General features: G+C 69.2%; 27 protein-coding genes (1 of these 27 running past the window's edge). 13 read left to right on the forward strand and 14 right to left on the reverse strand.

What is annotated here, in order from left to right; all coding sequences use genetic code 11:
- Positions 1 to 22: 22 nt before the first annotated feature.
- From NBRGI_RS25055 to NBRGI_RS25080, 6 genes are read left to right on the forward strand one after another with little or no spacing between them, the layout of a single operon-like run.
- Positions 23 to 1,048 (forward strand): MlaD family protein, encoded by a 1,026-nt coding sequence (locus tag NBRGI_RS25055; protein WP_029899660.1) that lies wholly within the window; start codon positions 23 to 25, stop codon positions 1,046 to 1,048.
- A complete protein-coding gene (locus tag NBRGI_RS25060) occupies positions 1,045 to 2,070 on the forward strand; it encodes an MCE family protein (protein ID WP_029899661.1) in 1,026 nt (341 codons plus the stop codon). The genes NBRGI_RS25055 and NBRGI_RS25060 overlap by 4 nt, the downstream gene beginning before the upstream one ends.
- Entirely contained in the window at positions 2,070 to 3,170 is a 1,101-nt protein-coding gene (locus NBRGI_RS25065) for an MCE family protein (protein ID WP_029899662.1), read from the forward strand. Before NBRGI_RS25060 ends, NBRGI_RS25065 begins: the two co-directional genes overlap by 1 nt.
- Positions 3,167 to 4,249: an MCE family protein gene (locus tag NBRGI_RS25070; protein ID WP_029899663.1), complete on the forward strand. Its 1,083-nt coding sequence runs from the start codon at positions 3,167 to 3,169 to the stop codon at positions 4,247 to 4,249. Before NBRGI_RS25065 ends, NBRGI_RS25070 begins: the two co-directional genes overlap by 4 nt.
- On the forward strand, positions 4,246 to 5,424 hold the full coding sequence (locus tag NBRGI_RS25075) for an MCE family protein (RefSeq protein WP_029899664.1): 1,179 nt from the start codon (positions 4,246 to 4,248) through the stop codon (positions 5,422 to 5,424). The genes NBRGI_RS25070 and NBRGI_RS25075 overlap by 4 nt, the downstream gene beginning before the upstream one ends.
- Positions 5,425 to 5,435: 11 nt before the next feature.
- On the forward strand, positions 5,436 to 6,041 hold the full coding sequence (locus NBRGI_RS25080) for a hypothetical protein (protein ID WP_029899665.1): 606 nt from the start codon (positions 5,436 to 5,438) through the stop codon (positions 6,039 to 6,041).
- Here NBRGI_RS25080 and NBRGI_RS25085 read toward each other — a convergent pair whose 3' ends face one another.
- The 9 genes from NBRGI_RS25085 to NBRGI_RS25125 form a co-directional block, all read right to left on the reverse strand.
- Positions 6,042 to 7,286, reverse strand: coding sequence for a TetR/AcrR family transcriptional regulator (locus tag NBRGI_RS25085; RefSeq protein ID WP_029899666.1), 1,245 nt, complete (start codon positions 7,284 to 7,286; stop codon positions 6,042 to 6,044).
- 147 nt (positions 7,287 to 7,433) lie between these two features.
- Positions 7,434 to 8,678, reverse strand: coding sequence for a TetR/AcrR family transcriptional regulator (locus NBRGI_RS25090; protein ID WP_029899667.1), 1,245 nt, complete (start codon positions 8,676 to 8,678; stop codon positions 7,434 to 7,436).
- Between the two features lie 50 nt (positions 8,679 to 8,728).
- Positions 8,729 to 10,069 (reverse strand): cytochrome P450, encoded by a 1,341-nt coding sequence (locus NBRGI_RS25095; protein ID WP_029899668.1) that lies wholly within the window; start codon positions 10,067 to 10,069, stop codon positions 8,729 to 8,731.
- 134 nt (positions 10,070 to 10,203) lie between these two features.
- On the reverse strand, positions 10,204 to 12,150 hold the full coding sequence (locus NBRGI_RS25100; protein WP_029899669.1) for an acetoacetate--CoA ligase: 1,947 nt from the start codon (positions 12,148 to 12,150) through the stop codon (positions 10,204 to 10,206).
- Positions 12,151 to 12,181: 31 nt separating this feature from the next.
- On the reverse strand, positions 12,182 to 12,994 hold the full coding sequence (locus NBRGI_RS25105) for an HpcH/HpaI aldolase/citrate lyase family protein (protein WP_029899670.1): 813 nt from the start codon (positions 12,992 to 12,994) through the stop codon (positions 12,182 to 12,184).
- Positions 12,991 to 13,491, reverse strand: coding sequence for a MaoC family dehydratase (locus tag NBRGI_RS25110; protein WP_029899671.1), 501 nt, complete (start codon positions 13,489 to 13,491; stop codon positions 12,991 to 12,993). The genes NBRGI_RS25105 and NBRGI_RS25110 overlap by 4 nt, the downstream gene beginning before the upstream one ends.
- Entirely contained in the window at positions 13,488 to 14,648 is a 1,161-nt protein-coding gene (locus tag NBRGI_RS25115; RefSeq protein ID WP_029899672.1) for an acyl-CoA dehydrogenase family protein, read from the reverse strand. Before NBRGI_RS25115 ends, NBRGI_RS25110 begins: the two co-directional genes overlap by 4 nt.
- A complete protein-coding gene (locus NBRGI_RS25120; RefSeq protein ID WP_029899673.1) occupies positions 14,645 to 16,675 on the reverse strand; it encodes an acetyl-CoA carboxylase biotin carboxylase subunit in 2,031 nt (676 codons plus the stop codon). The genes NBRGI_RS25115 and NBRGI_RS25120 overlap by 4 nt, the downstream gene beginning before the upstream one ends.
- A 5-nt stretch (positions 16,676 to 16,680) precedes the next feature.
- Positions 16,681 to 18,279: a carboxyl transferase domain-containing protein gene (locus NBRGI_RS25125; RefSeq protein WP_029899674.1), complete on the reverse strand. Its 1,599-nt coding sequence runs from the start codon at positions 18,277 to 18,279 to the stop codon at positions 16,681 to 16,683.
- Positions 18,280 to 18,461: 182 nt separating this feature from the next.
- Here NBRGI_RS25125 and NBRGI_RS25130 point away from each other — a divergent pair, with 182 nt between their 5' ends.
- A complete protein-coding gene (locus NBRGI_RS25130) occupies positions 18,462 to 19,070 on the forward strand; it encodes an SACE_7040 family transcriptional regulator (RefSeq protein WP_029899675.1) in 609 nt (202 codons plus the stop codon).
- A gap of 14 nt (positions 19,071 to 19,084) precedes the next feature.
- Here NBRGI_RS25130 and NBRGI_RS25135 read toward each other — a convergent pair whose 3' ends face one another.
- A complete protein-coding gene (locus NBRGI_RS25135; protein ID WP_029899676.1) occupies positions 19,085 to 19,831 on the reverse strand; it encodes a 3-hydroxybutyrate dehydrogenase in 747 nt (248 codons plus the stop codon).
- Positions 19,828 to 21,219 (reverse strand): MFS transporter, encoded by a 1,392-nt coding sequence (locus tag NBRGI_RS25140; protein ID WP_029899677.1) that lies wholly within the window; start codon positions 21,217 to 21,219, stop codon positions 19,828 to 19,830. The genes NBRGI_RS25135 and NBRGI_RS25140 overlap by 4 nt, the downstream gene beginning before the upstream one ends.
- Positions 21,220 to 21,433: 214 nt before the next feature.
- On the opposite strand from NBRGI_RS25140, the gene NBRGI_RS25145 reads away from it, so the two are divergent.
- Entirely contained in the window at positions 21,434 to 22,348 is a 915-nt protein-coding gene (locus NBRGI_RS25145) for a LysR family transcriptional regulator (RefSeq protein ID WP_036560724.1), read from the forward strand.
- 24 nt (positions 22,349 to 22,372) lie between these two features.
- On the opposite strand, the gene NBRGI_RS45435 is transcribed toward NBRGI_RS25145, so the two are convergent.
- Genes NBRGI_RS45435 through NBRGI_RS25160 form a run of 3 tightly spaced genes read right to left on the reverse strand, consistent with a single transcriptional unit; the run spans position 22,373 to position 24,692 of the window.
- Positions 22,373 to 22,807, reverse strand: a complete 435-nt coding sequence (locus NBRGI_RS45435) for a hypothetical protein (RefSeq protein ID WP_051728021.1) — start codon at positions 22,805 to 22,807, stop codon at positions 22,373 to 22,375.
- Between the two features lie 44 nt (positions 22,808 to 22,851).
- Positions 22,852 to 23,613 carry an ABC transporter ATP-binding protein gene (locus tag NBRGI_RS25155; RefSeq protein ID WP_029899680.1) on the reverse strand — a complete coding sequence of 254 codons (762 nt, stop codon included), beginning with the start codon at positions 23,611 to 23,613 and terminating at the stop codon, positions 22,852 to 22,854.
- A 20-nt stretch (positions 23,614 to 23,633) separates the two neighbouring features.
- On the reverse strand, positions 23,634 to 24,692 hold the full coding sequence (locus NBRGI_RS25160; RefSeq protein WP_029899681.1) for an ABC transporter permease: 1,059 nt from the start codon (positions 24,690 to 24,692) through the stop codon (positions 23,634 to 23,636).
- Between the two features lie 130 nt (positions 24,693 to 24,822).
- On the opposite strand from NBRGI_RS25160, the gene NBRGI_RS25170 reads away from it, so the two are divergent.
- The 5 genes from NBRGI_RS25170 to NBRGI_RS44210 form a co-directional block, all read left to right on the forward strand.
- Entirely contained in the window at positions 24,823 to 25,986 is a 1,164-nt protein-coding gene (locus tag NBRGI_RS25170; RefSeq protein ID WP_029899682.1) for a sensor histidine kinase, read from the forward strand.
- Positions 25,983 to 26,600, forward strand: a complete 618-nt coding sequence (locus NBRGI_RS25175; RefSeq protein WP_029899683.1) for a response regulator transcription factor — start codon at positions 25,983 to 25,985, stop codon at positions 26,598 to 26,600. Before NBRGI_RS25170 ends, NBRGI_RS25175 begins: the two co-directional genes overlap by 4 nt.
- Positions 26,601 to 26,671: 71 nt before the next feature.
- Positions 26,672 to 27,097, forward strand: coding sequence for a PPOX class F420-dependent oxidoreductase (locus tag NBRGI_RS25180; protein WP_014988380.1), 426 nt, complete (start codon positions 26,672 to 26,674; stop codon positions 27,095 to 27,097).
- Positions 27,098 to 27,146: 49 nt separating this feature from the next.
- Positions 27,147 to 27,896, forward strand: coding sequence for a precorrin-4 C(11)-methyltransferase (gene cobM / locus NBRGI_RS25185; RefSeq protein WP_029899684.1), 750 nt, complete (start codon positions 27,147 to 27,149; stop codon positions 27,894 to 27,896).
- A gap of 376 nt (positions 27,897 to 28,272) precedes the next feature.
- On the forward strand, positions 28,273 to 57,671 hold part of the coding region annotated (locus NBRGI_RS44210; RefSeq protein ID WP_036560730.1) for a non-ribosomal peptide synthase/polyketide synthase (this coding region is incomplete at its 3' end). 5,903 nt of the annotated region lie beyond the right edge of the window; 29,399 of 35,302 annotated nt are visible.

The following is a 57,671-nucleotide window of genomic DNA, read 5'->3' on the forward strand; positions in this document are numbered from 1 at the left end:
CGGTGAACGGGGGCGCCAGATGATGAGACGCTCTGGCAAGGCACTGATCGGCTTCAGCCTCTTCGCTGTTCTCGCCGTTGTGCTCACCTACACCATCTGGTCCACCCTGCAGCGATCGGTGTCCGGTGACACCGACTCCTATTCGGCGACCTTCTCCGATGTGCTCGGCCTGCGGGTCGGCGACGACATTCGGATGGCGGGCGTGCGGGTCGGCCGGGTGGACGCGATCGACTTCGACGGTGACTACCGCGCGCGCGTCGAGTTCCGCATCCAGCGGCGGCAGCGACTGACCACCACGACGAAAGCCCTTGTGCGTTACCAGAATTTGATCGGACAGCGCTACGTCGCGCTCGTGCCCGGCGCCGAGGCCGGGCAGGCGGTGCCGAGCGGGTCGGCCATCCCGCTGGAGCGCACCGAACCGTCGTTCGACGTGTCCGGGCTGCTGTCCGGGTTCGAGCCGTTGTTCAGCGTGCTGCAACCGGATCAGATCAACGCGTTGTCGGAGACCATGATTCAAGCGCTGCAGGGCAACAATGTGTCGCTGAGCGCGCTGATCACCCAGGCCGCCGAGCTGGCGGGCACCTTCGGGCAGCGGGATCAGATCCTCGGTGACGTGATCAGCAATCTGAGCAGTGTCATCGCCGGCCTCGCGCACCGCAGCGGTGAACTGGAAACCCTGATCACGCAGGCACGTTCGCTGGTCGAGTCGCTCTACGCGCAAGGCGAATCGCTGAAGAGTTCGGTGCAGCAGGTGGCCACCTCGACCGACTCGCTGGTCCAGCTGATCGGTCAGGTGAAGCCCGATATGGCGCGGGCACAGCGTGATGCGACCAGCGGTGTGGCACTGCTGCTGCTCAACGGGGCCTCGTTGGACCAGGCTGCTGTCGAACTGCCGGGCCTGCTCAACGGCGTGGCCAGATTCACCAGCTATGGCGCCTACGGCAATGCCTACATCTGCCGATTGGACGTGTCGCTCTGGGGCGTGCTGCTGCCGCCGGGGCTGTTCTCCCAGGTCGGCGGCAATTCGCAATCGGAGGTGTGCCGATGAGGAATCGTGTCAGCGGACTGGCCGGACGCCTCCGGCTACCCCGCAATCGGCTGCTGTGGCTGGGCTTGCTCGCGGCCGGATCGGTGCTCCTGCTGCTCGTCGGCTCCAGCGCGTTGTCGCAGGCCAGGCTGGGGGACCGGACGATTCAGGCGGAGTTCGCACAGGCGGCCGGGTTGCGTGCGGGCGCGTCGGTGGACGTCTCCGGCATCGAGGTCGGTTCGGTGCGCGCGGTAAGGCTGGACGGCGCGAAGGTCGTGGTGGATCTGCGGGTGCGTCGCGATATCCGGCTCGGTCCCGATGCGCGCGCGGCGATCAAGATGACGACCATCCTCGGCAAGTTGCATGTCGAGCTGGTGCCGGGTAACGGAAAAGGGCTGCCGGGCAACCGGATCCCGATCGCCAACACCACGGTGCCGTACAACCTGGGCAAGGTCATCCGTGATCCGGTGTACAAATCGTCGTTCGAGCGCATCGAGCGGATCGATCCGGCCAAGCTGCGCCAGTCGCTCGATCTGCTGACCCGGCAGATGGGCGATTCGCCGCAGCTCACCGTCGAGGCGCTGAACAGCATCGGCGCGCTCGCCAAGGTGATCAACGATCGCCGCGACGAGGTCGATGTGCTGTTGAAGAGCATGGACCAGGTGGCACAGCTGGTTTCGGACAACCGCAACAGCGTGCTGCTGTTGCTCACCCGGGGCGAGGCGATCGGCAATGCGGTGGCGCAGCGCCAGCAACTGCTGAAGTCCTTGCTGGACAATGTCGCCGAGCTCTCGCGGCTGCTGCAGGAGATGGGGCTGGAGAACAACGATCAACTCGGCCCGCTGATCCAGAGCCTGAACACGATGTCCGAGGGCTTGGAAAAGAACCGGGACAACCTCGACTCGCTCTACGAGATCATGCCGGTCGCTTTGCGGCAGTTCAACAATGCGCTCGGCAACGGCCCCTATGGCGACGTGTGGGCGCCGTGGGTCTTCCCGGACAACTGGCTGTGCTTCGCCGGTGCGGTACAGGGGTGTAACTGATGAAGATAGGTACTTTATGCAAAACGGCGGTGCTGTGCTGGATCGCCGCGATCGCGTCCGGTTGCTCGCTGCTGCCGGACAGCCTGTCCGGGCTGCCGGACCAGTATCTCGGGGAACATCTGCGGATCAGCGCCGATTTCGAGAACGTGGCGGGCCTCTACGCGGGTAACGATGTCGCGATTCTCGGCGTTCCGGTCGGCCGGGTGGACACGGTGACCGCGCGGGGCAGCTATGTCGAGGTCACCATGTCCATCGACAAGAACGTCAAGGTGCCCGCGGATGCCATCGCGGCGCTGGTCTCCCCGCAGCTGATAACCAACCGGCACGTCGAGCTGGCGCCCGCGTATGAAGGCAGCGGACCGGTGCTGGCCGACGGGGCGCACATCCCGCTCGAGCACACCAGGACCCCGGTCGAACTCGACCGCATCCTGGACAATTTCGACCAGCTCGGCAAGGCGTTGAAGGGGGACAACGAAACCGGGCCGATGGCGAGCCGGGTGCTGTTCCCGCTGCTGGACGGCAACGGCGACAAGCTGCGGCAGACGCTGGACGCGATGTCGGCCGCCTTCGAGGTCAGCCTGGCCAACGGCGACCAGATCTCCAACACCATCGTGAAACTCAACGAGATCACCCAGATCATCGCCGAGAACGACCAGACGGTAAGGGATTTCAGCGGGCGGCTGACCGAGCTGGTCGAATTGATGGGCGCGCAGGCTCCGGGTCTGCAGGCGGTGCTGACCCAACTGAACGATTTCGTCACCAACACCTCCACCGTGGTCGGCGCGAACCGGGACCAGTTGCTCGGCGCGCTGACCCGGTTCACCGCGCTCACCGGGCAGATGCGCGCCAACGCCCGCTCGGTCACCGAGATCGCCGACGTCACACCACTGTTCTTCCAGAATCTGGACAACGCGACCAGCAAGGAACATCAGGCACTGCGGTTGCACGGCCTGCTGGACAAAGCGGTGCTGGACGGTGAGGCGCTGTCGGTGTTCTGCGAGCGGGTGCAGATGCGCCTGGATGGCTGCCGCACCGGCAAGATCCAGGACTTCGGCCCGGACTTCGGGCTCACCGCCGCGCTGCTGGGACTCACCAAATGAGCAGGCGTGCGCTGGCGGCGCTGGCGGCGGCAGGAGTGCTCGCGGGCAGCGCGGGCTGTGCGGTGACGGTGGACAACGTGCCGTTGCCCAAGCCCGGCATCGGTGGTCCCGGCTACACCCTGCACGCGATATTCCGGGACGCGCTGAATCTGCCCGCGAATGCGCACGTCAAGATCGGCGGCACCGATATCGGCATGGTCTCCGCGATCAGCACCACCAACTTCCTGGCCGACGTGGAAATGCAGATCCGCCGCGATATTCAGCTGCCTCGCGGTACCACCGCCGAGCTGCGGCAGGCCACCCCGCTCGGCGACATGTTCGTCGCGATGACTCTACCGTCGAAGCGCGACAGCGCCGAGCTGCTGCGCCCGGGCGACACCATCGCGCCCGAGCACACCGCGACCGGCGCCTCGGTCGAACAGCTGATGATGTCGATCTCGTTGCTGCTCAACGGCGGTGGGCTCAACCAAGCCGCCCGGATCACGAGCGAGATGAATTCCATGTTCGGCGGCCGCGCCCCGGAACTGTCGCATCTGATCACCGAGCTGACCGACGTGCTGAGCGCGCTGAACCGGCGCACCGCCGACGTCGACAGCGTGCTCACCGGCATGTCCACGCTGACCGGCGAATTGGCCAGGCGCAAGCAGGAATTGGGCGCCGCCGCGGATACGTTCCCGCCGCTGATCGGGCTGGTGGCCGAGAACAACAAGGCCATCGCCGATCTCACCGCGAAGATCTCGGTGACCATGGCCGCGCTCGGCGACTTCACCGACACCACCGGCCCGGAATTCCTCACGCTGTTCGACAGCATCCAGCGACTGATGTCCGGATTCGCGCAGATGGGCGACGATCTCGCGGGCACGCTGGACGGACTGCACGCGGTCTATCCCTCGGTCATGGCCAGCCTGGACGGTCCGACGCTGGCCGTCGCGGCCACCGTCTCGTACCTGAGCGTCGGCGCGCTGACCGATCCGAAGGGCAGCCGGGCGCCCGAACTCGGTGACGTACCCGCGTTCATCGGCAGTCTGGCTCAGGTGCTGGAGAAGGTGCTCGGCCGGCTGCAAGGCGGTACGCGATGACCATTCCGTTGTGGCAGTGGCTGGTTCGCCATCGCATCGCGGTGGCGAATATCGGCCTGATCCTGGTGCTGCTGGTCGGCGTCTCCTACCTCGGGGCGGCGGTGCTGCGTATCAACCTGCTGCCGAACACCTATACGGTGCGGGTGGAGTTGCAGAACTCCGGCGGGCTCGCGGCGAACAACGATGTGAGCTTCCGCGGTGTCCGGGTCGGCCGGGTGACCGAGGTGCGCATCTCCGGTGACGGGGTCGCCGCGATCGCCGAAATCGACAAGGGCGCACGGATTCCGGTCGGCGGCACGGTGGCGGTGGGCCGGTTGTCGGCGGCCGGGGAGCAGTATCTCGACTTCCGGCCCGATACCGACAGCGGACCTTATCTCGGCGATGGCGCGGTGGTCGACCGTGCGCGGACCACTGCCCCGGTGACCGTGCAGTCGGTGCTGTCGAGCATGAGCGGACTGATCGGCGGGCTGAACCCGGGGCGCTTGAACGTGATCGTCGATGAACTGGACAAGGCGCTGGCCGGTGGACCGGATCGGTTGCGCAACATGATCTCCGGGATCAGCCGGGCGATGGCCGGGCTCACGGAGCTACTGCCGCAGACCAGACAGCTCATCGAGAACCTGCAGGTGATCGCGGAGACGACCGCGCACGCGCAACCCGATCTGAGCACGCTCACCACCGGGTCCAGCGCGCTGTTCCAGCAGCTCAGCGCCGCCGACGCCGAGGTGCGCAAGTTCCTCGAACTCGGGCCGGGCCAGCTCGCCACGCTCGGCGGTATCGTGCGCGATACCGAGGATCCGGTGACCAACCTGGTCACCAATTTCGTCGCGATCACCAGGGCCGCCAAACTGCGCGCGCCCGCCATCGCCGCGCTGTTCCCCGCGCTGCGTGCGGGATCCGCGGCGATCGGTGTACCCGCCCACGACAACGCCTATCACACCCTGATCGACCCGTGGCCCCGGCCCAGCTGTGACTACGGCACCGTGCCGGTGGTCCCGACGACGAAGACCGTGGATACCCGGGTGCGGCTCTACAACTACTGCACCACCGACAACCCGGCGCTGCAGGTTCGCGGCTCCGCGAACGCACCACGACCGAATGTGCCGGACAACGGCTCGGGTCCGCCTCCCGGCGCGACCGGTGACGAACTGTCCCGTCCGGTACCTGGGAGATAGGAGCTCAACCGATGTCCGAGAGCGATGCGGCTGAAGAGTCGAGTGCTGTTACGCCCGGGGAGGTTTCGACCGAGACGACGACGTCCGAGCCGAAGCGATGGCGGCTCGGCCGGTCCGGACGGCTTGTCCTCGAGGTGACGGCGGCGGTATTGCTCTGTGCCGCAGTGGCTTCGAGTGTCGTCTTCTTCGTCCAGAACCGGGGCAACAAGGCCGTGCTCGAGGCCAACGCCGACGCGCGGGCCGCCGCGTGTGCCTACGCGCCGGTCCTGGCGGACTACGACGCCAAACAGCTCGACCCGTACTTCGCCGCGGTGCTGGCCGGGGCGACCGGCGACTGGAAGAAGCAATTCGACAGCACCAGTAAGGAATTGCGCGAGGTGCTGACGCAGGGCGAGGTCGTGTCCAAGGTGAACGACGTGCAGTGCGCGATCAAGACCGGCGACCAGAACTCCGCCGAGGCGATCGTGGTGATCGGGCAGACCATCACCAGCATGGGCACGCAGGGCAAGCCCGCGCCGGGCCAGCTGTCCATGGTCATGCGCCTGGAGAAGGTCGACGGGCACTGGCTGGTGAACAAGGTGAACTCGCCGTTGGCCCCGCCGCAGGCACAGCCGTAGTCAGCCGGATTCGTTGCCGAACAAGACGACTCGCATCAATTGCCCGACCCGCTGCTGCGAGCAGCAGGGGTCGTCGGAACCGAAGCGCTGACCCAGATCGACCACCAGCGCCAGCGCCGTGTGCACGAGCAGCCGTGCTTCGGCGGCGGACAACCGAGGGCGCATGCCGACGAGCAGCTTCGCCCACTCCTCGACGTTGAGTCGCTGGATGTTGCGCAGCACCGTCCGCTCGTCCGCGGGCACATTGCTGATCTCGGCGTAGTACACGAAGGTCAGCTCGCGTTCGGCGAACGACCCCGCTACGTACAGCTCGATCAGCGTCGTGAGCGCCTGGCGCGGACTGTCCGCCGCGGCGACGGCGGGGCCGATCGCGGCCGAAACCCGTTCCGCGGCACGGCGGAACGCGGCCGCGAGGATATCGCCCTTGCCGCGGTAGAAGCGGTATACCGCCGACGACGCGGGCAACCCGGCGGCGCTGGCGATGTCCTCCACGCTGACGTTCGGATACCCGCGCTCGTGGAACAGCTCGACGGCGCGCACGAGCAGCAACTCGTGTTTGAAGGTGAGCGGAATCTCTACTGCCGCAACAGGTTGTTGCTGATCCGTGATCTCGGGCAGGGTGCATGCCGCGATCGCCCGACAGGCGGTGCCGAGCAGCGCGTGTAACGCGCGCGCCGGCAGCGACACGTGGTGATCGCCGATGCTGCTGAGCGCGCTCAGGACGGCGGCGGACAGCACCGCGCTGTCGGACTTGCCGAGTTCTGGCCTGGTCGCCGCGATCAAGGCCTTCAGCCGCGAATTCACCATGGCCAGTTGGTCATCGAGGATCGCGGCGTCGGAGTCCTCGAGGTAGCGGCGCTGCCAGCGCAGCAGCGCGGCGCTGCGCCGGTTCGTGATCGACGAGGCGATCAGCGCGTCGATGACCTGCTCGAGCCGGGCGGTGGCGGACAGTTGCCGTGCGGTGTCCGGCAGTTGCACCGCGGTCGCGCTGAGTGTGCCGAGTCGCAGCGCCTCCTCGCGGAACAGCGCGTATTTGCTGGGGTAGTGGCGATACAGCGCGGCGGAGCTGATGTCGAGCCGGGAGGCGATGTCCTCCATGCTCACGCCGTGATAGCCGAGCGATCCGAACGCCTCGGCGGAGACCGCCGCGATCTGTGCACGGCGATCGCGGGGTCTGCGCCGGATCGCTCGCGTCGGCGTCCCGTCGGCCGCCTTGTCCGCAGCGCGGCGTTCTTGGGCACCCATGCCGCGATGGTAGCCGAACCCGATGGCGAATCTGAACAGAAGATCACAAAGAGCGCGGAGTTTGGGGACTTCACCTAGGGATACGTATCGCAGAACGTCCAGAATTTCCGTTAACTTATGCGACCGGTTGGTCCGGTGGGCGGCGGTTCATTCGATCGCAGGCCGCCCGAACAAGACCACCTGCATCAGCAGCCGCACCCGCTCCTGGGCCGCCATGGGCTCGTTGTCGAAAGCCCGCCCGAGATCGACGACCAGGGCGAACGCGGCGTGGATCAGGAAACGCGCCTCGGCGGGCGACAATTCCGGGCGCACCTCGCGCAGCAGCCGCGCCCACTCTTCGACGCTGAGCCGCTGGATGTTGCGCAGCACCGTGCGCTCCTCCGCAGGCACATGCTGGAACTCGGTGAAGTACACGAAGGTCAGGGCGCGCTCGGCAAAGGACCCGGCCACGTATTGATCGATCAGAGCGGTCAGGGCGCCCTCCGGGCTGGCCGCGGTCGCGACCGCCGGACCGACCGCACCTGAAACCCGTTCCGCGGCACGGCGAAACGCCGCGGCGAGCAGATCGCTCTTGCCGCGGTAGAACCGATACACCGCCGAGGCCGCGGACAATCCCGCCGCCGTGGCGATGTCCTCCACGCTGACATTCGGGTAGCCGCGCTCGTGGAACAACTCCACCGCTTTGCGCAGCAGCAGTTCGTGTTTGAACGAATCCGGGATCTCCACCACCGGCTGCGGCTCGGCCGGCCGCACGGCGGGCAGAGTCAGTCCGACGATCGGGTGGCAGGCCGAACTCAACAGCCGGGCAAGTGATTTCATCGGCAGCGTGGCGTGGTGATCGGCGATGCTGGTGATCGTGCTGAGCAGCGCCATGCGCAGCACCCGGATGTCGTCCTCGGTCAGCTCCGGACGCAGTTCGGCGAGCTGGTCGCCGAGCGCGCCGAGCACCGTGAGCTGCTGATCGCTCAGCGTGGTCAGATCCTCCGGCTCGAGATAACGCCCTTCCCAGCGCACCAGGGTGATGGCGGTGCGGTTCTCGATCGTGACGGCGATGAGCGAGTCGAGCACCTGGCGCAGGCGCTGCTCGGGCGACCAGGTCGCGGCCTCCTCGGGCAGCTGAACCGACTCGGTCATTACCCGGCCCACCCGCAGCAGTTCCTCGCGGAACAGCGCGTACTTGCTGGGATAGTGGCGGTACAGCGCGGCCGAGCTGATGCCGAGACCGGAGGCGATGTCCTCCATGCTCACGCCGTGGTAGCCCAGCGAGCCGAACGCGGCGGCCGAGGCCGCGGCGATCTGCGCCCGGCGATTCTTCGGCCTGCGCCGGATCTCCCGGGGTGCCGAGTCGCCGGTGCTCGCCTTACGCGCCGTACGGCGATTGTCGACACTCATGTCGGACATCGTACTGATCTGCGCTGGTGGGAAAGGCCATGCCTCGGTGCTCACCCGCGCGGTACGAGAACCAGCCGAGCCTTGCCCCGCGGGACCGTGGTGATGTTGCGGGTCTTGGCGCGCTCGGGCGCGGCGCCGGCGGGCCGGGTCAGCACATACCGCAGGAGCGTTTCGCGCAGCACCGTGCTGCCCTCCATCAGCGAAAACCCGGCACCGATGCAGCGGCGCGCGCCGCCGCCGAAGGGGAACCAGGTGTTCGGCGCGACCTCGCCGCCGAGAAAGCGATCCGGGCGGAAGGTCTCGACATCCGGATAGTTGCCGGTGTTGCGATGCGCGAGCAGGATCGACGTGCAGACCACGGTGCCCGCGGGCAGCGCCTGACCGCCGATTGTCATGTCCCTGGTCAGTTTTCGGTTGGTGCCGTTGATGATCACGCGTCGGCGCATCGCCTCTTTCAGCACGGCTTCGAGGAATTTGTCGTCACCGGTCCGCGCGGCCTCGGCGGCCTCGTCCTGGATGGCGGGCTGGGCCGCGAGTTCGTACATCGCCCAGGCCAGGGCGGAGGCCGTCGTCTCGTGCCCGGCGAGCAGCAGCGTGATCAGCTGGTCGCGCAGCTCGGCGTCGGTGAGCGGGGGATCCTGGTCGTTATCGGTCCCCGCGTGCAGCAGCCGGGACAGCACATCGGTGCGTTGTGCCAGATCGGGCGCCTGCCGGCGCGCCGCGATCTCCGCATATAACAGCGCGTCGACCTGGTGCACGTTGTGCGCGAACCGCTGCCACGGGCCGATCCGGCCGAGCAGCGCCGACTTGAAGCCGAGGAAGACCAGCGGATTGAGATCGACGATGCGTTTCAGCCGCGGCGCCAGCTCGGCCCGGGTGCTCGCGTCGGACACCCCGAACACCACCCGCATGATCACCTCGAGCGTGAGCGCGTTCATCCGGTCCAGCGTGATCAGCGTGGATCCCGGTGTCCACCGGTCGATTTCGGCCACTGTCAGCTCGGTGACGAGGTCGCGGTAGGAGCGCAGCGCCGAGCCGTTGAACGCGGGCATCAGCAGCCGCCGAGCCCGCGCGTGCTCCTCCTCGTCGGTGAGCAACAGCGAATGCGGGCCCATGATGTGGCCGAGGATCTGGTTGCCCTCGCCCGCGTGCAGGTCGCGCGGGTCACCCGCGAAGATCTCCCGGATGTGCTCGGGCCGGGAGAACACCACGAACCGCCGCGCGAACGGCGGGATCCGCATGGTGAAGACGTCGCCGTAGCGCCGGGCCAGGGCGGGCAGGAAGCGCTGCCGGTCGGTCTGGAACAACACGCTCTGCACCAACGCGGGCAGCCGGGGCCCCGGCGGATAGCCGGCGGTCTCGGCCTGTTCGCGGACATCCTGTGCGGCCACGCTGCCACCTCCTGCGGATTCGGGGCGAACTTCTCCTCGCCACGCTAGGAGATCGGCGTGGCCGGGTCCATGACCTGATCGGTAATCAACCGTACTCGCCGCGGGTGCCCACGGGACGTCGGACGTCCGCTCTGCTACGCGGTGGCCGGGCGGACGGCCGCGTACCAGTCGAGCAGGGCCGGATCGTCCACCGCGCTGCGCTCGACCACCCGCGCGGCGTCGGCGCCCTGGAAGAGTTTCTTGATCGGCACCTCGAGCTTCTTACCGGTGCGCGTGTGCGGAATACCCGGGGCGAGCAGGATCTCGTCCGGCACGTGCCGGGGCGATACCTCGGTGCGGATGGTGCTGTTGATCCGGGCCTTCAGCTCGTCGGTGAGTTCCGCGCCGGGCGCGAGAACCACGAACAACGGCATCCAGTAACCGCCGTCGGGTTGTTCGGCGCCGATCACCAGCGCCTCGGCGATCTCGGGCAGCCGCTCGACGGACTGGTAGATGTCGGCGCTGCCCATCCGGATGCCGTGCCGATTGAGGGTGGAATCGGAGCGGCCGTGCACCACGACGCTGTCGCGCTCGGTGACGGTGATCCAGTCGCCGTGCCGCCAGATCCCGGGATACATGTCGAAATAGGCGTCGTGATAACGCTTTCCGTCCGGATCGTGCCAGAAGCGCAGCGGCATCGACGGCATCGGCTTGGTGATGACCAGCTCGCCGACCTCGCCGCGGACCGGTTGTCCGAGGCCGTCGAAGGCCTCCAGCGCGGCGCCGAGAAAGCGGGCGGACAGCTCACCCGGCCACGCCGGGACGGTCCGGACGCCGCCGATGAAGGCCGACACCACGTCGGTGCCGCCGCTGATCGAGTTGACCTGGACGTGCGCACCGGTGTTCTCGCTCAGCCAGGTCGCCGAGGACGTGGGCAGAGCAGCGCCCGTGATGCCGACCGAGCGCAACGCGGACAGGTCGTGTTCGGCGCGGGGCGTGGCTCCCGCCTTGATGCAGGCCAGCACGTAGCCCGGGCTGGTACCGAGCACGGTGGTCCGGGTCTCGGCGGCGATGCGCCACAGCGCGTCCGGCGTCGGAGCGGTGGGACTGCCGTCGTAGCAGACGATGGTCGCGCCCACCAGCAACCCAGCGACCTGGAAATTCCACATCATCCAGCTCGGGCTGGTGTACCAGAAGAAGGTGTCCTCAGGGCCGATATCAGATTGCAGCGCAACGGCTTTCAGATGCTCCAGCAGCACGCCGCCGTGCCCGTGCACGATGCCCTTGGGCAGCCCGGTGGTGCCGGAGGAGAACACGATCCACAGCGGGTGATCGAAATCGACCGGCTCCGTGGTGATCACGGCGGGCACCGACTCGTCCACGGCGGTGGCCGCGCTCCACGGTGTCGCATCCGGCACGTCGAGGCCGAGCCGGGACACTACGATCGTGGCGCTGAGCTTGCCGAAACCGGCTTGCAGCGCCGCGATGTCGGCGCGCTTGTCGTGCGCCTTGCCGCCGTATCGGTAGCCGTCCGCGGTGATCAGGACGGTGGGTTCGAGCTGGCCCAGTCGATCCAGTGCCGCCTTGGGGGAGTAGTCCTGCCCACAGGCGCTCCACACCGCGCCGATGCTGGCGGTCGCCAGGAACGCCACCACCGCCTCCGGGATATTGGGCAGGTAGCCCGCGACCCGGTCACCGGGCTGGACGCCCAGCTCGCGCAGTGTGCGCGCCAGCGCCGCGGTCTCGTCGATCAGCTCGACCCAGGAGACTTCGCGGGCAGGCGCGTCTTCGGTGACCGCGATGATGGCGGGCCGGTCGGTGCGGAACTGACGGACCACCTGGTCCACATAGTTCAACCGGGTGCCCGGAAACCATTGCGCACCGGGCATTTCCGCACTACCGAGGATCTCGCCCGATACCGGGCCGAGCTCGAAGTAGTCCCACACCGCGTGCCAGAAGCCCGCCAGATCGTCGACGGACCACTGCCACAGCGTGGCGTAGTCCGGCAGCTTCCGACCGGTGCGCCCCTCGGCGAACTTCGCGAAGTCGGTGATCCTGGCCGCGGCGATGTCCTGCTCGGTCGGCACCCACTGTGGTTGCACCGCATTCCTCCTGGCTGTTTCTAACGGGTGGTCAGGCGCGTGCGGCGCGCCGCACGATCTGCTCGGCGTGCCGCAGTACGGGGGCATCGACCATGCGGCCTTCGAAGGCGAACACCCCGCGGTGCTTCGGCACCTCGTCGAGTACCCGCCGGGCCCAAGCCAATTCCGCTTCCGGCGGCGTGTACGCCGCACGGATCACCGCGAGCTGGCTCGGATGGATGGCGACCTTGGCCTCGAAGCCGACCGCGACCGCGTCCAGCGCTTCGGTGCGAAGTCCGTCGAGATCGCGGATATCCAGGTACACCGAGTCGAGCGCGAACTTGCCGTACGCCTTGGCCGCGAGCAGCGTGCTCGACCGAACATGGCGCGCCACTTCGCGATAGCTGCCGTCCGCGTACCTGCTCGAATTGCCGCCGAGCCCGGCGACCAGGTCCTCCGCGCCCCACATCGCGCCGATCGCGTTGGGCGCCTGGACGGCGCGCTCGACGGTGAGCGCGCCGAGCGGCGACTCGATCAGCACGATCACCTCGTATTCGGCCAGCGCGGTGACCTGTTCGGCGGCTTCGCATTTCGGCAGCATGACGCGCCGATACCCAGTGCCCGCCAACGCCGTGAGATCGGCGGTGAGATCATCGGTACCCGCGGCGTTGACCCGTACGACGGTGCGCTCGGGATCCAGCGGGGTCTCGGCGAGGGCCTTGCGGGCCGCCGTCTTGTCGGCGGCGGCCACGCCGTCCTCGAGGTCGAGAATCACCACATCGGCTGCCGCGGCGGCCTTTTCATATCGGTCGGGGCGATCGGCCGGGCAGAACAGCCACGCGGGGCCGGGCAACTGCCAGCTCATGCCGAGGCCGTCTCGGGACGCAGGCGGATCATCGCGTTGCGCACAGCCTCGGCGACGATGGTGCCGTGCTGGTTGCGCGCGATGTGGCGGAAGGTGACGATGCCCTCGCCGGGCCTGCTCTTCGACAGGCGCTTGTCCAGCACGATGGTTTCGGCGTAGACGGTGTCGCCGTGGAACAGCGGCGCCGGGAACTTCACCTCGGAGAAGCCGAGATTGGCGACGGTGGTGCCCTGGGTCAGGTGCGCCACCGCGAGGCCGACCATGGTGCCGAGGGTGAACAGCGAATTCACCAGGCGCTGATGGAACGGCTCCTGGGCGTCGCTGTAGGCCGCATCGATGTGCAGCCCTTGGGGATTCATGGTCAGCGTGCTGAACAAGACGTTGTCCGTCTCGGTCATGGTGCGCCCGGGCCGGTGCTCGTAGCGCACGTCGGTCTCGAGTTCCTCGAACCACAGGCCGGTCTGGACCACCCGGCGCAAGCCGTCGACATCGCTCACAGTCCCAGCTCCCGTCCGATCAGCATCAGCTGAACCTCCGTTGTGCCCTCGCCGATTTCGAGGATCTTGCTGTCCCGGTAGTGCCTGGCCACCGGGTAGTCGTTCATGAAGCCGTAGCCGCCGAAGATCTGGGTGGCGTCGCGCGAGTTGTCCATGGCCGCCTCGCTGGCCACCAGTTTGGCGATGGACGCCGCCTTCTTGAACGGCTTGCCCGCCAGCATCAGCGCCGCGGCGTCATAGTAGGCCGTGCGCGCCGTGTGCGCGCGGGCCTCCATCCGCCCGATCTTGAACGCGATCGCTTGATTGCGGCCGATGGCCTGGCCGAACGCCTCGCGCTCCTTGGCGTAGCGCACGCTCTCGTCCACGCAGCCCTGGGCCGCGCCGACCGCGAGCGCCGCGATCGCGATGCGGCCTTCGTCCAGGATGCGCAGGAAGTTCGCGTAGCCGCGGCCGCGCTCGCCGAGCAGGTTCTCCTGCGGCACCCGCACGTCGGTGAAGCTCAGTGGATGGGTGTCCGAGGCGTTCCAGCCGACCTTGTTGTACGCGGGTTCGGCGACGAATCCCGGGGTGTCGGTGGGCACGAGGATGGTGGAGATCTCCTTCTTGCCGCCGGTCTGCCCGGTCACCGCCGTCACGGTCACCAGCCGGGTGATATCGGTGCCGGAATTGGTGATGAACTGCTTGCTGCCGTTGATGATCCATTCGCCGCTGTCGGCGATCGCGGTGGTCCTGGTGCCGCCGGCGTCGCTGCCCGCGCCGGGCTCGGTGAGCCCGAACGCGGCGAGGGCGCGCCCACTGGTCAACTGCGGCAACCATTGCTGCTTCTGCTTCTCGTCGCCGAAGCGGTAGATCGGCATCGCGCCCAGGGACACACCGGCTTCCAGCGTGATGGCGACGCTCTGGTCGATCTTGCCGAGTTCCTCGAGGGCGAGGCACAGCGCGAAGTAGTCGCCGCCCATGCCGCCGTATTCCTCGGGGAACGGGAGCCCGAACAGGCCCATCTCGGCCATGCCCTCGACCACCTTGTAGGGGAAGGTGTGGTTCGCGTCGTGCTCGGCGGCCACCGGCGCGACCACCGACTGCGCGAAATCGCGCACCGTCAGGGCCAAGTCGCGGTAGTCGTCGGGTAGGGCGCCGGTGGACAGGAAGTCGGTCATGCTCGGGTTCCTTCTTGGTCGGCGGGAAGTTCCGCGGGAGTCGTGTGGATGCGGGCCAGCGGCTGATCGAGCCGCACCTGAGTTCCGGGCGCGACCAGGATTTCGACGGTGCCCGCCACCGGCGCGGTGAGCGAGTGCTCCATCTTCATCGCCTCGACGATCACCACCGGGGCGCCCGCGGCCACGGTGGCACCGGTGGTGACCGGCACCGCGATCACCGAACCCGGCATGGGACTACGTATTTCGGCGTCGCCCACCTGTTCGGCGCCACCCCGCACACTGGCCTCGGCCACCTCGCGCAGCACGGCGACGCCGGTGGGCCCCGCCAGCCACAGCTGGCCGTCCTGCTCCGCGACGCGATACTCGTGCCGCACCCCGGCCACGGTGAGCGTCAGCACCGAGTCCGCGAAAGCTGCTGTCAACGAGACGGATTCGCCCTCGCCGACACGGCCGGTCGCGGCACCGGGACGCCCGCGCAGATACACGTGCTCGGTCCGGTCGCCGGCGGCCAGCCGGATCGAGGTCGGTGCGGCGGTGCCGATCCGCCAGCCGGACGGTACCTGCCACGGATCGCTGGGACCGCTCGGCCAGCGGCCGAGCCAGCGGTAGGCCGCCGCAGCCAGGAACAGTTCGTCGCCGGCTGTGGCGGCGTGGAAATCGGCCACCCGGCGATCGAGCAGGCCGGTATCCAGCTGTCCGGCCGCGACATCCGGATCGGCGAGCAGGAAGCGCAGGAACTCGATATTGCTGGTGACGCCGAGCAACACGATATCGCCCAGTGCCCGATCGAGTTTCGCGATGGCGGCACCGCGGTCGGCACCGTGCGCGATGACCTTCGAGAGCATCGGGTCGTAGTCGCTGCCGACCACCGTCCCGGTGCGCAGACCCGAATCCACCCGGACCCCGGCGCCTTCGGGCTCGGACAGGTCGAGCACCGTGCCGCCGGTGGGCAGAAAGCCGCGCGCGGGATCCTCGGCGTACACCCTGGCCTCGATGGCGTGCCCGATCATCCGGATCTCGTCCTGCTCGACCGAGAGCTTCTGCCCGGCCGCCACCCGCACCTGACATTCCACCAGGTCGACACCGGTCACCAACTCGGTCACCGGGTGTTCCACCTGCAGCCGGGTGTTCATCTCCATGAAGAAGAACTCGTCCGGCCGGTCGGCAGAGACGATGAATTCGACGGTGCCCGCACCCACATAGTCGACGCTGCGCGCGGTATTGCACGCCGCCGCACCGATTCTGGCCCGCGTCGCCGCGTCGAGCAGCGGGGACGGCGCCTCTTCGATCACCTTCTGATGCCTGCGCTGCAGGCTGCATTCGCGTTCGCCGAGGTGCAGCACATTGCCGAATTGGTCGGCCAGGACCTGCACCTCGATATGCCGCGGGCGGGTGACGAAGCGCTCCAGGAACAGCGTGTCGTCGCCGAACGCGGACGCGGCTTCGCGGCGCGCGCTGACCAGCGCGTCGGGCAGGTGCGCGGGTTCCTCGACCAGCCGCATGCCCTTGCCGCCGCCGCCGGCCGACGGCTTCACCAGCACCGGATAACCGATCTCGGTGGCCGCCTCGATCAGGTCGGCGTCGGTCAGGCCCGGCCTGGCGATGCCGGGCACGACGGGGACGTTGAACGCGGACACGGTGTTCTTGGCCGCGATCTTGTCGCCCATCACCTCGATCGCGTGCGCGGGCGGACCGAGGAAGACGATGCCCGCCTGCGCGAGCGCCGCCGCGAAAGCCGCGTTCTCGGAAAGGAACCCGTAACCCGGATGCACCGCTTGCGCGCCGGTCCGGACGGCGGCGTCGACCACCCTGTCGATCGCGAGATAGCTGTCGCGCGCGGCGGCAGGGCCGAGGCGCACCGCGGTATCCGCCTCGTGCACGTGCCTGGCGTCGGCATCGGCGTCGCTGTAGACCGCGACCGAGCGAATGCCCATGGCGCGCAACGTGCGTATCACCCGCACCGCGATCTCGCCGCGGTTGGCGACGAGCACGGTGTCGAATCCGACGGGATGAGATTTGTTCAGCATGGTCGTCACATCCGGAATACGCCGTAGGAAACGGGTTCGAGCGGCGCTTGTGCGCACACCGAAAGGGCAAGTCCGAGGACAGTTCTCGTGTCCGCGGGGTCGATCACGCCGTCGTCCCAGAGGCGGGCCGTCGAGTAATAGGGGTTGCCCTGCCGTTCGTACTGGTCGCGAATCGGCGCCTTGAACGCCTCCTCGTCCGCCGCCGACCACGGCCGGCCCGAGCTGTCGAGCTGGTCGCCGCGCACGGTGGACAGGACCGAGGCGGCCTGCTCGCCACCCATCACCGAGATCCTGGCGTTGGGCCACATCCACAGGAAGCGCGGTGAATACGCCCGCCCGCACATCGAATAATTGCCCGCACCGTACGAACCGCCGATCACCACCGTCAGCTTCGGCACCCGGGCGCAGGCGACGGCGGTGACCATCTTGGCCCCGTGCTTGGCGATGCCACCCGCCTCGTAGTCGCGGCCGACCATGAACCCGGTGATGTTCTGCAAGAACAGCAGCGGGATCTTGCGCTTGTCGCACAGCTCGATGAAATGCGCGCCCTTCATGGCGGATTCGCTGAACAGCACGCCGTTGTTGGCGACGATGCCGACCGGGTGACCGTGAATGTGCGCGAAGCCGGTGACCAAGGTCTTGCCGTATTCGGCTTTGAACTCGTGAAAGCCGTTGTCGCCCTCGGGATCAGCGTCGACAATCCGATGGATCACCTCGCGTACGTCGTACGGGGTGCGCAGGTCCACCGGCACCACGTCGTACAGCTCCTGCGGCGACGCCGCGGGCTCCACCGGCGGCAACACCGTCCACGGGCTCGCGGGGCGCGGACCGAGGGTCGCGACGATGCGGCGCACGATGCGCAGCGCGTCCTGATCGTCCTCGGCCAGATGATCGGTGACCCCCGAGGTGCGCGAATGCAGTGCACCGCCGCCGAGTTCCTCCGCGGTGACCACCTCGCCGGTCGCGGCCTTCACCAGCGGCGGACCGCCGAGGAAGATCGTGCCCTGGTTGCGCACGATCACCGCTTCGTCGCTCATCGCGGGCACGTACGCGCCGCCCGCGGTGCACGAGCCGAGCACCGCCGCGATCTGCGGAATGCCCTTGGCGCTCATGGTCGCCTGGTTGTAGAAGATGCGCCCGAAATGCTCCCGGTCCGGGAACACCTCGTCTTGCTCGGGCAGGTAGGCGCCGCCGGAATCGACCAGATACAGGCACGGCAGCTGATTCTGCAGCGCGATCTCCTGCGCGCGCAGGTGCTTCTTCACCGTCATCGGGTAGTACGTGCCGCCCTTGACGGTGGCGTCGTTGGCCACGATGACGCACTCGCGGCCGGACACCCGGCCGATGCCGGTGATGATGCCCGCGCCGGGGGACTCGTCGCCGTACATCCCGCTCGCGGCGAGCGGCGAGAGTTCCAGGAACGGGCTGCCCGGGTCGAGCAGCTGATCCACCCGTTGCCGCGGCAGCAGCTTGCCGCGCGCGACATGGCGGTCCCGCGCCTTCGCGGATCCGCCGAGTGCGGCGGCCGCCAACCGGGCGCCCAGGTCGTCGACGAGTGCCTTGTGGGCGACCCGGTTGTCGACGGCCTCTTCGGTAACGGTCATCACGTGATCCTGTCGGTCAGCGTCTTGGAGCGACTCGTTGACGGCCGGTGGTCGGGTGACGGGGCGGGTCAGTTAGTCGCCGATAACTGGAATCCAGGTTAATCTTGGTTAACCGAGATGTCCACCGAAGCGCTTGCGAGCCGCGCACGCGTGTCTCCGCACAGAGGGCGAAAGGAGTGCGTGTGACCAGCATCGACGACGGCACGCTCACCCGCCGTGAACAGCTGAAGGCGCAGCGCAGGCAACAACTTCTGGATGCCGGGGCCCGGCTCATCGCCGATCGCGGTTTTCTCGGCATGCGCCTGGACGACCTCGGCGCCGCGGTCGGCATCAGTGGTCCGGCCGTCTACCGCCATTTCCCCAACAAAGAAGCGCTGCTGGTGGAGCTGCTCGTCGGGATCAGCCAGCGGCTGCTCGACGGCGGCAAGGCGGTGGTGGCGCGCACCGAGTCCGCGGCGGACGCACTGGCCGGCCTGGTCGACTTCCACCTGGACTTCGCGCTGGGCGACGCCGATCTCATCCGGATCCAGGATCGCGATCTGGAGAACGTGCCCGCCGCGGCCCGGCGCGAGCTGCGCCGCACCCAGCGCCAGTACGTGGAAATCTGGGTCACGGTGCTGCGTGACCTGCACCCCGGCCTACCCGAAGAGACGGCGCGTGTACAGGCGCATGCCGCGTTCGGCCTGATCAACTCCACCCCGCACAGCGCGAGCACGGCGACCGCCGCCCGGGCCCGGCCCATCCTGCGCCGGATGGCGCTGTCGGCCCTGACGCAGGACGAGCCGGCCTAGGGCGGGGTGCTCGGTCATCGAGCGCTCCACCCGCCGTCCATGGTGTAGGACGCGCCGGTCACCATGCCCGCGTGCGCCGAGGTGAGCCAGCCCACCAGCGCGGCCACCTCCGCCGGCTCCACCAGGCGTTTGATCGCGCTCTCGGTGAGCAGGATCTTCTCCAGTACCTGCTGCTCCGGAATGCCGTGCGCCTTGGCCTGATCGGCGATCTGCTTGTCCACCAGTGGAGTTCGCACATAGCCGGGGTTGACGCAGTTGCTCGTGACGCCGTGTTTGCCGCCTTCGAGCGCGGTGACCTTGGACAAGCCCTCCAGCCCGTGCTTGGCCGTCACGTAGGCGGACTTGAACTCCGAGGCCCGAAGTCCGTGCACCGACGAGATATTGACGATCCGGCCGAAACCCTGGCGGTACATGTACGGCAGCGCGGCCCGGATCAGCAGGAACGGCGCCTCCACCATCAAGGTGAGCAGGTTCCGGAACTGCTGCGGCGCGAAATCCTCGATCGGGCTGATGCTCTGCACGCCTGCGTTGTTCACCAGGATGTCCACCTCGAGCGTCAGCGAGGTCAGCGCCTCGACGTCGAGTAGGTCTACGGCCCAAGGTTTTCCGCCGAGTTCGCGAGCGAGCGACTTGGCCCCGACATCGTCGATATCGGCGATGGTGACCAGGGCGCCCCGCGCGGCCAGCTCCCGGGCACAGGCAGCGCCGATGCCGCTGGCGCCGCCGGTGATCAGCGCGGAACGTCCTGTCAGGTCGGTCATTTCGCGTTCACCGGGGTGGTCGGCTGCGTTGCCAGATACTCGGCATCGGCGAGATCGACGGTGGCCAAGTCCAATCCTTTCGTTTCACGGGCGAAGAACACGGCGACCGCGGTGATGGCCGCCGCGACAGCCAGATAGATCGCGATCGGCACGGCCGAGTCGTATTCGTTGAGCAGCCGGACCGCGATGATCGGCGCGAGCGAACCCGCCACGATCGAGGTCACCTGATAGCCCAGGGAGACACCGGAATACCGCATCCGGGTGGGAAACATCTCGGCCATGATCGCGGGCTGTCCCGCGTACATCAACGCGTGGAACAGCAGACCGATGATGATCGCGGACATGATGACCGCGTTGTGCCCGCTGTCCATCATCGGGAAGGCGAAGAAGCCCCAGGTGCCCGCCGTGACCGCGCCGGCCAGATACACCGGGCGCCTGCCGAAGTGGTCCGAGAGCCGGCCCGCCAGCGGCACGGCGAAGAAATGCACCGCGTGCGCGGCGAGCAGCCACCACAGGATGACCTTGGTGTCCACGTGCACCTGCACTTTGAGATAGGTGATGGTGAAGGTGACCACCAGGTAGTAGAGGATGTTCTCGCCGAAGCGCAGGCCCATCGCGGTGAGCACGCCGCGCGGATACCGGCGCAGCACCTCGACCACGCTCAGCGAGGTCGCCTTGATCTGCTCCATTTCCTGCTGTGCCGCAACGAAAATGGGTGCGTCGGTGACCTTGGTGCGGATGTAGTAGCCGACCAGCACCACCACCGCGGACAGCCAGAAGGCCACGCGCCAGCCCCAACTCAGGAACGCCGACTCCGACAGCCAGGTGGTCAAGGCCAGCAGCACGACGGTCGCCAGCAGATTTCCCATCGGCACCCCGGCTTGCGGCCAGCTCGCCCAGAAACCGCGGCTGCGACTCGGACTGTGTTCGGCGACAAGCAGAACCGCGCCGCCCCATTCGCCGCCGACCGCGAAACCCTGGATGAAGCGCAGGATCACCAGCAGCGCCGGGGCCCAGTAGCCGATCTGGCCGAAGGTCGGCAGGCAGCCCATCAGGAAGGTCGCGCTGCCCACCAGGATCAGGCTGAACTGCAACAGCTTCTTGCGGCCGTACTTGTCGCCGAAATGCCCGAAGACGATGCCGCCCAACGGGCGAGCGGCGAAGCCGACGGCGTAGGTGACGAACGCGGCGAGGATCGCGTCCAGATCGCTGGTGCCCTTGGCGAAGAACACCTTGCTGAAGACCAGCGTCGCGGCGGTGCCGTAGAGGAAGAATTCGTACCATTCGACGACCGTGCCCGCCATGGACGCGGCGACCACCCGTCTCAGGCCGGTCGGTGCTCCGCCCGGGTCGTTGCCCGTCGGCCACAATGCACTGCGCACGCTCATCGAACTCTCCTTCGTGCCCGGGGCCACACTCGGTGCCAAATGTGATGGCCCCCACAAATCTCGGCTGCAACGAAGTATTAGTGCAGATCGGTTTGTCCGCAATGACTAGATGTGCAGTACGTATCTGCGAGAATGCACACATGGGCGCGTGCATCCTCTTCCAGCCCGCCGCATGCTCGGCACAGTCGCTTGCCGGGGCGGCGCGGCCGTGAATATGGCCGGGTCTGCGCGGCGTCCCAGCGCCGACGACCTGCTGGTGTTGTTGGCGGTCGGGCGCTCCGGGCGATTCGTGTCCGCCGCCGAGGAGCTCGGCATCAACCACACCACCATCTCGCGGCGTATCGCCGCGCTCGAGCACACGCTGGGCGGGCGGGTGCTGACCCGGGCGGCGGGCGGGTGGGAGCTCACCGATCTCGGGCGTGAGGCGCTGGCGGCGGCCGAGGTCGTCGAGTCTGCGGTCAAGTCACTCGGTGCGGACGCGGGCGGTGTCCGTGTGCTGGAAGGGGTGGTGCGGATTTCGGCGACCGACGGCTTCAGCGCCTATCTCGCCGCGCCGGCCGCGGCCGAGGTGCAGCGGCAGCATCCCAAGATCACCGTCGAGATCGTGGCGACCACTCGGCGGGCGTCGACGCAGCGGTCCGGGCTCGATCTCGAGGTGGTGGTCGGTGAGCCGCAGGTGCACCGCGCTAAGGCCATTCGGCTCTCCGACTACTGTCTCGGCCTCTATGGTTCCCGAGACTATCTGCGCGAGCACGGCACGCCGGCCGCCATCGACGACCTCGCCGCGCACCCCCTCGTCTACTTCATCGATTCCATGCTCCAGGTGGACGACCTGGACTTGGCGTCCAGCTTCGCCCCCGCCATGCGTGAATCCGTCACTTCGACAAACGTTTTCGTCCACGTCGAAGCCACCCGAGCTGCCGCGGGCCTCGGCCTGCTCCCGTGTTTCATGGCCGACCGCCACTCCGACCTGATCCGCGTCCTCGCCGACACTGTCTCGGTCAACCTCGCCTACTGGCTGGTCGCCCGTCCCGAAACCCTCCGCCGCCCCGAAGTGGCCGCCTTCGTAGACACGCTCCGCGCCAAGGTCCACCGCGAACACAACGCCCTACTGGGCCTGCGCGCCTGATCGCGAGGCATTGCCCCCCGCGGCTTACTCGGCGAACACCTCGTCGAGCGAGGCAGCATCGAGGGCGCGATCGAGCCAGACATCGAGTTGGGCGATATCGGTTTCCTGCTCGACTCGAGCCACGAGCGCATCGCTGATCTCGAAGCCGCGATGACGCAGAACCCGCAGCAGCGCACTGGCCTCACCGTTGGCCTTACCCTCGGCCTTGCCTTCGAAAAAATAGGTCCGAATAAGCTCGTTCTGATATTCGTAGCCAGCGGTCATGACGCTCTCCAGGAAGTGTCGGGCGGCTGCGGGCAGAAGGCCCGTCGGGTTGATGTCCGGAAAATCGCCGGATTCCAAACGGGCATTGTCGTATTCGGGTAGCTGGGTGCCCAGCACGGTCGTCAATAGCTCGGCGGCCAGTTGCGGGCGTTGCCGGAACAGGTCGACTAGGCGCTCGTGCAGATGGCTGGGCATGCACGAAAGCTATCACTGATTCGGCGATTGTAAAACTGCTGGTCTCAGGCTGTTTTTGGAACGAATTGCTTTGGAACGTTCCAGTTTTCGCCGTTCCGGGCGGGGATGAGGTGGCCGTCGGTCATGTGGTGGACGGTGGTCATGTGGTGGAGGTGGGTGTGGTCGTGGGTGACGAGAAGGGTTGCGGCGTCTTGGTCTTTTGTGATGGTGAGGATGAGATCGATTATGGCGGAGCCTCTTTCGGTGTCGAGGGCGCTGGTGGGTTCGTCGATGACGAGGAGGGCGGGGGTGTTCATGAGGGCGCGGGCGATGTTGACGCGTTGGCGTTGGCCGCCGGAGAGTTGGGCGGGACGTTTGGCGTGCTGGTCGGCCAGGCCGACGGAAGCCAGGAGTTCCATTGCCCTGGAGTGTGTTTCGCGTCTGCGGTGGGCAGTGGGGCGTAGCTGCTGACCTAGGTGGGTCATCACCTCTAGTTGTTCGAGGGCGGTCAGGGCGGGGATCAGGTTCGGCTGCTGGAAGACGATGCCGATGGATGAACGGCGCAGCGCCGCTGCCTCACGGCGGCCGAGGGCGGCGAGATCGACACTGCCGCTGCGGGTTCGGAGTTGTATGCGGCCGGAGTCGGGACGGATCAAGGTGGAGACGACGGCGAGCAGGCTGGATTTTCCGGAGCCGGAGGAGCCGGTGATCGCGGCGATGTCGCCGCCTTCGACCTGCAGGCTCACCCGGTCCAGTGCGGTGAGGCGACCGGCGCCGTCGGGGTAGGTGAGGGTCACGTCGTCGACGGTGAGTGCGGTGGTGCTCATGATCGGAAGACTCCAGTGGCTCAACGTGCCGCGCCGAGCGCGGTCAACGGGTCGGTGGTGAACAGGAAGCGCAGGGCGAACGCGGCGCCGAGCAGACCGAGCACGATCAACGCGGCCGCGGGCAGCAGGGTGGTGGCGGGGCTGAGGACGAACGGAAGCGCGTCTCCGAGGAAAGCCGCTGCGGTGACCGTGATTCCGAGACCGACCGCCACTCCGGCGCTCAGTACGATCGCGGCTTGCGCGAGGGCGTCGCGGACCAGGGATCCGGAGGTCGCGCCGAGTGCTTTCAAGGTCGCGATGTCGGGCATCCGCTGCACCGTCCACACGGTGAAGAACGCGCCGATCACCAGCGCCGAGATGACGAAGAGCAGCACCGTCATCAACGTCAGCGAACTGTTTTCGGCCTGGTAGGCGCTGAGCGCCGACAGCGCGCCGGACGAACTCGTCGTCTGGGTACGCGCGGCCGCGTTCACCGCCGCGGTATCCGGCACACCGGATACCGCGAGCACGGTCGCCGCGCCCGCCCGCGGGTCGAGTGCCTGCCAATCGGTGAGGGTCAGCCACACCACCGGCGTATGGCTGTACCAGTCGTCCCCGGCGACGGCCTGCACGGTGAAGGCGCGCCCGCCGATAGTGACCGAATCGCCCGCCGCCGCGCCGAGTTCCGTAGCCGCGCCGGTGCTCAGCACCACGCTGCCGTTCTCGGTTGCGGAACGATTGCCGAAAGCTGTTCCCTGCGTGCCGAACAACGCGACCTGCGCCGCGGGACGCCCGCCGGGATCGACCTTGCCATGACTGATGCCGATGGGGTCGACCGTGCCGGCGGATCCCGCCGCGGACTGCCAGGCCGCGACCTGTTCCCGGCTCAGCGTCGAGGCCTCGAACGAGGGCTTCCCCCCGGTGTCGGCGAACACCACCGCGTCGCCGGGGAGCGACTGCACGGCCGAGATGTTCTGGTGCGCCAGCCCCGCGGTGAGCCCGCTGAGGAAACTCACCAGCAACGCCACCAGCGTGACGACCAGGGTGATGAGCAGGAAGCGACCGCGGGCGGCGCGCAGATCTCGGAGTGCGACGAACATGATTTCACTGTGGCGCGCGCGGCGCCCGCCGCCATCGCACCGGCGGAGGAACCGCGCCCGATCGAACGGTGGGTGCTGATTTACACCTTTCGATGGATGCCGCCGAGGTAGCCGCACATAAGCTGACAGGGTGCACTCGTCACCGCTCACGCCCGTCTTCACCGCGCTGCGGTACGGCCTGCATGTGCTGGTGACGGCGCTGGCGGTGGTGGTCGCGGTCCGCGCGCTGCTGCCCGGCGCGGCGCACCCGCTGCCCGTGGTGGCGCTGGCCGCGCTGTTCCTGCTGACCTACTTCGCGGGGTCGGTGGTGAACGGACGCCCGGGCGGTATCCAACTGTGGCTCGGGGCGCTCACCGTGTGGTGGCTCGGCCTGGTCGTGCTCGCCCCCGACGCGGGCTATCTGGCTTTCGGCTTGTTCTTCCTCTATCTGCACCTGCTGCCCCGGCCGTGGAGTCTGGTGGCCGTCGCGGCGTCGACCGTGATCGCGGTGCTCGGCTTCGGCATGCACCGCGGCTGGTCGGTGGCGGGGGTGATCGGCCCGATCTTCGGCGCGGCGGTGGCGGTCGGCATCGGCCTGGGTTATCAGGCGTTGTTTCGCGAGTCGGCGCAACGGCAGCGGCTGATCGACGAATTGCTCAGCACCCGAGCTACTCTCGCGGAGCAAGAGCGCACCGCGGGCAAGCTGGCCGAGCGCGAGCGGCTGGCCCAGGAAATCCACGACACGGTCGCTCAGGGGCTGAGCAGTATCCAGTTGCTCCTGCACGCTGCCGAGCAGTCGGCACCGGAACACCCTGCGCTGCAACAGATCATCTTGGCCCGCGAGACCGCGGCCGAGAACCTCGCCGAAACCCGAAGGCTGATCGCCGAATTGACTCCGGCCGCGTTGGAGGGACAGTCGCTGGCCCAAGCTTTGCAGCGAATCTGCCTGCGCGCCGACAGCCCGGACCGCACCGCTCGGCTGGTGGTGGAGGGCGCCCCCGAGCGCCTGCCGATGCCGATCGAGGCGGCACTGGTGCGGATCGCGCAGGGCGCGGTCGCGAACGTGGTGCGCCACGCCGACGCGACCCGGCTGCGCCTGACGCTGACCTACGCCGACGCGCAGGTCCTGCTCGACGTCGTGGACGACGGGGTCGGCATCGCCGCCGACGTGCTCGACCGGCCGCCGTCGGGTTCCTTCGGCCTGGCAGCCATGCGTTCGCGCGTGGAGCAGCAGGGCGGCACCATGGCGGTGGAGTCGGAGCCGGGGCACACCGCGGTGACCGTCGCCTTTCCGCTCTGGGCGGACCGGTCATGATCCGGCTGCTGCTGGCCGACGATCACGCGATCGTGCGCGCGGGCCTGCGCGCGCTGCTGGACGGCGGTGACGATCTCACCGTCGTCGGCGACGTGCCCACCGCGGAGGCGGCCGTCGCGTTCTGCGCGACCACCGCGGTGGATCTGGTGCTGATGGACTTGAGCTTCGGCCCGGGCCGTTCCGGCGCGGACGCCACCGCAGAACTGCGCGCACTCCCGCAGCCGCCGAATGTCCTGGTGGTCACCAACTATGACACCGACGCCGACATCCTCGGCGCCATCGAGGCGGGCGCCTGCGGGTACATCCTGAAGGACACACCGCCGGCCGAACTGCTCGCCGCCGTGCGCGCGGCCGCCGCGGGGGAGAGCGTGCTGTCGCCCGCGGTGGCGTCGAAGCTCATGACCAGGGTGCGCCGCGCCGACACCACACTGAGCCCGCGCGAGATCGAGGTGCTGCGCCTGGTCGCCGACGGCCGGTCCAACCGTGAGATCGCCAAGGAACTGTTCCTGAGCGAGACCACCGTCAAATCCCATCTGGTGCACATCTACGCCAAGCTCGGCGTGCGCTCGCGGACCTCGGCCGTGGCGCGGGCCCGGGAACAAGGGGCGATCTGATTCGGCGGCGGTCGGCAACATGCGCGCCGCGGTGCGCGGTGCCCGGTGCCGTCTGCCCATAGGCTGAGCACATGGCATCACTTTCCGATCCTGAGGTGCGCGAGTTCCTGCAGCACGGCACGCGGACGGGCAAGGTGGCCTTCGTCGCCGCCGACGGCAGCCCGATGGTGACACCGGTCTGGTTCGTGCTCGAGGGCGACGAGCTGGTCTTCAATACCGGCAAGACGACGAGCAAGGGCAAGGCGTTCCTGCGGGACGGCCGGGTCGCCGTGGTCGTCGACGGGGAGGCGCCGCCGTATCCGTCGGTGCAGTTGCGTGGATTCGTCACGCTCTCCGAAGACCCGGACGAACTGCTGCGCACGGCCACCGAGATCGGTGGCCGATACATGGGCGCGGATCGGGCCGAGGAGTTCGGCAAGCGCAACGGGGTGCCGGGCGAACTCGTCGTCCGGCTGCGGCCGAGCAAGGTGATCGCCCACTTCAACGCGACGGCCTGACCGCCGACACCCCGCTCGGGCGCACGGCCGCCTGCCTAAACTCACCGGCATGACCGTGCACTTCATCGGCGCCGGGCCGGGCGCGGCCGATCTGCTCACCGTGCGCGCGGTCGGCCTGCTGCGCGCCGCGCCGGTGTGTCTTTACGCGGGCACCTACCTGGACCCCGAGGTGCTGGCCCACTGCGCGCCCGACGCGGAACTGATCGACACCCAGCGTCTGGATCTCGACCAGATCACCGCGCACCTGGTGCGGGCGAACGATTCCGGCAAGGACGTGGCGAGGCTGTGCTCGGGCGACCCGTCGCTCTACTCCGCGCTGACCGAGCAGACCCGGCGCCTCGACGAGCTCGGTATCGCCTGGGACGTCACGCCCGGCGTGCCCGCCTACGCCGCCGCGGCGGCCCTGCTCGGCACCGAACTCACCGTCCCCGAGGTGGTCCAGTCGGTGGTGCTCACCCGGACCCGGGCCCGGTCGACCGCGATGCCCGCCACCGAGGCGCTGTCCGGTTTCGCCGCCACGGGCGCCACCCTCGTGCTGCACCTGGCCATCACCCGGATTCGCGAGCTGGCCGCGGAGCTGGTCGGCGAGTACGGCGCGGACTGTCCGGTCGCGGTGGTCTACCGCGCCAGCCAGCCGGAGCAGCTGGTCCTGCGCGGCACCCTCGCCGATATCGCCGATCGGGTGGCGGCGGCGGGGCTGCGGCAGGCCGCGGTGATCCTGGTCGGGCGCGCGCTCTCGGCCACGCAGTCGTGTGCGCAATCCCACCTCTACGACCCGGCGCGGATCCGCCAGAGCTGACCCGCCGCAGCCCGGCCGCGAGCCGTCGCGCAGGATGTGAGGACCACAACACGAGGTACTCGGATCGGCCGCAACGGCGCTGCCTGTGATCATGTTCGTCGGCTATGGCGGTTGGTTGGTTCGGTGCGCGTGACGACGGTAGATTGGATCGGTGATCTGCAGCGAGATTGCCGGCGGTGCCGGTGGGTGGGTAAAGGACGCGGTCGCGCCTATGTAACAAGGTCACCCTGGCCGACAGATAGTGCCAATGAGCTTTTTTGCCTGATTGATATGAGAACTGAACCCCGAGACACGGGCGCCACGCTGGGATAGGTGTGCGTCCTGTCCGGGTGTCGTCGGGGAGCGCTTGCGTGGTGTTCCGGAAGCGAGGTTACGGTTGGACCGGCAGGATTTCGGCGGAAACGGCGAAGCTGGTGGCGAACGGGTCCAGGCTGGTTCGGCCGAGTACTTCCCGCTGTCCCCGGCGCAGCTGGGTATCTGGTATGCCCAGCACGTCGACCCGCAGGTGCCGATCAACATCGCGCAGTACGTCGATCTACACGGCGTGCTCGATCTGGAGGTGTTGCGCGAAGCGCTGATCATCGCCTCGACCGAGCTGGAGTCGGGCTTCCTGCGCATCGTCGAACGTGACGGTCAGCCGTATCAGTGGGTCGACCACAGCATTCCGGATCACGACAAGATCTACTACGTAGATCTGCGCGACGAGGAAGATCCGGCCGCCGCCGCGATGGCGTGGATGCGGGCCGAGTACAGCCGCCCGGTGAACCTCACCGAGGACCGGTTGATGCGCATCGCCGGCCTGCAACTGGCCGACGACCACTGGTACTGGTACCTGCGCGCGCACCACATTTCGCTCGACGGCTTCGCCGCCATGACCAACGTGAACCGCATCGCCGAGGTCTACACGGCGATGGTGAACGGCGACGAGATCAAGCCGGCCAAGGCCACCGATCTGCGCACGCTCTACGACCAGGAAATGGCCTACCGGGACAGCACCCGGTTCGTCTCGGACAAGGAGTACTGGGCCGAGAAGGTCAAGGGCCTGGAGGAGGGCACCAGCCTGGTCGGCCGCTCGGCCGAGCCCGCGGCGATCAACGGCATCGCCAGCGCGCTGCTGTCGGACGAGCAGACCGCGCTGTTCGAAGCCGCGGCGGCACGCCACGACTCGATGCCCGCGGGCCTGTTGCTCGCCGGTTTCGCCACCTATCTCGCGCAGTGGACCGGCTCCGAGGACGTCATCCTGAGCTTGCCGGTGACCGCGCGTACCACCGCCGCGATGCGGCGTTCCGGTGGTGTGTCGTCCAACATCGTGCCGCTGCGCCTGCGGGTCGGCTACGAGACCACCGTCGCCGACCTGCTGCAGCAGGTGGCCGTGACGGTGGCGGGCACGCTGCGCCATCAGCGGTACCGGCACGAGGACATTCGCCGTGATTCGGCGGGCGATGGTGTAGTGACCACGGAATTCTTCGGTCCGTGGGTCAACATCATGCTGTTCCAGGATCAGATCCGGATGGGCTCGATGGTCGGCACCATGAGCGTGCTGTCCACCGGCAGCATCGAGGATCTCGGCGTCAACTTCTACCAGTCCGAGGCGGGCGCCCGCGCGCGGATCGACTTCGAGACCAACCCGAACCTCTACACCGAAGCCGAAGCGCGCCGCCATCATTCGCGGTTCCTCGAGTTCTTCGAGCGGTTCCTCGCCGCGGAGGCCGACACCGCGGTCTGGTCGCTGGTGTCGACCACCGACGACGAGCGGCAGCTGACCCTGGTCGAGTGGAACGACGCCGAGCAGCAGGTGCCCGACACCACGCTGACCGCGCTGCTCGACGCGCAGATGCCGGTGGCGCCGGACAACATCGCCCTCGATTTCGAGGGCGCGACGCTGACCTACGCCGAGTTCGACGCGCGGGTCAACCGCTTGGCACGCTTCCTGATCGCCGACGGTGTCGGCCCGGAATCCCTTGTCGCGCTGGGCATGCGCCGCTCTCTGGAGCTGGTCGTCGGCATGCACGCGGTGCTGAAGGCCGGTGGCGCGTACGTGCCGATCGATCCGGATCATCCGGCCGATCGCACCGCCTACATCCTCGACAGCGCGGCACCGGTCTGCGTGCTGACGCTGACCGCCGACGAACTCGAGTTACCGGAGTCGGTGCGGCAGGTGCCGATCGACACCCTCGACGTGTCGGCGTATTCGGCCGCGCCGATCACCGACGCGGAGCGGCTCGCCCCGCTGCGGCCGGGTAACACCGCCTACGTCATCTACACCTCGGGCTCGACCGGTCGCCCGAAGGGCGTCGCGGTCACCCATCACGCGATCGTCAACCAGCAGCTGTGGATGCTCGACGAGTACCGGCTGTCCGCGGACGACGTGTACCTGCAGAAGACGGCCACCACCTTCGACGTGTCGCTGTGGGGCTACTTCCTGCCCCTGCTGGTCGGCGCGAAGCTGGTGATCGCGAGCCCGGACGGGCATCGTGACCCGCTCTACGTCGCGGACATGATCGAGCGGCACGGCGTCACCGTGACCGACTTCGTGCCGTCCATGCTCACCGTGTTCGTCGCGCACGCGACCGCGGCGCAATGCGCCACGCTGCGTGCGGTTTTCGTGATCGGCGAGGCGCTGCCGCCGGAGACCGCCGCGGGTTTCCGCGCGATCACCCGCGCCGGCCTGCACAACCTGTACGGCCCGACCGAGGCCGCGGTCTCGGTGACCTACTGGGAGGCGACCGCCGCCGACACGGTGACCGTGCCGATCGGCATCCCGGAGTGGAATGTCGCTGTCTACGTGCTGGATTCGCGGCTGCGTCCGGCCGCCATCGGGGCGCCGGGCGAGCTGTACCTGGGCGGGCGTCAGCTCGCGCGCGGGTATCGCGGCCGTCCGGACCTGACCTCGGACCGCTTCGTCGCCAACCCGTTCTCGGCCACCGGTGAGCGCATGTACCGCACCGGCGACCTGGTCCGCTGGAACGACGCGGGCACGCTGGAATACATCGGCCGCACCGACTTCCAGGTGAAGTTCCGTGGCCAGCGCATCGAGCTCGGCGAAATCGAGACCGATCTGCTCGCGCATCCGGCGGTGAGCCAGGCCGTCGTGCTGGTGATGGACACCGCCACCGGTCAGCAATTGGTCGCGTATGTCGTTCCCGCGCCGGGCCATTCGATCGATCCGGTCGAGCTCACCAGGTTCGCGGGCGAGAAGCTGCCCAGTTACATGGTGCCCGCCTCGATCATGGTGCTGGACGCCTTCCCGCTCAACACCAGCGGCAAGCTGGACCGTAAAGCGTTGCCGGAGCCGGTGTTCAGCGCCGACGCGGCCGACTTCCGGGCTCCGCGCACCCAGGCCGAGCAGATCGTCGCGGGCATCTTCGCCGACGTGCTCAGCCAGGAGCGCATCGGTATCGACGACAACTTCTTCGACCTGGGCGGCAACTCGCTGGTCGCGACTCAGGTGGTGTCGCGGATCGGCGCGGCGTTCGGCACCCAGCTCGGGGTGCGCGCCCTGTTCGAGACGCCGACCGTCGCCGGTATCGCGCTGCGCATGGAGAACGCGTCCCCGACCGAGGGGGCGCGGCCGCCGCTGGTCGCGCAGCAGCTGCCCGAACGGGTGCCGTTGTCGCTGGCACAGCAGCGGATGTGGTTCATCAACCAGTTCGACTCGACCGTGCCGGCCTACAACCTGCCGTTCGTGGTCCGCTTGCGCGGTCAGGTCGATCTGGACGCGCTGCACGCCGCGCTGACCGACGTGCTGGAGCGCCAGCAGTCGCTGCGCACGATCTTCCCCGAGTCCGGCGACGGCGGGTACCAGCAGGTGCTGCCGGTCGACCAGGTCGATCTCGGCATCGCGATCGAGCCGATCGACGAAGCCGAATTGCACGGCGCGCTCACCGGATTCGCCGCCACCGGCTTCGACGTCTCGCGCGAGCTGCCGATCCGGGTGCGGGTGTACGCGGTGACCGGCGGCCGCGAGAACGGGGCCGCCGATTACGCGGTCGCGTTCGTCGTGCACCACATCGCCGCCGACGGTTTCTCGTTCGGTCCGCTCGCGCGCGATATCGCCGCCGCCTACCTGGCACGTTCGGCCGGGCAGGCACCGAGTTGGACGCCGCTGCCGGTGCAGTACCAGGACTTCAGCGTCTGGCAGCGTGAGCTGCTCGGCGCCGAATCCGATCCGGGCTCCATGGCTTCGCGCGAAATCGCTTACTGGCGCAGGGCTTTGGCCGGCCTGCCGGATCAGCTGGATCTGCCGACCGACCGTCCCCGTCCGCCGGTGCAGAGCTTCAGCGGTGGCCGGGTCGGCTTCCAGATCGATGCCGAACTGCACCAGCGCCTTTCGGCGTTGGCGCGGGCGCAGGGCGTCAGCCTGTTCATGGTCATGCACGCCTCGCTGGCGGTGCTGCTGGCCCGGTTGTCGGGCACCACCGACATCGCGATCGGCACCCCGGTCGCCGGGCGCGGCGAGCAGGCGCTCGACGACCTGATCGGCATGTTCGTCAACACCCTCGTGCTGCGTTCGGAGGTCGACGGCGCCGAGCCGTTCACCGAGTTCCTCGCCCGCACGCGCGAAACCGACCTGGCCGCTTTCGCTTTCGCGGATGTGCCGTTCGAGCGGTTGGTCGAGGTGCTGAACCCGACCCGCTCGCAGGCGCGCCATCCGCTGTTCCAGGTGATGCTCTCGTTCCAGGAAATGTCGCACGCGACACTGGAACTGCCCGGACTCTCGGTCACCGCCGACGAGCTCGAGGTCGACATCGCCAAGTTCGACCTGCAGTGGACCGTCACCGAAGAGCGTGGCGCGAACGGCGAACCCGCGGGCATGGCGGCCGTGGTGTCCTTCGCCACCGATCTGTTCGACGCCGCGACGGTCACCGAGTTCGGTCGCCGCTACCTGCGGGTGCTCGAGGCCGCGGTCGCCGCGCCGGACACCGCGGTGCGCGATATCGAGATCCTCGACGACGCCGAGCGCGCCACCGTGCTCACCGAGTGGAACCGGACCGCGCACGAACTGCCCGCCGCCACCGTGCTGGACCTGTTCGAGGAGCAGGTGCGGCAGCGGCCGCAGGACATCGCCGTGGTGTTCGACGGCGGCACCCGCAGCGCGGGTGAGTTCGGCCCGCAGGTCGAGCTCTCCTATGCCGAGTTCTCGGCACGCGTGAATCGCTTGGCGCGCAAGCTGATCGCCGAAGGCGTCGGCCCGGAGTCGTTGGTCGCGGTCGGCATCCGCCGTTCGGTGGACATGCTGATCGCCATCTACGCCACCATGACCGCGGGCGGCGGCTACGTGCCGATCGACCCCGATCATCCGGCCGAGCGCACCGAGTACGTGCTGGCCAACTCGGCGCCGGTATGCGTGCTGACCACCCTGTCCGACGACGTGCGCGCCGAGGGCTGCCCGGTGCTCGCGCTGGACACCTTGGATCTGAGCGAGTTCAGCGACGCGCCGATCACCGACGCGCAGCGCCGCGCGCCGCTGCGCCCGTCCAACGCCGCATACGTGCTCTACACCTCCGGATCCACCGGCCGGCCCAAGGGCGTGGCGGTCAGCCATGCCAGCGTGCTCAACCAGATCGCCTGGATCACCGGCGAATACCGCATCGGCCCCGGCGATGTGATCCTGCAGAAGACCCCGGTCACCTTCGACGTGTCGGTGTGGGAGCTGTTCGGCACGCTCGCCGTCGGCGCCCGGATGCTCATCGCCGCGCCGGACGGCCACCGCGACCCGATGTACCTCTCCGAGATCATCGGCCGCCACCAGGTGAGCATGACCTCGTTCGTGCCGTCGATGCTCTCGGTGTTCGCCGGGGCCGCCTCGACCGCCGAATGCGCTTCGCTGCGTGCGGTGCTCGTCGCCGGTGAAGCCCTGCCCCCGGCCACGGTCACCGCGTTCCGGCAGTTCTCCACCGCCGCGATGCACAACCTGTACGGCCCCACCGAGTTCACCGTGCACGCCACCGCCTGGCATCTCAACGAGGTGGCCCCGGCTTCGGTGCCGATCGGCCGCCCGGTGTGGAACGCGCAGACCTACGTACTCGACGGCGGTCTGGCACCGGTGCCCGTCGGTGTGCCCGGCGAGCTGTACCTCGGCGGTGCGCAGGTGGCGCGGGGCTATCACGGCCGCCCCGACCTGAGCGCGGAACGCTTCGTCGCCGACCCCTTCGGTCCGCCCGGTGCGCGCCTGTACCGCACCGGCGACCTGGTCCGCTGGGTCGAGCCGCGGGATCCGGAGGTCGGCGGCGCCGGCGTGCTGGAGTACATCGGCCGCACCGACTTCCAGGTGAAGTTCCGCGGGCAGCGCATCGAGCTCGGCGAGATCGAGGCCGCGCTGCTCGACCACCCGGCCGTCGGCCAGGCGGTCGTGCTCGTGCTGGACACTGTCGCGGGCGACCAGCTGGTCGCCTACGTGGTGACGCCCGCGGGTCCGGTCGATATCGACAACATCAAGAACGCGCTGCATCGCACGCTGCCCGCCTACATGGTGCCGTCGGCGATCGTGGTGCTGGAAGCGTTGCCGCTCAACCCCTCCGGCAAGCTCGATCGCAAGGCGTTGCCCGCCCCGGTCTTCGAGGTGCGCGAATTCCGTGCGCCGACCACGCCGATCGAAGAGATCGTCGCGCAGATCTTCGGCGAGGTGCTCGGCATCAACCGGGTCGGCGTCGACGACGACTTCTTCGAGCTGGGCGGCAACTCGCTGATCGCCACCCAGGTCGCTTCTCGCCTCGGCATCGCGCTCGACACCAGGGTGCCGGTGCGCATGCTGTTCGAGGCGTCCACCGTCGCCGCGCTCGCGGCCCGGGTGGAGTCGCACGCCGGCGACGGCGCGCGCAAGGCGCTGGTCGCCCGGGTGCGGCCGGAGGAGGTGCCGCTGTCGCTGGCACAGCAGCGGATGTGGTTCCTCAACCGGTTCGACACCGAGTCGGCGGTCAACAACATCCCGGTCGCCATCCGGCTCTCCGGCGATCTCGATGTGGCCGCGCTGCAGGTCGCGGTCATCGACGTGATCGACCGGCACGAGTCGCTGCGCACCGTGTTCCCGGAGACCAAGACCGGGCCGGTGCAGGTGGTGCTGGACGCGGCGCAGATCGTGCCCGACCTGACCCCGGTGCCGGTCACCGAGCACAACCTGATCGACCACCTGGTCGAGCTGGCCTCCATGGCCTTCGACGTGACCAACGAAGTGCCGTTGCACGCAAGGCTTTTCGAGATCAGCGAGACCGAGTACGTGCTCGGCATGGTGGTACACCACATCTCCGCCGACGGCTGGTCGATGGGCCCGCTGGCCCGCGACGTCATGGTGGCCTACGCGGCGCGCACCTCGTGGGAGGCCCCGGCCTGGTCGGCGCTGCCCGTGCAGTACGCGGACTACGCGCTGTGGCAGCGCGAGGTGCTCGGCTCCGAGGACGACCCGAGTTCGTTGATCGCCAACCAGATTCGGTACTGGACGCGTGAACTCGCGGATCTGCCGGACGAATTGGTGCTGCCCTCGGATCGGCCGCGCCCGGCCGCCGCCTCGTATCGCGGCGGCACCTACCCGTTCGTGATCTCCGGCGAGACCCAGCGTGCGCTGGTCGAGCTGGGCCGCAGGCACAACGCCTCGCTGTTCATGGTCATGCACAGTGCGCTGGCCGTGCTGCTGGCCCGGGCCAGTGGCACCGGCGACATCGCCATCGGCACGCCGGTGGCGGGCCGCGGCGAGGCCGCGCTGGACGACCTGATCGGCATGTTCGTCAATACGCTCGTGCTGCGCACTCAGGTGAACGGCGCGGCGAGCTTCGCGGACCTGCTCGCGCACGCCCGCGAGACCGATCTGCACGCCTTCGCGCATGCCGACGTGCCGTTCGAGCGGCTGGTCGAGGTGCTCAACCCGGCGCGTTCGCAGGCCCGGCACCCGCTGTTCCAGGTGATGCTGACCTTCCAGAACACCCGGCAGGCCAGCCTGGAGCTGCCCGGTCTCTCGGTCAACGGCATCGACTACGACGCCCGCCTCGCCAAGTTCGACCTGCAGCTCACCCTGCAGGAGACCACGAACGAGCTCGGCGAAGCGGCCGGTATGTCGGCCGAGTTCTCCTATGCCCTAGACCTTTTCGACGAGGCGACGGTCGCCGCGTTCGCGCGCAGACTGGATCGCGTGCTCGCCGCCGTCACCGCGGACCCGCACGTCGCGATCGGCGATATCGATCTGCTCGCGCCCGAGGAGCACGCGCGGGTGCTGGTCGATTGGAACGACACCGCCCAGCCGGTGCCGGCCGAGACGCTGGTCTCGCTGTTCGACGCGCAGGCGGCGGCGACCCCGGACGCGGTGGCCCTGGTCTTCGACGAAGAACGGCTCACCTATCGCGAGTTGCAGGTGCGGGCCAACCGGATCGCGCGGCAGCTGATCAAGGCCGGTGTCGGACCGGAATCGCTTGTCGCACTGTCGATCCGGCGCTCCAACGAACTGGTCGTCGCGATGTACGCGGTGCTGCAGACGGGTGCGGCGTATGTGCCGCTCGATCCGGACCAGCCCGCCGACCGGATCAACCACATCGTGGACACCGCGCGGCCGCGGATGATCCTCTACCGCTCCGCCGACGGCTTCGGCATCGACCTGCAGCGCGAGGTCCCGGTCATCGCGATCGAGGGCATCGAGGGCGTGCCCGGCATGGCCGCGTCGAGCGGCGCGCCGATCACCGACGCGGAACGCACCCGCGCGCTGCGGCCGGAGAACACCGCGTATGTGATCTTCACCTCGGGTTCGACCGGTCGTCCGAAGGGCGTGGCGGTCAGTCACGCCGCGATCGTCAACCGGCTGCTGTGGATGCAGCACGAGTACCCGATCGGTCCCGACGACGCGGTGCTGCAGAAGACGCCCGCCACCTTCGACGTCTCGGTCTGGGAGTTCTTCTGGCCGTTGCAGACCGGTGCGCGCCTGGTCGTCGCGAAGCCGGACGGCCACCGCGACCCGGTATATCTCGCGCAGATCATCGCCGAGCAGGGCATCAGCACGGCGCACTTCGTGCCGTCGATGCTGTCGGTGTTCGTGTCCACCCTCGGCAACGAGAGCGGCGACGCGGACGGCTACCCCTCGTCGCGGCTGCGGCAGGTGTTCGCCTCCGGCGAGGCGCTGCCCGCGCCGACCGCGGCGCGGCTGCGCGAGCTGACCGGCGCGCGCCTGCACAACCTCTACGGTCCCACCGAGGCCGCCGTCGACGTCACGTACCACGAAGTGACGCAGGCGGATACGGTCTCCGTCCCGATCGGCCGCCCGGTGTGGAACACCCGGGTGTTCGTGCTCGACGCCCGGTTGCATCCGGTCGCACCGGGTGTCGCGGGTGAGCTCTATCTCGCGGGTGATCAGCTCGCGGTGGGCTACCTCGGCCGCCCGGACCTGACCTCGGATCGGTTCGTGGCCAATCCGTACGGCACCGCGGGTGCGCGGATGTATCGCACCGGCGACCTGGTCACCTGGACCGCGGACGGTGAGCTGGAGTACTTGGGCCGCACCGACTTCCAGGTGAAGCTGCGCGGTCTGCGCATCGAGCTCGGCGACATCGAGGCCGCGCTGCTGGCCCAGCCCGGCGTCGCACAGTCGGTCGTGGTGGTGCGCGCCGACGCGCACGCCGGCGACCAGCTGGTGGGTTACGTTGTCGCCGCGGCGGATACGGTGCTCGACACCGATGCGATCAAGGTGGCGCTTGGCGGGCTGCTGCCCGGCTACATGGTGCCTGCCGCGATCGTGGTGCTGGACACGTTCCCCGTGAACGCCAGCGGCAAGCTCGATCGCAAGCTGCTGCCCGCTCCGGTGTTCGAGGCCAAGCAGTTCCGCGCCCCCGCGACCCCGATCGAGGAGATCGTGGCGGAGGTCTTCGCCGAGCTGCTCGGCGTGGCGCGGGTCGGCGTGGACGACGATTTCTTCGAACTCGGCGGCAACTCGCTGGTCGCCACCCAGGTGGTCGCGCGGCTGAGCGCGGCGCTGGACACCGAGGTCGGGGTGCGCGCGCTGTTCGAGGCGCCGACCGTGGCCGCGCTGGCCGCGCGGGTGGAATCGCGTGCGGGCAGCGGTGCCCGGCAGGCGCTGACGGCGCAGGTCCGGCCCGAGTTCCCGCCGCTGTCGCTGGCTCAGCAGCGGATGTGGTTCCTCAACCGCTTCGACGCGGACTCCGCCGCCAACAACATCCCGGCCGCGGTGCGCCTGGAGGGCGCGCTGGATCTGGACGCGTTGCGCGGTGCGATCGCCGATGTGGTCGCACGGCACGAATCGCTGCGCACCATCTACCCGTCCCAGGACGGTGTCGCCTATCAGCGGGTGCTGCCCGCGACCCGGGCGATCCCGGATCTCGAGGTCTTCCCGGTCGCCGAGGGTCAATTGCTCGGCGCCATGTACGAATTCGTCGAGCGCGGCTTCGACGTGACCGCCGAGCCGCCGGTGCGGCTGCGGGCCTACCAGCTCGCCTCCGGCACTCAGGACCGCGGCGAGCAGGGCGCCAACACGGCGGACTACGTGCTCGTCGTGGTGGTGCATCACATTGCCGCGGACGGCTTCTCGATGCGGCCGCTGGTCCGCGACCTGATGACCGCCTATGTGGCGCGCACCTCGGCGTCCGAGCCGGGCTGGCCGCCGCTCGCGGTCCAGTACGTGGATTTCGCGCTGTGGCAACGGGAAACACTCGGTTCCGAGGACGACCCGACCTCGCTGATCTCCGAACAGCTCGACTACTGGCGCGGCGCGCTGGCCGGGCTGCCCGACGAACTGCGGCTGGCCGGGCGACCGCGTCCCGCGGTCGCGTCGTATCAGGCCGGGACGCACCGCTTCCGGGTGCCGGGCGCGCTGATCGACGAGCTGAACCGGGTCGCGCACGAGCACGGCACCACGCTGTTCATGGTGGTGCACAGCGCGTTCGCGGCGTTGCTGGCCCGGCTCTCCGGTTCCGACGACATCGCCATCGGCATCCCGGTGGCCGGTCGTGGCGAGCAGGCCCTCGACGACCTGGTCGGCATGTTCGTCAACACCCTGGTGTTGCGCGCGCAGGTGGACACCGACGCGCCCTTCGCCGAACTGCTGGCGCAGGTGCGCGAGCGCGATCTGCAAGCCTTCGCGCACGCGGATGTGCCGTTCGAGCGGTTGGTCGAGGTACTCAACCCGGCCCGTTCGCAGGCGCGGCATCCGCTGTTCCAGGTGATGCTGTCGTTCCAGAACCTGGGGCGCGCGTCGTTGGAGTTGCCCGGCCTGACCGTGTCCGAGCTGGGCATCGACCAGCCGACCGCGAAGTTCGACCTGCAGCTGACGCTGAGCGAGGTCCAGGGCGGCGAGGCGGCGATGGACGCCGAACTCCTCTACGCCACCGACCTTTTCGACGGCGTGTTCGCCAACACCTTCGCCGAGCGTTTCCTCCGGGTCCTCGGCGGTGTCGCGGCCGAACCGACCGCGGCGGTGGGCGATATCGAGCTGCTGGACGCGGCCGAACGCGCGCTGGTGGTCGAGCAGTGGAACGACACCGAATTCGCGGTGGACGCGGCACTGACCTCGCCGGTCGGCGACGCCGCCGCGACGCTGGTCTCGCTGTTCGAAGCCCAGGTCGCGCGGGCGCCGGAAGCAGACGCGGTCACCTTCGAGGGGACAAGTCTGTCCTACGCCGAGTTCGCTGCCCGGGTGCACCGCCTGGCGCGTTGGCTCAAGCAGAACGGCGTCGGCCCCGAATCGTATGTGGCCCTCGGCATGCGCCGGTCCATCGATCTCGTCGTCGGCATGTACGCGGTGAACGCGGCGGGTGGTGCGTACGTGCCGCTCGATCCGGATCATCCGGCCGAGCGCACCGACTACATCCTGGAGACGGCGCGCCCGGTGTGCGTGCTGACCTCCGGCACCGACCTGGCCACCTCGGCGTCGCGGCAGGTGCGCATCGATCAGCTGGACCTGTCCGAGTTCTCGGACGCGCCGCTGACCGACGCGGACCGGCACAAGCCGCTGCGCCCGGCCAACACCGCCTATGTGATCTTCACGTCGGGCTCGACCGGCCGGCCCAAGGGCGTCGCGGTCTCGCACGCGGCCATCGTCAACCGCCTGGTCTGGATGCACGCCGAATACGGCCTCGCCGCCTACGACGTGGTGTTGCAGAAGACGCCCGCCACCTTCGACGTGTCGGTGTGGGAGTTCTTCTGGCCCTTGCAGGTCGGCGCGCGGCTGGTGGTCGCCAAGCCGGACGGCCATCGCGATCCCGCCTACCTGGCCCGTCTGATCATCGAGGAGCGGGTCACCACGGCGCACTTCGTGCCGTCGATGCTCGCGGTGTTCGTCGCCGAGGAGCGGGCGGCCGAATGTGTCAGCCTGCGTAACGTTTTCGCCTCCGGTGAGGCGTTGCCCGCGGTGACCGCACAGCGCCTGCGCGCGCTCACCGGCGCCCGGCTGCACAACCTGTACGGCCCGACCGAGGCCGCGGTCGACGTCACCTTCCACGAGGTGACCGAGGCCGACACCAGCTCGGTGCCGATCGGCGCGCCGGTGTTCAACACCCAGGTGTACGTGCTGGATTCGCGCCTGCGCCCGGTTCCGGTCGGCGTGCCCGGCGAGCTGTACCTGGCCGGCGCGCAGTTGGCGCACGGCTATGTGGCCCGCCCGGACCTGACCACCGAGCGGTTCATCGCGAATCCGTTCGGCACCGCCGAGCGCATGTACCGCACCGGCGACCTGGTCTCCTGGACCGCGGACGGTGAGCTGGAGTACTTGGGCCGCACCGACTTCCAGGTGAAGCTGCGCGGTCTGCGGATCGAGCTCGGCGAGATCGAGAACGCGCTCACCGCACTGGAATCCGTCGCGCAGGCGGTGGTGCTGGTGCGTACCGACGAGCGCACCGGTGACCAGCTGGTGGCCTATCTGGTCGCCGACCCGGACCGCGCGGTCGACGTGGACGAGATCAAGGGTGAGCTCGGCCGGCAGTTGCCCGCGTACATGGTGCCGACGGCCTACGTGGAACTCGACGAGTTCCCGCTGAACCCGTCCGGCAAGCTGGATCGCAAGGCCCTGCCCGAACCGACCTTCGCGGCCACGGTGTTCCGCGCCCCGGCGACGCCGGTACAGGAGATCGTGGCCACGACCTTCGCCGAGGTGCTCGGCGTGGAGCGGGTCGGCCTGGACGACGACTTCTTCTCCCTCGGTGGCAACTCGCTGGTCGCCACCCAGGTGGCGGCGCGCCTCGGCGCGGCGCTGGACACCCAGATCCCGGTGCGCGTGCTGTTCGAGGCCTCGCAGGTCGCCGCGCTCGCCGCGCGCGTGGAATCGGCTGCGGGACAGGGCGGCCGGGCGCCGCTGGTGCCGCAGGAGCGCAGTGCTCTGGTGCCGCTGTCGCTGGCCCAGCAGCGGATGTGGTTCCTCAACCGGTTCGACAACCGCACCGCGGTGAACAACATCCCGGTGGCCATCCGGCTCACCGGCGAGCTCGACCTGGACGCGCTCAACGCCGCCATCGGCGACGTGCTGGCCAGGCACGAGGCGCTGCGCACCGTGTACCCGGAGCTGGAAGGCACCGGCTACCAGCAGATCCTGCCGGTCTCCGAGGTGTCGTTCACGGTGGCGCCGGAACCGGTGACCGCAGACGAATTGCCCTCGCGCATCGTCGAATTGGCGAGCGTGCACTTCGATGTGACCCGCGAGATCTCGTTCCGGGCGAGTCTGCTCGGCCTGGACGAGCGCAACCACGTCGTAGTGCTGGTCATGCATCACATCAGCGCCGACGGATTCTCGCTGCGGCCGCTGCTGCGCGACGTGGTGCTCGCCTACAGCGAGCGCACCCGCGGGGAAACGCCCGCCTGGGCGCCGTTGGACGTGCAGTACGCCGACTACGCGCTGTGGCAGCGCGGCGTGCTCGGCGTGGAGAGCGATCCGGAATCGGTCGCGGCCGAGCAGATCGCCTACTGGGTCGAGCAGCTGCGCGATCTGCCCGATCAGTTGGAGCTGCCCGCCGACCGCCCGCGTCCGGAGATCGCCTCCAACGCCGGTGGCACCCATAGCTTCTCGGTCGACGCCGAGCTGCACACCGCCCTGGCCGAGCTGGCCCGCAAGCGCGGCGTCACGCTGTTCATGGTGGTGCACGCCGCGCTGGCCGCGTGGGCGGGCAGGCTGTCCAACAGCAGCGATATCGCCATCGGTACGCCGATCGCCGGACGCGGGGAGCGCGCGCTCGACGACCTCGTCGGCATGTTCGTGAACACCCTGGTGCTGCGCAGTGCGGTCGATCCGGCCGCGCCGTTCAGCGAGCTGCTCGAGCAGGTGCGCCGCACCGATCTGGCCGCGTTCGCCAACGCCGACGTGCCGTTCGAGCGGTTGGTCGATGTGATCAGCCCGACTCGTTCGCAGGCGCATCACCCGCTGTTCCAGGTGGCGCTGACCTTCGAGGCCGCCTCGGCGGCCGACATGGGCACCGTGGCACTGCCCGGCCTCGATCTCGACGTGGTCGAATTCGACCCGGGGACCGCGAAGTTCGATGTGCAGCTGACCGTCGGCGAGACCGCGGACGGCGCGTTGGCGATGTCCTGGAACTACGCCACAGAACTGTTCGATCCCGAGACGGTCGCCGCGTTCGCCGACCGCCTGGTGCGGGTGCTGCACGCGGTGGCCGACGATCCCGAGATCGCCGTCGGCGATATCGACCTGCTCGGCGAGGCCGAGCGCCTCGACGTGTCGCAGCGCTGGGTGTCCTCCGGCACCGACGGCGGTCTGTTCACCGCGCCGGGGACCACCCTGGTGACGGTGTTCGACGCGGCGGTCGCCGCGCATCCGAACCGCACGGCGGCCCGCTTCGGGGTCGAGACGCTGACCTACGCCGAGCTGGACCGGCGCGCGAATGTGCTGGCGCGCAGGCTGATCGCGGACGGTGCCGGACCCGAGTCGCTGGTCGCGGTGATCCTGCCGCGTTCGCTCGATCTGGTCGTCGCGCTGGTCGCGGTGGTCAAGACCGGTGCGGGTTACGTGCCGGTCGACCCGACCTACCCGGCCGAGCGCATCGCCTACGTGCTCGAGGATTCGCAGCCGACGAGCGTGATCCTGGATTCCACGGTGCCGGTGACGGTGCCCGCGCACCTGCCGAGCGTGGTGCTCGACGGCTTCGCGGTGGAGACCGGCAACGTCGAGGACGCCGACGACGCGCCGATCACCGACGCCGATCGCAACGCCGCGCTCTCGCCCGATCACGTCGCCTACGTCATCTACACCTCGGGTTCGACCGGACGGCCGAAGGGCGTCGCGGTCGCGCATCGAAACGTGGTGCGGCTGTTCGCCAATACCGATCGTGACTTCGGCTTCGGTCCCGACGACGTGTGGACGCTGTTCCACTCCTACGCCTTCGACTTCTCGGTGTGGGAGCTGTGGGGTCCGCTGCTGTTCGGCGGCACCCTCGTGGTGGTCGACTACTACACCTCGCGCTCGCCCGAGCAGTTCCTGGAACTGCTGCGCGCGGAACGGGTCACGGTGCTCAACCAGACGCCGTCGGCCTTCTACCAACTGGCCGAGGCGGATCGCAACGCGGCGCCCGACGCCGCGCCGCTCGCCCTGCGCTACGTGGTGTTCGGTGGCGAGGCGCTGGAACTGCGCAGGCTCGCCGACTGGGTGGCGCGCCACGGCGCGGGACCCGACGGTCGCTCGGTGAGTTCGCCCGCCGACGGCCCGCTGCTGGTCAACATGTACGGCATCACCGAGACCACGGTGCACGTCTCCTACCGCGCGCTCGACGCCGCGACCATCGCGGCCGCCTCCGGCAGCGTGGTGGGCCGGGCCATCGCGGGCCTGCGGGTCTACGTGCTCGACAACCGGCTGCGGCCGGTCCCGGTCGGTGTCGCGGGCGAAATGTATGTGGCGGGACCGCAATTGGCCCGCGGCTACCTCGGCCGTCCCGATCTGACCGCGACCCGGTTCGTGGCGAACCCGCTGGCCGGCGCCGACGCGGCCGGCTCGCGGCTGTACCGCTCCGGTGACCTCGCGCGCTGGAACCGCTTCGGTGAGCTCGAATACCTGGGCCGCGCCGACGATCAGGTGAAGGTCCGCGGTTTCCGCATCGAACTCGGCGAGATCGAGTCCGCCATCCTGGCCCAGCCGGGCATCGCGCAGGCGGCGGTCATCGTGCGCGAGGACCAGCCGGGCGACCAGCGGATCGTGGCCTATGTGGTCGCCGAGCCCGACGCGGTGCCGCAGCTCGACCAGGTGCGCGACGGCGCCGCCGAGCGGCTGCCGTCCTACATGGTGCCCTCGGCGATGGTTCGGCTCGAGTGGATTCCGTTGACGGTCAACGGAAAGCTCGACCGCCGGGCGTTGCCCGCGCCCGCGGTGCAGGCCCGCGCCTTCCGCGCGCCGGTCACTCCGGTGCAGGAGGCCGTGGCCGCGGTGTTCGCCGAGGTGCTCGACCTGCCCCGGGTCGGTGTCGACGACGACTTCTTCGATCTCGGCGGCAACTCGCTCATCGCCACCAGGGTGGTCTCCCGGATCGGCGCCGCGCTCGGCACCACCGTGGCGGTGCGCGCGCTGTTCGAGGCGCCCACCGTGGAAGCCCTTGCGGCGCGGGTGGAATCGCACGCCGACGGCGCCGCGCGCGCCCGTCTGGTGGCCCGGCCTCGTTCCGCCGACGAACTGGTGCCGCTGTCCTACGCGCAGCAGCGCATGTGGTTCCTGAACAAGTACGACACCGCCTCGGCGGCCTACAACCTGCCGGTCGCCATCCGGTTGACCGGTGCGCTGGACGTGGCCGCGCTGCGGCTCGCGGTGGCCGACGTGGTGCGCAGGCACGAGTCGCTGCGCACCCGCTATCCGGAGCACGGCGGCACCCCCGTCCAGGTGATCGTGCCCGCCGAGGAGATCGCGCTCGACCTGCACCCGGTGCCGGTGGATCCGGCCGAGCTGGCCGCGGTGGTGACCGACTTCGTCACTACCGGATTCGATGTGGCCGAACAGGTTCCGCTGCGCACCCGGCTGTACCGGGCCGGTGCGGACGAGCATGTGCTCGTCGTCGTGGTGCACCACATCGCGGCGGACGGTTTCTCGATCGGCCCGCTGACCCGGGACGTGATGATCGCCTACTCGGCCCGCACCCAGGACAGCGCGCCCGGCTGGGCGCCGCTGGCGGTGCAGTACGCCGACTTCGCCGTCTGGCAGCGCGAAGTGCTCGGCGGCGAGGACGATCCGGAATCGCTGATGTCGCGCCAGGTGGCGCACTGGCAGCGCGCGCTCGACGGCGTACCGGACGAGCTGACCCTGCCCGCCGACCGCCCGCGTCCGGCGATCGCCTCGCTGCGCGGTGCGACGCTGCACCGCGAGCTGCCCGCCGAGCTGGTCGGCGCGCTGGAAGACATTGCGCGCCAACGTGGTGCGTCGCTGTTCATGGTGATGCACAGCGCGCTGGCGGTGCTGCTGTCGCGCCTGTCCGGCACCGACGACATCGCCGTCGGCACCCCGATCGCCGGTCGTGGCGAGCAGGCCCTCGACGACCTGGTCGGCATGTTCGTCAACACCTTGGTGCTGCGCACCGGCGTGGACGCCACCGCCTCGTTCAGCGAGCTGGTGGACCAGGTGCGGCGCACCGACCTGGACGCGTACGGCAACGCCGACGTGCCGTTCGAGCGGCTCGTCGAGCTGCTCGCGCCGCAGCGTTCGCAGGCCCGTAATCCGTTGTTCCAGGTGATGCTCGCGTTCCAGAACCTGGACCGCACTTCGCTGGAACTGCCGGGCCTTTCGGTCTCCGCGCTCGATCTCGACGAGAGTGTGGCGCGTTTCGATCTGCAGTTCACCCTGTCCGAGATCGGTGAATCCGGTTCGGCGGGTATGGCTTTGGCGCTCACCTACGCCACCGACCTGTTCGACGAGTCGACCGCGGCCGATATCGCCCAGCGCTGGCAGCGGGTGCTCGAGGCCATCGCCGCCGATCCGTCGATCACGGTCGGCGCGATCGACGTGCTCGACCCGGCCGAACGGTCCGGTCTGACCGCCCGTTTCGGCGCGGCCGCCACCCCGGCGCGCACGCTGCCCGACCTGATCGCCGAGGCGGCCGCTATCGATCCGGCCGCGCCCGCGGTCGTGTTCCAGGGGCGCAGTGTGTCCTACGGTGAGCTCGACGAACGCTCGAACCGCCTGGCGCGCTTGCTGATCGAGCGCGGACTCGGCACCGAGGACCTGGTCGCCGTCGCGGTGCCGCGGTCGGACGACTCCTACTTCGCCGAATGGGCCGTGGCCAAGTCCGGCGCCGCCTTCGTGCCGATCGACCCGACCTACCCGGCGGATCGCATCGCGCACATGGTCACCGATTCGGGTTCCCCGGTCGGCCTGACCGTCACGTCGGTGCGCGCGGACCTGCCGGATTCGGTCGAATGGCTGGTGCTCGACGAACTGGACCTGTCCGGTGTCGACGCGGCCGCGATCACCGACGCCGACCGGGTGCGTCCGATCAGCCCGGCACATCCGGCCTACGTCATCTACACCTCCGGCTCCACCGGCGTGCCCAAGGGCGTCGTGGTCACCCACGCCGGCCTGGCCAACTTCCGCGACGAGCAGAACGCTCGCTACGCGGTCGATTCCGATACGCGCGCACTGCATTTCGCGTCGCCGAGCTTCGACGCCTCGATCCTCGAGTTCCTGCTCGCGATCGGCCGCGGCGGTGCGCTGGTGGTCTGCCCGCCGGGTGTGTACGGCGGCGAGGAGCTGTCCGAACTGATCCGCGCCGAGCGGGTCACGCACGCGTTCATCACCCCGTCGGTGCTCGCCTCGCTCGACCCGGCGGCGCTGGCAGGCATGCGGGTGATCGTGGCGGGCGGCGAGGCGGTCCCGGCCGACCTGGTCACCAAGTGGGGCGGCGCGGCGGACGGTTCCGGACGTCGCTTCCACAACGGTTACGGTCCGACCGAGACCACGATCATGACCAACATCAGCGACGCGCTGACCCCGGGCGACCGGGTCACCATCGGTGGCCCGACCCGCGGCATGCAGTCGTTGATCCTGGACGCCCAGCTCCGGCCCGTTCCGGTGGGTGTCGCAGGTGAGCTCTATCTGTCGGGCATCCAGCTCGCCCGCGGCTACCACGCACGGGCCGGGCTTTCGGCGGAGCGTTTCGTGGCGAACCCGTATGTCGCGGGTGCGCGGATGTACCGCACCGGCGACGTGGTGCGCTGGACCAGGACAGGCGAGGTCGAGTACGTCGGCCGTTCCGACTTCCAGGTCAAGGTGCGCGGTTTCCGCATCGAGCTCGGCGAGATCGACGCGGCGCTGGCCGCGCACGAGTCCGTCGACTTCGCGGTCACCCTCGGGCACAAGAACGCCGCCGGAGCGACCTCGCTGGTTTCGTATGTCGTTGCGGCACCGGGTCGTTCGATCGATGTCGCGACGTTGACCGCGCAGGTCGAGGATCGCCTGCCCGCCTACATGGTGCCGTCGTCGATCATGGTGATCGATCGCGTGCCGCTCACCCCGGTCGGCAAGCTCGACCGAAAGGCTTTGCCGGAGCCGGTGTTCGCGACCGAGGTCGTGTTCCGCGCGCCGCGCACGCCGGTCGAGCAGACCATCGCCGAGGTGTTCGCCGAGGTGCTCGGCGTGGAGCGGGTCGGCGTCGACGATTCGTTCTTCGCACTGGGCGGCGACAGCATCGTCTCCATCCAGCTGGTCTCGCGGGCCAAGGCCCGCGGCGTGGTGTTCAGCCCGCGGCACGTGTTCGAGCAGCGCACCGTGGCCGGACTGGCCGGGGTCGCCGAGACGGCCGACACCGCGGCCGCGGCGGCCGTCGTGCTCGCCGAGCTGCCCGGCGGCGGGGTCGGCACCATGCCGCTGACCCCGGTCGTGCGCTTCATGGCGGAGCGGCGCGGCTCGTTCGGCCGGTTCAACCAGACGCTCGCGCTGGAGCTGCCGGTCGGCATCGACCGCGCGGGCATCGCCGCGACCGCCGCCGCGGTCATCGACCGCCACGACATGCTGCGCGCGAGCCTGCGCCGCGACGGCGCGGACTGGATCGTCGAAACCGCCGCGCCCGGCACGGTCGACGTGGACGCGCTGATCGACCACGCCACCTTCGACGCGGACATCGACGACGCCGCACTGCTCGATATCGCGTCGGCGGCGCTGGATGCCTCGCTGGACCGGTTGGATCCGGCCGCGGGCGTGGTCATCCGGTTCGTGTGGCTGGAGCCGACCAGTGGCGAACGAGCCGGACGGCTGATCGTCGTCGGCCATCACCTCGTCGTCGACGGTGTCTCCTGGCGCATCCTGGTGCCGGACTTCGTCGCGGCCTGGGGGCAGCGCACCGCGGGGCAGACGCCGGAACTGGTCGCGCCCGCCACCTCCATGCGGGCCTGGGCGCACGCGCTCGAACGCGAAGCCCGCAACCCGCAGCGGGTCGCCGAGCTCGAGCACTGGCGCTCGGTGGTCGACGCCGCCGATCCGCTGCTCACCGAACGGCCGATGGACCCGGCGATCGACACCTCCGGCGTCATCGAGAAGGTTCAGGTCGAGGTATCCGCGGAGGTCACCAAGGCCCTGCTGACCAAGGTGCCTGCCCTGTTCCACGGCGGCGTGAACGACGGCCTGCTCACCGCGCTGGCGCTGGCGACCGCGAAATGGCGGGCTCGCCGGGCGGGTACCCGTGGCGACGACTCGCTGCTGATCCGCTTGGAAGGCCACGGCCGCGAAGAGGACATCGTGCCCGGGGCCGACCTGTCCCGCACGGTCGGCTGGTTCACCGCGATCTTCCCGGTCCGCTTCGACCTGTCCGGCATCGACATCGATGCCGCGCTGGCCGGTGGGCCCGCGCTCGGCCAGGCCGTCAAGGCGGTCAAGGAGCAGCTGCTCGCGGTGCCGGACAAGGGCGTCGGCTACGGCCTGCTGCGCTACCTGAACCCGGAGACCGCGAGCTCGTTGCCCGCGGAACTGCCGGGCCAGGTCAGCTTCAACTACCTGGGCCGCGTCATCGAGGGCGACGTGCCCGAGTCGCTGCGCGGCTTCGGCTGGGTGCCCGCCGCCGAATTGGGCGCGCTGGGCGGCGCCTATGACGCCGACATGCCCGCGATGGCGCCGCTGGACGTCAACGCGATCGTGGTCGGCGACAAGCTGACCGCGAACATCGGCTACCCGTCGACCCTGCTGAGCGCCGCGGCCGTGCGCGAGTTCGGCGAGCTGTGGACCACCGCGCTGGAAGCGGTTGCCCGGCACGCCAATTCGACCGGCGCGGGCGGGCACACGCCATCGGACTTCGCGCTGGTACGCAGTACCCAGGGCGATATCGACGGCTGGGAGCGCCGCTTCCCGAACCTGGCCGATATCTGGCCGCTCTCGGCGCTGCAGGCCGGTCTGCTGTTCCACGCCAGACTGGCCGTCGGCTCGGTGGACGTCTACACCGCGCAGGCGGTGCTGACCCTCACCGGCCGGGTGGACGCGGCCCGATTGCGTTCGGCCGCACAGGCACTGGTGGATCGCTACGAGAACCTGCGCACCGCCTTCGTCACCGATCGCGACGGCAGCCCGGTGCAGGTGGTGCTGGACAGCGTGCGGGTCGCCTGGGCCGAGCACGATCGAATCGAGGCAGGCACGGGCGCCGACATCATCGTGGCGGACCGGACCAAGCGCTTCGACCTCACCGAGCCGCCGCTGATCCGCTTCACGCTGATCCAGGTCGCGCGCGACCGCTGGCAGTTCGTGGTGTCGAACCATCACATCCTGCTCGACGGCTGGTCCATGCCGCTGCTCATGCAGGACCTGCTGGTGCTCTACGCCGCACACGCGGACAGTGGCGTGCTGCCCGCGGTGCGCTCCTACCGCAACTTCCTGGAATGGACGGCGCAGCAGGATCATTCGGCTTCGGTCGCGGTATGGGCGGACGCCCTGCGCGGGGTCAGCGAGCCGACCCTGCTGGCCCGCCCCGACGCCGGCCGCGAGATCACCTCGCTCTCCGGCGAGTACTTCTTCGAGCTGGACGAGCCGGCCACCGCGCGGCTCACCACACTGGCCGCATCGCTGGGCGTCACGCCGAACACGGTGCTGCAGACCGCGTGGGGCATCCTGATCGGCCGGATGACCGGCCGCGACGACGTGCTGTTCGGCACCACGGTGTCCGGCCGCCCGGCCGGGCTGACCGGCGTGGAATCGATGGTCGGCCTGTTCATCAACACCGTGCCGGTGCGGGTGCGCTTCGACCCGGCCGAGTCCGCGCAGCAGCTGCTGACCAGAACCCAGGGCGAGCAGGCGGACCTGCTCGATCACCACTACGTCGGCCTCGCGGACATCCAGTCCGCCGCGGGCATCGGCGGATTGTTCGACACCCTGGTGGTTTTCGAGTCCTACCCGGTCGACGCCGACGGCATCCGGGAGCAGGCCGCCGATATCGACGGCATGGCCGTGATCGGGCTCGACGCGGCCGACGCGACGCACTACCCCCTGACGCTCATCGCGCAGCTGGACTCGAAGCTGCGGGTGCGCGCCGGATATCTGCGCGATCTGTTCGACGAGCAGACCGTGCGCCGGATCGCCGATCGCCTGCTCCGGGTGCTGACCGCGATCACCACCGAACCCGCTGTGCCCGTTGGCGATATCGAGCTACTCGACAACGTGGAACGTCAGCTCGTGGTGGCCGGCTGGAACGACACCGCGCACCCGGTGGACGCGGACGCGACGCTGGTCTCGATGTTCTACGCGCAGGCCGAACGGACGCCCGAGGCGACCGCGCTCACCTTCGAGGGGACAAGTCTGTCCTACGAGGAGTTCGCGGCCCGGGTCAATCAGCTCGCCCGCTGGCTGATCGCCCGCGGCGTCGGCGCGGAATCGTATGTGGCGCTCGGCATGCGGCGCTCGGTCGATCTGGTCGTCGGCATGTATGCCGTCGCGGTGGCCGGTGGCGCGTACGTGCCGCTGGACCCCGATCACCCCGCCGAGCGCACGGAATACATTCTGGCGACGGCCGATCCGGTCTGCGTGCTCACCTCCGGCGGCGATCTGGAGATCGACACCGCCCAGGTGCGCATCGACCTGCTCGATCTGAGCGGGTTGTCCGAGGATCCGGTCACCGACGCGGATCGCTGGTCGCCGCTGCGGCCGTCGAACACCGCGTATGTGATCTTCACCTCCGGTTCCACCGGACGCCCCAAGGGCGTCGGCGTCGCACACGCCGCGATCGTGAACCGCCTGGTGTGGATGCAGAGCGCCTACCAGCTGAACACCGCCGACGCGGTGCTGCAGAAGACGCCCGCCACCTTCGACGTGTCGGTGTGGGAGTTCTTCTGGCCCTTGCAGATCGGCGCCCGGCTGGTGGTCGCCAAGCCCGACGGGCACCGGGATCCGGCCTACCTGGCCGAGGTGATCAGCGCCGAGCGGATCACCGTCACCCACTTCGTGCCGTCGATGCTCGCGGTGTTCGTCGCGGACGGGGCCGCGGCGCGGTGCGATTCGCTGCGCCTGGTGTTCGCCTCCGGTGAGGCGTTGCCGCCCAAGCCCGCCCACCGTCTGCGCGAGCTGACCGGTGCGGCGCTGCACAACCTGTACGGCCCGACCGAAGCCGCGGTCGACGTCACCTTCCACGAGGTGATCGACACCGATACCGACACCGTCCCGATCGGCGCACCGGTGTTCAACACCCAGGTGTACGTGCTGGATTCGCGGCTGCGGCCGGTTCCGGTGGGTGTCGCGGGTGAGCTCTATCTCGCGGGCGCCCAGCTGGCGCGCGGCTATGTCGCGCGCCCGGATCTGACCAGTGACCGGTTCGTCGCCGACCCGTACGGTGCGGCGGGGGAGCGGATGTACCGCACGGGTGACTTGGTTGCTTGGACAGCCAATGGTGAGCTGGAGTACCTGGGCCGTACCGACTTCCAGGTGAAGCTGCGCGGCCTGCGGATCGAGCTGGGTGAGATCGAGGCCGCGCTGACCGCGCTGGACGAGGTCGCGCAGGCGGTCGTCGTGGTCCGCGGCGATCAGCACATCGGCGATCAGCTCGTGGCGTATGTCATTGCCGCGCCGAATGTCCGGGTGGACATCGAGCTGCTGCGCGAGGATCTGGCGGAGCGGCTGCCCGCGTACATGGTGCCGTCCGTGGTGATCGTGCTCGACGAGTTCCCGCTCAACGCCTCCGGCAAGCTGGATCGAAAGGCGTTGCCCGCCCCGGTGTTCGAGGCCGCGGTGTTCCGCGCGCCGACCACGCCGGTGGAGGAGATCGTCGCCGCCACCTACGCCGAGGTGCTCGGCCTGGAGCGGGTCGGCCTGGACGACGACTTCTTCTCCCTCGGTGGCAACTCACTGACCGCCACCCAGGTCGCGGCGCGACTGTCCGCCGCGCTGGACACCGACCTCGGGGTGCGCGAACTGTTCGAGGCGTCCACCGTGGTCGCGCTCGCCGCCCGCGCGGAGACCCACGCCGGTGCCGGTGCGCGGGCGGCGCTGGAGCCGCAGCAGCGGCCCGAGCTGGTGCCGCTCTCGCTGGCCCAGCAGCGCATGTGGTTCCTCAACCGGTTCGATCCGGAATCGGCGGTGGACAACATCCCGGCCGCGGTGCGGCTGTCCGGTCTGCTCGACCGGCAAGCGCTGCAGATCGCGGTGGCCGACGTGCTGGCCCGCCACGAGTCGCTGCGCACCTACTACCCGGAGGTGGACGGCGCCGCGTACCAGCGGACCGTGCCCACCGCCAAGGTGATCCCCGACCTCGCGCCGTTCGAGGTCACCGAGGCCGAACTGCCGCTGCGGCTTTCGGAACTGGTGCTGACCGCGTTCGACGTCACCAGCCAGGTGCCGTTCCGCGCCAGGCTGTTCGAGATCAGCCCGACCGAGCACGTGCTGGCCATCGTGGTGCACCACATCTCGGCCGACGGTTTCTCGATGGGCCCGCTGACCCGGGACGTGATGACCGCCTACGGCGCTCGCGTCGAGGGCGGCGAACCCGCGTGGCGGCCGCTGGAAGTCCAGTACGCCGACTTCGCGCTGTGGCAGCGCACGGTGCTCGGCGCCGAGGACGACCCGGAATCGGTGATCGCCCAGCAGATCTCGTACTGGTCCGACACGTTGCGCGGGCTGCCCGAGCAGCTGGACCTGCCCGCCGACCGGCCGCGGCCCGCGGTGGCCTCCGGTCGCGGCGCGACCCACGCCTTCGCGATCGACCCCGAAACCCACGGGCGGCTCACCGAACTCGCCCGCACCAGGGGCGCCACGCTGTTCATGGTCACGCACACCGCGCTGGCGGTGCTGCTCTCGCGGCTGTCGGGCGAGGACGATATCGCCATCGGCACCCCGATCGCGGGCCGCGGCGAGCGCGCGCTCGACGATCTGATCGGCATGTTCGTCAACACCCTGGTGCTGCGGACCCCGATCGACCACGGGGCGACCTTCACCGATCTGCTGCGCGCGGTGCGCGCGGCGGACATCGCCGCCTTCGGGCACGCGGACCTGCCGTTCGAGCGGCTGGTCGAGATCCTCAACCCGGTGCGTTCGCAGGCGCGGCACCCGCTGTTCCAGGTGATGCTGTCGTTCCAGAACCTCGGCCAGAACAGCCTGGAACTGCCCGGCCTGACCGTCAGCGGCGTCGAACTGCCGATCGATGTGGCCAAGTTCGATCTGCAACTGACGCTGTCGGAGAACAACGCCGCTCAGCCGACGCACGGCGCGAGCGCCGCGCCGGCCGGGATCAGCGCCGAATTGATCTACGCCACCGATCTTTTCGATCCGGACACGATCGCGGAGTTCGGTCAGCGGTTCAACCGGTTGCTGAAAGCGCTTGCCACCGAACCGGATCGGCCCATCGGCGATATCGCGCTGCTGGACGAGCAGGAGACCGAGCAGGCACTGCGCGGCTGGAACGACACCGCGCGTGAGCTCGGCGCGCCCAGCACGCTGGTCGCCGAGTTCGCGGCCCAGGCCGCGGCCACCCCGGACGCGATCGCGGTGGTGGACCCGGCCGCCGCCAGCACCTCGCCCGACCACCACCCCTCATCGAGTCGCTCCGCGACACTCACGTATGCCGAATTCGCTGCGCGCGTAAACCGGTTGGCGCGCAAGCTGATCGAGGACGGTGTCGGGCCGGAGAGCCTGGTCGCGCTCGGCCTGCGCCGCTCGGTGGACCTGGTGGTCGCCGCGTACGCGGTGCAGGCGGCGGGCGGCGGCTACGTACCGCTCGACCTCGACCAGCCCGCCGAACGGGTGAACTATGTGCTCGATTCGGCCGATCCGGTCTGTGTCCTCACCACCTCGCGTGACGAGTTCGACGCCGCGGGCCGCGCGACACTGATGATCGACACCCTCGATCTGTCGGCGTACTCGGACGCGCCGATCACCGACGCGGAGCGGATCGCGCCGCTGCGTCCGCAGCACCCGGCGTATGTGATCTTCACCTCCGGTTCGACCGGCCGGCCGAAGGGCGTCGCGGTGCCGCACGCCGCGGTCGTCAACCAGATCCGCTGGATCACCGGCGAATACGGCATCGGCGCGGACGACATCGTGCTGTTCAAGACACCCGCCACCTTCGACGTGTCGGTGTGGGAGCTGTTCGGGCCGCTGACCACCGGTGGCCGCCTCGTGGTCGCCGCGCCGGACGGGCATCGCGACCCGCAGTACCTCGCGGACGTGATCGCGGCCGAGCAGGTCACCATGACCTCGTTCGTGCCGTCGATGCTCACCGTGTTCGCCGGCAACGTCGACGCGACCGGCGGCAGCGCGGCATTGGCGTCGCTGCGGACGTTGTTCGTCGCCGGTGAGGCATTCACCGCCGACGCGGTGGAGGCCATGCGCCGGGTCAGCTCGGCGGCGCTCTACAACCTCTACGGACCGACCGAGTTCACCGTGCACGCCACGCACGGCCCGGTGGCCGACGACGTCGAAGGCGCTGTCCCCATCGGTCTTCCGGTGTGGAACGCCCAGGCGTACGTGCTCGACGGCCGGTTGCATCCGGTCCCCGCCGGTGTCGCGGGCGAGCTGTATCTCGCGGGCGCGCAGCTGGCGCGCGGCTACTACGGCCGGGCCGATCTGACCTCGGATCGGTTCGTGGCCAACCCGTTCGGCGCGGACGGCGAGCGCATGTACCGCACCGGCGACCTGGTCACCCGGGATTACACCGGGGCCATCGAGTACATCGGCCGCACCGACTTTCAGGTGAAGCTGCGGGGTCTGCGGATCGAGCTCGGCGAGATCGAAACCGCGCTCACCGCACACGATTCGGTGGCGCAGTCGGTCGCGCTGGTGCGCTCGGACGCGCACACCGGTGACCAGCTGGTCGGCTATGTGGTGCCGGTGGCCGGCGGTACGGTCGACATCGCCGACCTGCGCGCGCACCTGTCCGCGCAACTGCCGTCGTACATGGTGCCCGCCGCGATCGTCGTGCTCGACGCGATGCCGTTGAGCCCGAACGGCAAGCTGGATCGGCGCGCACTGCCCGAACCCGCCTTCGAGGCCAGGGAATTCCGCGCGCCGTCCACCCCGATCGAAGAGATCGTGGCCAACACCTTCGCCGACGTGCTCGGCCTGGTGCCCGCCGAGGGTGAACGCGCCGTCGGTCTGGACGACGACTTCTTCGACCTGGGCGGCAACTCGCTCATCGCCACCCAGGTGGTCGCCCGCCTCGGTGCGGCGCTGGACACCCGTGTCCCGGTGCGGATGCTGTTCGAGGCGCCCACCGTGGCCGCGCTGGCCGCGCGGATGGAGGCGCACCAGGGCAGCGGCCGTCGCCGGGAACTCGTTGCGGGCCCGCGCCCGTCGCGCATCCCGCTCTCGCTGGCTCAGCAGCGGATGTGGTTCCTCAACCGGTTCGACACGGACTCGGCGGTCAACAACATCCCGCTGGCGGTCCGGCTCACCGGCACGCTGGACACCGACGCGCTGCGCCAGGCCGTCGCCGACGTGGTGGACCGGCACGAGGTGCTGCGCACGGTCTACCCGGAAACCGCGGACGGCCAAGGCGTGCAGGTGGTGCTGCCCGCCGGGCAGGACGCCGTCGACCTCACCCCGATCGAGGTGTCCGAGACCGAAATCCAGGACCGGGTCGCCGAATTGGTGCTGACCGGCTTCGACGTCACCACCGAGGTGCCGGTGCGGGCCGCGCTGTTCCGGGTGGCCGGCTCGATGGACGGTTCGCAGCCCGACACCCACGTCCTGGTGTTCGTCGTGCACCACATCTCCGGTGACGGCTGGTCGGTGCGACCGCTGGCCCGCGACGTGATGGTGGCCTACGTGGCGCGTTCGCGCGGCGAGGCGCCGTCCTGGGCGCCGCTGCCGGTGCAGTACGCGGATTACGCACTCTGGCAACGGGAAACCCTCGGTTCGGAGGACGACCCGACCTCGCTGATCGCCCAGCAGGTCGCCTACTGGTCCGCCGGATTGGCCGGGCTGCCCGATCAGCTCGACCTGCCCGCGGATCGGTCCCGGCCCGCGGTGGCCTCGAACCGCGGTGGCGTGTACGAGTTCTCGCTCGACGCGCGCCTGCAGCACGAACTGAACGCGCTCGCCAGGGCGCACGGCGCCAGCCTCTTCATGGTGGTGCACGCCGCGTTCGCCGCGCTGCTCGCGCGGCTGTCCGGCAGCGACGACATCGCCATCGGCACCGTGGTCGCCGGTCGTGGTGAGGCCGTGCTGGACGACGCGATCGGCATGTTCGTCAACACGCTCGTGCTGCGCAGCGCCGTCGATCCGGCCGAGCCCTTCGCGAACCTGGTGGCGCGCACCAAGGAAGGCGATCTCGCGGCCTTCGGGCACGCGGATCTGCCGTTCGAACGGCTGGTCGAGATCCTGAATCCGGCTCGCTCGCAGGCGCGGCACCCGCTGTTCCAGGTGATGTTGTCGTTCCAGAACACCGGCGAGGCATCGTTCGAGCTGCCCGGTCTCGAGGTCGCGGGCGTGCCGCTCGACGTGGTGACCGCGAAGTTCGATCTGCACCTCAGCCTCACCGATCGGATCGACGCCGAGGGCGCCGCCGACGGCATGACCGGCGAATTCGCCTATGCGACCGACATGTTCGACGCGGCCACGATCGCGAGCGTCGCGGACCGGCTGGTCCGGCTGCTGACGGCCGTGGTCGCGGATCCGGCGGTGCCGATCGGCGATATCGAGCTGCTGGATGCGGCCGAGCACGCACAGGTCGTGGCGCGCTGGAACGACACCACCCATCCGGTGGACGAGACGGCGACCCTGGTGTCGATGTTCGAGGCGCAGGTCGCCCGCACGCCCGACGCCGCCGCGGTGAGCTTCGAGGGGACGACTCTGTCCTATGCCGAGTTCGCCGCGCGGGTGCATCGCCTTGCCCGTCATCTGATTTCGCTCGGTGTGGGGCCGGATGCGCTGGTGGCGCTCGGCATGCGCCGGTCGATCGACCTGGTCGTCGGCATGTACGCGGTGAGCGTCGCGGGCGGTGCGTACGTGCCGCTGGATCCGGATCACCCGGCCGATCGCACCCGTTACGTGCTCGACACCGCACAGCCCGTGTGCGTGTTGACCACCGCTCGGGACGGTTTCGACGCGGGTAGCACCCGCACCATCGAACTCGATCAGGTCACGGTGAGCGACTACTCGGACGCGCCGGTCACCGACGCGGATCGGGTCGCGCCGCTGCGGCCGTCGAATACCGCGTACGTGATCTTCACCTCCGGCTCCACCGGCCGCCCCAAGGGTGTCGCGGTGAACCACGCCGCGATCGTCAACCGCCTGGTCTGGATGCAGGCCGAATACGGTCTGCGCAGCACCGACGTGGTGTTGCAGAAGACGCCCGCCACCTTCGACGTGTCGGTGTGGGAGTTCTTCTGGCCCTTGCAGATCGGCGCGCGCCTGGTGGTGGCGAAGCCGGACGGGCACCGCGACCCCGGCTACCTGGTCGAGGTGATCACCGCCGAGGC

It is taken from the genome of Nocardia brasiliensis IFM 10847, from assembly GCF_000710915.1.
GTDB classification, from domain to species: Bacteria; Actinomycetota; Actinomycetes; order Mycobacteriales; family Mycobacteriaceae; genus Nocardia; species Nocardia brasiliensis_A.

Excerpts from the sequence above, each read along its gene's own strand:
- NBRGI_RS25055 (WP_029899660.1), top strand. The coding sequence starts at position 23 with ATGAGACGCTCTGGCAAGGCACTGATCGGCTTCAGCCTCTTCGCTGTT.
- NBRGI_RS25060 (WP_029899661.1), top strand. The coding sequence starts at position 1,045 with ATGAGGAATCGTGTCAGCGGACTGGCCGGACGCCTCCGGCTACCCCGC.
- NBRGI_RS25065 (WP_029899662.1), top strand. The coding sequence starts at position 2,070 with ATGAAGATAGGTACTTTATGCAAAACGGCGGTGCTGTGCTGGATCGCC.
- NBRGI_RS25070 (WP_029899663.1), top strand. The coding sequence starts at position 3,167 with ATGAGCAGGCGTGCGCTGGCGGCGCTGGCGGCGGCAGGAGTGCTCGCG.
- NBRGI_RS25075 (WP_029899664.1), top strand. The coding sequence starts at position 4,246 with ATGACCATTCCGTTGTGGCAGTGGCTGGTTCGCCATCGCATCGCGGTG.
- NBRGI_RS25080 (WP_029899665.1), top strand. The coding sequence starts at position 5,436 with ATGTCCGAGAGCGATGCGGCTGAAGAGTCGAGTGCTGTTACGCCCGGG.
- NBRGI_RS25085 (WP_029899666.1), bottom strand. The coding sequence starts at position 7,286 with ATGGGTGCCCAAGAACGCCGCGCTGCGGACAAGGCGGCCGACGGGACG.
- NBRGI_RS25090 (WP_029899667.1), bottom strand. The coding sequence starts at position 8,678 with ATGAGTGTCGACAATCGCCGTACGGCGCGTAAGGCGAGCACCGGCGAC.
- NBRGI_RS25105 (WP_029899670.1), bottom strand. The coding sequence starts at position 12,994 with ATGAGCTGGCAGTTGCCCGGCCCCGCGTGGCTGTTCTGCCCGGCCGAT.
- NBRGI_RS25115 (WP_029899672.1), bottom strand. The coding sequence starts at position 14,648 with ATGACCGACTTCCTGTCCACCGGCGCCCTACCCGACGACTACCGCGAC.
- NBRGI_RS25120 (WP_029899673.1), bottom strand. The coding sequence starts at position 16,675 with ATGCTGAACAAATCTCATCCCGTCGGATTCGACACCGTGCTCGTCGCC.
- NBRGI_RS25125 (WP_029899674.1), bottom strand. The coding sequence starts at position 18,279 with ATGACCGTTACCGAAGAGGCCGTCGACAACCGGGTCGCCCACAAGGCA.
- NBRGI_RS25135 (WP_029899676.1), bottom strand. The coding sequence starts at position 19,831 with ATGACCGACCTGACAGGACGTTCCGCGCTGATCACCGGCGGCGCCAGC.
- NBRGI_RS25140 (WP_029899677.1), bottom strand. The coding sequence starts at position 21,219 with ATGAGCGTGCGCAGTGCATTGTGGCCGACGGGCAACGACCCGGGCGGA.
- NBRGI_RS25145 (WP_036560724.1), top strand. The coding sequence starts at position 21,434 with ATGGCCGGGTCTGCGCGGCGTCCCAGCGCCGACGACCTGCTGGTGTTG.
- NBRGI_RS45435 (WP_051728021.1), bottom strand. The coding sequence starts at position 22,807 with ATGCCCAGCCATCTGCACGAGCGCCTAGTCGACCTGTTCCGGCAACGC.
- NBRGI_RS25155 (WP_029899680.1), bottom strand. The coding sequence starts at position 23,613 with ATGAGCACCACCGCACTCACCGTCGACGACGTGACCCTCACCTACCCC.
- NBRGI_RS25160 (WP_029899681.1), bottom strand. The coding sequence starts at position 24,692 with ATGTTCGTCGCACTCCGAGATCTGCGCGCCGCCCGCGGTCGCTTCCTG.
- NBRGI_RS25175 (WP_029899683.1), top strand. The coding sequence starts at position 25,983 with ATGATCCGGCTGCTGCTGGCCGACGATCACGCGATCGTGCGCGCGGGC.
- NBRGI_RS25180 (WP_014988380.1), top strand. The coding sequence starts at position 26,672 with ATGGCATCACTTTCCGATCCTGAGGTGCGCGAGTTCCTGCAGCACGGC.
- cobM (WP_029899684.1), top strand. The coding sequence starts at position 27,147 with ATGACCGTGCACTTCATCGGCGCCGGGCCGGGCGCGGCCGATCTGCTC.